General features: G+C 68.1%; 55 protein-coding genes and 1 pseudogene (2 of these 56 running past the window's edge). 41 read left to right on the top strand and 15 right to left on the bottom strand.

The window, feature by feature from the left end:
- From ACLJPD_RS00765 to pspM, 4 genes are all read left to right on the top strand, one after another.
- Positions 1-306, top strand: partial view of a CinA family protein gene (locus ACLJPD_RS00765; RefSeq protein ID WP_410869712.1) — the 3' portion only. Its footprint begins 195 nt before the window's first position; only the last 306 of its 501 coding nucleotides appear in the window; its start codon lies beyond the left edge, outside the window; it ends in the stop codon at positions 304-306.
- Between the two features lie 96 nt (positions 307-402).
- A complete protein-coding gene (locus tag ACLJPD_RS00760; protein ID WP_410869711.1) occupies positions 403-855 on the top strand; it encodes a helix-turn-helix domain-containing protein in 453 nt (150 codons plus the stop codon).
- Positions 856-1,051: 196 nt separating this feature from the next.
- Positions 1,052-1,870 (top strand): phage shock protein PspA, encoded by an 819-nt coding sequence (gene pspA, locus ACLJPD_RS00755; protein ID WP_410869710.1) that lies wholly within the window; start codon positions 1,052-1,054, stop codon positions 1,868-1,870.
- A 215-nt stretch (positions 1,871-2,085) separates the two neighbouring features.
- A complete protein-coding gene (gene pspM / locus ACLJPD_RS00750; protein ID WP_410869709.1) occupies positions 2,086-2,949 on the top strand; it encodes a phage shock envelope stress response protein PspM in 864 nt (287 codons plus the stop codon).
- 75 nt (positions 2,950-3,024) lie between these two features.
- Here pspM and ACLJPD_RS00745 read toward each other — a convergent pair whose 3' ends face one another.
- Together ACLJPD_RS00745 and ACLJPD_RS00740 are read right to left on the bottom strand one after the other, a co-directional pair.
- Positions 3,025-4,518, bottom strand: coding sequence for a carboxylesterase/lipase family protein (locus ACLJPD_RS00745; protein ID WP_410869708.1), 1,494 nt, complete (start codon positions 4,516-4,518; stop codon positions 3,025-3,027).
- A 67-nt stretch (positions 4,519-4,585) separates the two neighbouring features.
- Positions 4,586-5,281 carry a maleylpyruvate isomerase family mycothiol-dependent enzyme gene (locus tag ACLJPD_RS00740; protein WP_410869707.1) on the bottom strand — a complete coding sequence of 232 codons (696 nt, stop codon included), beginning with the start codon at positions 5,279-5,281 and terminating at the stop codon, positions 4,586-4,588.
- Between the two features lie 155 nt (positions 5,282-5,436).
- Here ACLJPD_RS00740 and ACLJPD_RS00735 point away from each other — a divergent pair, with 155 nt between their 5' ends.
- Positions 5,437-5,604, top strand: a complete 168-nt coding sequence (locus tag ACLJPD_RS00735) for a hypothetical protein (protein WP_378626590.1) — start codon at positions 5,437-5,439, stop codon at positions 5,602-5,604.
- A 23-nt stretch (positions 5,605-5,627) separates the two neighbouring features.
- Entirely contained in the window at positions 5,628-6,338 is a 711-nt protein-coding gene (locus tag ACLJPD_RS00730) for a PIG-L deacetylase family protein (protein ID WP_410869706.1), read from the top strand.
- A 38-nt stretch (positions 6,339-6,376) separates the two neighbouring features.
- Here ACLJPD_RS00730 and ACLJPD_RS00725 read toward each other — a convergent pair whose 3' ends face one another.
- Positions 6,377-6,934 carry an HD domain-containing protein gene (locus ACLJPD_RS00725; protein WP_410869705.1) on the bottom strand — a complete coding sequence of 186 codons (558 nt, stop codon included), beginning with the start codon at positions 6,932-6,934 and terminating at the stop codon, positions 6,377-6,379.
- Positions 6,935-7,072: 138 nt separating this feature from the next.
- On the opposite strand from ACLJPD_RS00725, the gene ACLJPD_RS00720 reads away from it, so the two are divergent.
- The 3 genes from ACLJPD_RS00720 (at position 7,073) to ACLJPD_RS00710 (ending at position 9,719) form a co-directional block, all read left to right on the top strand.
- Positions 7,073-8,224, top strand: coding sequence for a glycosyltransferase (locus ACLJPD_RS00720; RefSeq protein WP_410869704.1), 1,152 nt, complete (start codon positions 7,073-7,075; stop codon positions 8,222-8,224).
- Between the two features lie 75 nt (positions 8,225-8,299).
- On the top strand, positions 8,300-8,491 hold the full coding sequence (locus ACLJPD_RS00715) for a DUF3046 domain-containing protein (RefSeq protein ID WP_410869703.1): 192 nt from the start codon (positions 8,300-8,302) through the stop codon (positions 8,489-8,491).
- Between the two features lie 7 nt (positions 8,492-8,498).
- Positions 8,499-9,719, top strand: a complete 1,221-nt coding sequence (locus tag ACLJPD_RS00710; RefSeq protein WP_410869702.1) for a tetratricopeptide repeat protein — start codon at positions 8,499-8,501, stop codon at positions 9,717-9,719.
- A gap of 40 nt (positions 9,720-9,759) precedes the next feature.
- On the opposite strand, the gene ACLJPD_RS00705 is transcribed toward ACLJPD_RS00710, so the two are convergent.
- Positions 9,760-10,275: a CGNR zinc finger domain-containing protein gene (locus ACLJPD_RS00705; protein WP_410871878.1), complete on the bottom strand. Its 516-nt coding sequence runs from the start codon at positions 10,273-10,275 to the stop codon at positions 9,760-9,762.
- Positions 10,276-10,404: 129 nt separating this feature from the next.
- On the opposite strand from ACLJPD_RS00705, the gene ACLJPD_RS00700 reads away from it, so the two are divergent.
- The 12 genes and pseudogenes from ACLJPD_RS00700 to ACLJPD_RS00645 all read left to right on the top strand — a co-directional run bounded on the left by ACLJPD_RS00700 (position 10,405) and on the right by ACLJPD_RS00645 (position 21,328).
- Positions 10,405-10,866, top strand: a complete 462-nt coding sequence (locus ACLJPD_RS00700; RefSeq protein WP_410869701.1) for a VOC family protein — start codon at positions 10,405-10,407, stop codon at positions 10,864-10,866.
- Positions 10,867-10,910: 44 nt separating this feature from the next.
- Entirely contained in the window at positions 10,911-11,792 is an 882-nt protein-coding gene (locus ACLJPD_RS00695; RefSeq protein ID WP_410869700.1) for a pyridoxamine 5'-phosphate oxidase family protein, read from the top strand.
- A gap of 21 nt (positions 11,793-11,813) precedes the next feature.
- The gene (locus ACLJPD_RS00690) at positions 11,814-12,263 is read left to right on the top strand and encodes a nuclear transport factor 2 family protein (protein WP_410869699.1); all 450 of its coding nucleotides are present in this window, start codon (positions 11,814-11,816) and stop codon (positions 12,261-12,263) included.
- Between the two features lie 172 nt (positions 12,264-12,435).
- A complete protein-coding gene (recA, locus tag ACLJPD_RS00685; protein ID WP_410869698.1) occupies positions 12,436-13,473 on the top strand; it encodes a recombinase RecA in 1,038 nt (345 codons plus the stop codon).
- Between the two features lie 424 nt (positions 13,474-13,897).
- Positions 13,898-14,446: pseudogene (locus ACLJPD_RS00680) on the top strand (regulatory protein RecX); the annotation flags it as partial.
- Positions 14,426-14,710: a hypothetical protein gene (locus ACLJPD_RS00675; RefSeq protein ID WP_410871877.1), complete on the top strand. Its 285-nt coding sequence runs from the start codon at positions 14,426-14,428 to the stop codon at positions 14,708-14,710. The pseudogene ACLJPD_RS00680 and the gene ACLJPD_RS00675, both read left to right, overlap by 21 nt.
- Positions 14,711-14,899: 189 nt before the next feature.
- On the top strand, positions 14,900-15,550 hold the full coding sequence (locus ACLJPD_RS00670; protein ID WP_410871876.1) for an ABC transporter permease: 651 nt from the start codon (positions 14,900-14,902) through the stop codon (positions 15,548-15,550).
- Entirely contained in the window at positions 15,543-16,712 is a 1,170-nt protein-coding gene (locus tag ACLJPD_RS00665; RefSeq protein ID WP_410869697.1) for an ABC transporter ATP-binding protein, read from the top strand. The genes ACLJPD_RS00670 and ACLJPD_RS00665 overlap by 8 nt, the downstream gene beginning before the upstream one ends.
- On the top strand, positions 16,709-17,497 hold the full coding sequence (locus tag ACLJPD_RS00660) for an ABC transporter permease (protein WP_410869696.1): 789 nt from the start codon (positions 16,709-16,711) through the stop codon (positions 17,495-17,497). Before ACLJPD_RS00665 ends, ACLJPD_RS00660 begins: the two co-directional genes overlap by 4 nt.
- A complete protein-coding gene (locus tag ACLJPD_RS00655) occupies positions 17,494-18,474 on the top strand; it encodes a glycine betaine ABC transporter substrate-binding protein (protein WP_410869695.1) in 981 nt (326 codons plus the stop codon). Before ACLJPD_RS00660 ends, ACLJPD_RS00655 begins: the two co-directional genes overlap by 4 nt.
- A 173-nt stretch (positions 18,475-18,647) precedes the next feature.
- On the top strand, positions 18,648-19,508 hold the full coding sequence (locus ACLJPD_RS00650; protein WP_410869694.1) for a 3-hydroxyacyl-CoA dehydrogenase: 861 nt from the start codon (positions 18,648-18,650) through the stop codon (positions 19,506-19,508).
- Between the two features lie 53 nt (positions 19,509-19,561).
- Positions 19,562-21,328, top strand: a complete 1,767-nt coding sequence (locus ACLJPD_RS00645; protein WP_410869693.1) for an oleate hydratase — start codon at positions 19,562-19,564, stop codon at positions 21,326-21,328.
- A 55-nt stretch (positions 21,329-21,383) separates the two neighbouring features.
- On the opposite strand, the gene ACLJPD_RS00640 is transcribed toward ACLJPD_RS00645, so the two are convergent.
- The 4 genes from ACLJPD_RS00640 to ACLJPD_RS00625 form a co-directional block, all read right to left on the bottom strand.
- A complete protein-coding gene (locus tag ACLJPD_RS00640) occupies positions 21,384-22,274 on the bottom strand; it encodes an amino acid ABC transporter permease (protein ID WP_410869692.1) in 891 nt (296 codons plus the stop codon).
- The gene (locus ACLJPD_RS00635; RefSeq protein ID WP_410869691.1) at positions 22,271-22,942 is read right to left on the bottom strand and encodes an amino acid ABC transporter permease; all 672 of its coding nucleotides are present in this window, start codon (positions 22,940-22,942) and stop codon (positions 22,271-22,273) included. The genes ACLJPD_RS00640 and ACLJPD_RS00635 overlap by 4 nt, the downstream gene beginning before the upstream one ends.
- A 92-nt stretch (positions 22,943-23,034) precedes the next feature.
- Complete coding sequence (locus ACLJPD_RS00630) at positions 23,035-23,871, bottom strand: glutamate ABC transporter substrate-binding protein (protein ID WP_410869690.1); 837 nt, start codon at positions 23,869-23,871, stop codon at positions 23,035-23,037.
- A 36-nt stretch (positions 23,872-23,907) separates the two neighbouring features.
- Entirely contained in the window at positions 23,908-24,636 is a 729-nt protein-coding gene (locus tag ACLJPD_RS00625; protein ID WP_410871875.1) for an amino acid ABC transporter ATP-binding protein, read from the bottom strand.
- A 242-nt stretch (positions 24,637-24,878) separates the two neighbouring features.
- Here ACLJPD_RS00625 and miaB point away from each other — a divergent pair, with 242 nt between their 5' ends.
- Together miaB and ACLJPD_RS00615 are read left to right on the top strand one after the other, a co-directional pair.
- Entirely contained in the window at positions 24,879-26,435 is a 1,557-nt protein-coding gene (miaB, locus tag ACLJPD_RS00620) for a tRNA (N6-isopentenyl adenosine(37)-C2)-methylthiotransferase MiaB (protein WP_410869689.1), read from the top strand.
- An 89-nt stretch (positions 26,436-26,524) separates the two neighbouring features.
- Positions 26,525-27,124 carry a hypothetical protein gene (locus tag ACLJPD_RS00615; protein ID WP_410869688.1) on the top strand — a complete coding sequence of 200 codons (600 nt, stop codon included), beginning with the start codon at positions 26,525-26,527 and terminating at the stop codon, positions 27,122-27,124.
- 57 nt (positions 27,125-27,181) lie between these two features.
- Here ACLJPD_RS00615 and ACLJPD_RS00610 read toward each other — a convergent pair whose 3' ends face one another.
- Complete coding sequence (locus ACLJPD_RS00610; RefSeq protein WP_410869687.1) at positions 27,182-28,561, bottom strand: DUF349 domain-containing protein; 1,380 nt, start codon at positions 28,559-28,561, stop codon at positions 27,182-27,184.
- 263 nt (positions 28,562-28,824) lie between these two features.
- Here ACLJPD_RS00610 and ACLJPD_RS00605 point away from each other — a divergent pair, with 263 nt between their 5' ends.
- From ACLJPD_RS00605 to ACLJPD_RS00575, 7 genes are all read left to right on the top strand, one after another.
- Positions 28,825-29,601 (top strand): hypothetical protein, encoded by a 777-nt coding sequence (locus ACLJPD_RS00605; RefSeq protein WP_410869686.1) that lies wholly within the window; start codon positions 28,825-28,827, stop codon positions 29,599-29,601.
- On the top strand, positions 29,591-30,529 hold the full coding sequence (miaA, locus tag ACLJPD_RS00600) for a tRNA (adenosine(37)-N6)-dimethylallyltransferase MiaA (protein ID WP_410869685.1): 939 nt from the start codon (positions 29,591-29,593) through the stop codon (positions 30,527-30,529). Before ACLJPD_RS00605 ends, miaA begins: the two co-directional genes overlap by 11 nt.
- Complete coding sequence (locus tag ACLJPD_RS00595; RefSeq protein ID WP_410869684.1) at positions 30,526-31,362, top strand: TrmH family RNA methyltransferase; 837 nt, start codon at positions 30,526-30,528, stop codon at positions 31,360-31,362. The genes miaA and ACLJPD_RS00595 overlap by 4 nt, the downstream gene beginning before the upstream one ends.
- A 44-nt stretch (positions 31,363-31,406) precedes the next feature.
- The gene (gene dapF / locus ACLJPD_RS00590; protein WP_410871874.1) at positions 31,407-32,297 is read left to right on the top strand and encodes a diaminopimelate epimerase; all 891 of its coding nucleotides are present in this window, start codon (positions 31,407-31,409) and stop codon (positions 32,295-32,297) included.
- 163 nt (positions 32,298-32,460) lie between these two features.
- A complete protein-coding gene (gene hflX, locus ACLJPD_RS00585; protein WP_410871873.1) occupies positions 32,461-33,894 on the top strand; it encodes a GTPase HflX in 1,434 nt (477 codons plus the stop codon).
- Positions 33,895-34,022: 128 nt separating this feature from the next.
- A complete protein-coding gene (locus ACLJPD_RS00580; protein WP_410869683.1) occupies positions 34,023-34,901 on the top strand; it encodes a lysophospholipid acyltransferase family protein in 879 nt (292 codons plus the stop codon).
- A 117-nt stretch (positions 34,902-35,018) separates the two neighbouring features.
- Positions 35,019-35,765, top strand: a complete 747-nt coding sequence (locus ACLJPD_RS00575) for a pirin family protein (protein WP_410869682.1) — start codon at positions 35,019-35,021, stop codon at positions 35,763-35,765.
- On the opposite strand, the gene lexA is transcribed toward ACLJPD_RS00575, so the two are convergent.
- On the bottom strand, positions 35,762-36,400 hold the full coding sequence (gene lexA / locus ACLJPD_RS00570; protein ID WP_410871872.1) for a transcriptional repressor LexA: 639 nt from the start codon (positions 36,398-36,400) through the stop codon (positions 35,762-35,764). The genes ACLJPD_RS00575 and lexA overlap by 4 nt on opposite strands.
- A 307-nt stretch (positions 36,401-36,707) precedes the next feature.
- Here lexA and ACLJPD_RS00565 point away from each other — a divergent pair, with 307 nt between their 5' ends.
- From ACLJPD_RS00565 to nrdR, 3 genes are all read left to right on the top strand, one after another.
- Complete coding sequence (locus ACLJPD_RS00565) at positions 36,708-37,385, top strand: hypothetical protein (protein ID WP_410869681.1); 678 nt, start codon at positions 36,708-36,710, stop codon at positions 37,383-37,385.
- Positions 37,386-37,486: 101 nt separating this feature from the next.
- Positions 37,487-38,773, top strand: a complete 1,287-nt coding sequence (locus ACLJPD_RS00560; RefSeq protein WP_410869680.1) for a hypothetical protein — start codon at positions 37,487-37,489, stop codon at positions 38,771-38,773.
- A gap of 56 nt (positions 38,774-38,829) precedes the next feature.
- Positions 38,830-39,303 (top strand): transcriptional regulator NrdR, encoded by a 474-nt coding sequence (nrdR, locus tag ACLJPD_RS00555; protein WP_056811361.1) that lies wholly within the window; start codon positions 38,830-38,832, stop codon positions 39,301-39,303.
- On the opposite strand, the gene hrpA is transcribed toward nrdR, so the two are convergent.
- The gene (gene hrpA, locus ACLJPD_RS00550) at positions 39,304-43,485 is read right to left on the bottom strand and encodes an ATP-dependent RNA helicase HrpA (RefSeq protein ID WP_410869679.1); all 4,182 of its coding nucleotides are present in this window, start codon (positions 43,483-43,485) and stop codon (positions 39,304-39,306) included.
- Positions 43,486-43,822: 337 nt separating this feature from the next.
- On the opposite strand from hrpA, the gene ACLJPD_RS00545 reads away from it, so the two are divergent.
- The 4 genes from ACLJPD_RS00545 (at position 43,823) to ACLJPD_RS00530 (ending at position 48,721) form a co-directional block, all read left to right on the top strand.
- The gene (locus ACLJPD_RS00545) at positions 43,823-44,464 is read left to right on the top strand and encodes a Pr6Pr family membrane protein (protein ID WP_410869678.1); all 642 of its coding nucleotides are present in this window, start codon (positions 43,823-43,825) and stop codon (positions 44,462-44,464) included.
- A 54-nt stretch (positions 44,465-44,518) separates the two neighbouring features.
- A complete protein-coding gene (locus ACLJPD_RS00540) occupies positions 44,519-45,742 on the top strand; it encodes an aspartate aminotransferase family protein (protein ID WP_410869677.1) in 1,224 nt (407 codons plus the stop codon).
- 91 nt (positions 45,743-45,833) lie between these two features.
- Positions 45,834-46,892 carry an AAA family ATPase gene (locus ACLJPD_RS00535; protein WP_410869676.1) on the top strand — a complete coding sequence of 353 codons (1,059 nt, stop codon included), beginning with the start codon at positions 45,834-45,836 and terminating at the stop codon, positions 46,890-46,892.
- 2 nt (positions 46,893-46,894) lie between these two features.
- Positions 46,895-48,721, top strand: coding sequence for a DUF2201 family putative metallopeptidase (locus ACLJPD_RS00530; RefSeq protein WP_410869675.1), 1,827 nt, complete (start codon positions 46,895-46,897; stop codon positions 48,719-48,721).
- On the opposite strand, the gene ACLJPD_RS00525 is transcribed toward ACLJPD_RS00530, so the two are convergent.
- On the bottom strand, positions 48,687-49,232 hold the full coding sequence (locus ACLJPD_RS00525; RefSeq protein WP_410869674.1) for a GNAT family N-acetyltransferase: 546 nt from the start codon (positions 49,230-49,232) through the stop codon (positions 48,687-48,689). The two genes, ACLJPD_RS00530 and ACLJPD_RS00525, sit on opposite strands and share 35 nt — an antisense overlap.
- A 103-nt stretch (positions 49,233-49,335) precedes the next feature.
- Here ACLJPD_RS00525 and ACLJPD_RS00520 point away from each other — a divergent pair, with 103 nt between their 5' ends.
- Entirely contained in the window at positions 49,336-49,944 is a 609-nt protein-coding gene (locus ACLJPD_RS00520) for a DUF5134 domain-containing protein (RefSeq protein WP_410869673.1), read from the top strand.
- 109 nt (positions 49,945-50,053) lie between these two features.
- Entirely contained in the window at positions 50,054-51,334 is a 1,281-nt protein-coding gene (locus ACLJPD_RS00515) for an RskA family anti-sigma factor (protein WP_410869672.1), read from the top strand.
- Between the two features lie 15 nt (positions 51,335-51,349).
- On the opposite strand, the gene ACLJPD_RS00510 is transcribed toward ACLJPD_RS00515, so the two are convergent.
- The 3 genes from ACLJPD_RS00510 to ACLJPD_RS00500 form a co-directional block, all read right to left on the bottom strand.
- A complete protein-coding gene (locus ACLJPD_RS00510) occupies positions 51,350-52,051 on the bottom strand; it encodes a PhzF family phenazine biosynthesis protein (RefSeq protein WP_410869671.1) in 702 nt (233 codons plus the stop codon).
- A gap of 131 nt (positions 52,052-52,182) precedes the next feature.
- Entirely contained in the window at positions 52,183-52,722 is a 540-nt protein-coding gene (locus ACLJPD_RS00505) for a carboxymuconolactone decarboxylase family protein (RefSeq protein WP_378905620.1), read from the bottom strand.
- A gap of 44 nt (positions 52,723-52,766) precedes the next feature.
- Positions 52,767-53,354 (bottom strand): peroxiredoxin, encoded by a 588-nt coding sequence (locus ACLJPD_RS00500; RefSeq protein WP_266291067.1) that lies wholly within the window; start codon positions 53,352-53,354, stop codon positions 52,767-52,769.
- A gap of 82 nt (positions 53,355-53,436) precedes the next feature.
- Between ACLJPD_RS00500 and ACLJPD_RS00495 the strand changes: the two genes are divergently transcribed.
- Positions 53,437-54,345 (top strand): hydrogen peroxide-inducible genes activator, encoded by a 909-nt coding sequence (locus ACLJPD_RS00495; RefSeq protein WP_410869670.1) that lies wholly within the window; start codon positions 53,437-53,439, stop codon positions 54,343-54,345.
- Positions 54,346-54,867: 522 nt separating this feature from the next.
- A protein-coding gene (locus tag ACLJPD_RS00490; protein ID WP_410869669.1) for an amino acid adenylation domain-containing protein crosses the window boundary here: on the top strand, positions 54,868-56,481 show its start. Its footprint extends 16,533 nt past the window's final position; only the first 1,614 of its 18,147 coding nucleotides appear in the window; the start codon lies at positions 54,868-54,870; its stop codon lies off the right edge, out of view.

The following is a 56,481-nucleotide window of genomic DNA, read 5'->3' as shown; positions in this document are numbered from 1 at the left end:
GCCCGCGTCGACGACGACCTGCTTCGCACCGACGGACCGGTCGCCGCCTCGACCGCCGAACAGCTCGCCGTGGGGGCCCGCGAGCAGTGCGGCGCGGACTGGGGGATCGGATTGACCGGGGTCGCTGGACCCGATTCCCAGGACGGGCATCCCGTCGGCACGGTATACCTCGGATTGGCCGGTCCACAGCACAGTGAGGTGGTCCGGTTGAAACTGCACGGAGACCGGTGGACGATCAGACTCGGTGCGGTGCACAGTGCGGTGCGGGAGTTGCTGCGCTGTGTGAATTCGGGCCGGTCAGGATGAAGTAGCCCGGTTCGGGAACCACCGGTCCATGCTCGACGTTGTGCCAGAAAGAGGTGAGCACCGCTACGGCGGTGACACGAGGTTGAGGAGAACGAGATGACGCTGCTGCGGGAGGCAATCGGGGACAGTCTGCGGCGTGCGCGTCTCGCCCAGCATCGAACGCTGCGCGAGGTGTCGACCTCGGCGCGCGTGAGCCTCGGCTATCTGTCGGAAGTGGAGCGCGGCCGCAAGGAAGCCTCCAGTGAACTGCTCGCCAGCATCTGCGAGGCACTCGACGTGCCGCTCTCGCGCGTGCTGTGGGACGTGAGCACCCTGATGGCGGGAGCCGACGGCTCCGCGCCGCGCGAACCCGCGCTCACCGGCCCCGCCGCCGAGCGCGAGCCCGCCGCGGCCGAATCCGTCCCCCCTGCCGAACCCGCCGCGGGCGAGGCATCCGCCTCCGCGACCGCCACGGTCGAGCAGGGCGCGCGGATCGGTATCGCCGAAGACACCCGCATCGTCATCCCGGCGCCGAGGGCCGAGATGCTGGTACTGGTGAAGGGAATGTGATGCGGCGAACCGTGCGCACAAGGCGCGAGACACTGCACACCGCTGGCGAGAACGGATAGATTCTAATCAGGCGTCGATCGGTCCGGCCACTGTCGGTCCGGGTGCCGCATGGTGAAGGATGAGCACGTATCTGGTGCGTGACGGTCGCGTACCACCAGTCGCTGCAGCGACGCACAGATGGAGGCGGGATCAATCGATGGCTAATCCGTTCGTGAAGGCCTGGAAGTACATGATGGCCCTCTTCGACTCCAAGATCGAAGAGCATGCGGATCCGAAGGTCCAGATCCAGCAGGCGATCGAGGAGGCGCAGCGTCAGCATCAGGCGCTGTCGCAGCAGGCGGCGTCGGTGATCGGCAACCAGCGTCAGCTGGAGATGAAGCTGAACCGCCAGCTCGACGAGGTCGAGAAGCTCAACGCCAACGCCCGTCAGGCCGTCACCCTGGCCGATCAGGCGCAGGCGGCGGGCGACACCGAGAAGGCGATCCAGTACACCAACGCCGCCGAGGCGTTCGCCGCCCAGCTGGTCACCGCCGAGCAGTCGGTGGAAGACCTCAAGGTGTTGCACGATCAGTCCCTGCAGGCCGCCGCACAGGCCAAGAAGGCGGTCGAGCAGAACGCGATGATGTTGCAGCAGAAGGTCGCCGAGCGCACCAAGCTGCTCAGCCAGCTCGAGCAGGCCAAGATGCAGGAGCAGGTCTCGGCCTCGCTGCAGCAGATGGATTCCACCCTGTCCGCGCCGGGCTCCACGCCCAGCCTGGACGCCGTGCGCGACAAGATCGAGCGTCGCTACGCCAATGCGCTCGGTTCGGCCGAGCTGGCGCAGAACACGGTGCAGGGTCGCATGATGGAGGTGCAGCAGGCCAGCGTCCAGATGGCCGGGCACAGCAAGCTCGAGCAGATCCGCGCCTCCATGCGTGGTGACGCGTTGCCCACCGGCAACACCAACGCGGCGATCGACCCGGCGCAGCCCAAGGCCGCACCGGCGCCCAACATCAACAAAGGCCAAGCGCTGTAATATTGGAGCGCTGGCGCGCTCGAGTTCGCGGCCACCACGGGCCGCCGGTCAGGCACCGCTGCTTGCTCCTTCGTCGCCTACGCGGCGGTGCCTGACCGGCGACCCGGCCGCGAACCGCCGCTTCGCGGCGGACCCTCCTCGAGGTCGGGTCGTACGGGGCTGGGGAGGTCGGCATCGAGACCCGGGGCGTGGTCGGGCGGTGGAAGGATGAGGGGATGAACGGCAACAGGCGGCGCGCCGTCGAGATCGTGGATCCGGCGGCGACCGCGCAGGTCGGCTCGGTGCCCGCGACTCTGCGTGGGGTCGGTGAGCAGGCACTCGTCGCGGTGCGGCGCTGGGCCGACCCCCGCGAACGTGAGTTGCGGCGTCGACGGCGGGTGCGCAGACGCAGTTTTCAGCTCGGTACCGCTTCCGGTATCACCACGGTCGGTGCCGTCGGCTTGGCCGTGATCTCGGCGCCGGCCTGGGCGGTCGTGGTGATCGGTGGTGGCGCTATCGCCTTCGTCACCGGTACTGCGATCACCGCCCGCCGCTATCTCGAGCTGCGGGGTAAACCGCTGCCCCAGGCGGCTTTCGTCGCCCGCAGATCGCCTGGCATTCGCTCGGCCGCGCGCGCCCCCATCCAGCGCCTGCTCCGCGCCGAACGGGCCCTCTACGACCTCGGTGCCCAGATCGCGCGCACCCGCCGCCTCCCCGAAGACGAACTGCGCGACCTCCTGGAAACGGCAAGCTCGGGCGCGGGGGCCCTGCACGCGCTCGCCGCCGATGTGGTCGCCATGGAACAGGCCGCCGACACCGTCGGCCGGGCCAACCCCGACACCGTCGCGGCACTGAAGAACACCGTGGTCGGCGTCCTCGCCCGCTTGGAAACCGGCGTGGTCGAATACGAACAACTCGTCGCCGCCGCGGCTCGCATCCTCGCCGTCCCCGAATCCTCGGTCCTGGCCTACCAGTTCAACGGCATCGTCGCCGACCTGCGCGAAGCCGCCGACCGCCTCGACGGCTGGGCCCAGGCCCTGACCGACATGGCCGACCACGGCCCCGACTTGCTCGCCGGTGGAGCGGATTCGGCCCGCTAGAACTGTCCGACCACCGCGATTGCCCGAACACATCGGTCGGCACGCCGGTCGGGGACGCGGCGTGCCGACCGGAGGTCAGGCCGGGGCGATCGCGGTGCGTAGGGCGTCGAGTTCGGTGGCGCGGGGGTCGGTGACGGTGGCAGACACCGGGATGTCGAAGATTCGGACGTTCTTCTCGTCGGTGGTGAACGGTGCCCAACCGGCGGTGCCATCGGTGGCGAAAGAGACCCAGGCGGCATGCATCTCGTCTGCCAGGGACTGCGGTGGGGTGGGGCCGGTGAGGGAGTGGGCGTCTTTGACGGTGTCGAAGACGAAGGGGATCTCCAGGACGTGGCAGGCGCCGAGGCCGGGAAGAGCTGTCGGCCAGGCGAATTCGTAGACATTGGTCGGGGCGGTGGTGGCGTTGGCCGCGGCGAAGTCGTAGGTGCCCGAACGGAAGGTCAGGTCGGTCATGACGGCGTTGAAGATCTCGGCGGGGGTGGCGTCGGGCCGCTCGGTCGAATAGGCCTGGGCGACTGTGGGATCGATGCCATAGCGGGTGAGGACGAACGGGAGCGTCTCGGCGGTGATGGCGGCGGCGAGGCCCGCGGGGACGGTGAAGAAGCGGAACTCGTCGGCGGTGGAGCCCGCGATGAGGGGGACCGCGCGGTCCGGGTGGGCGCGCAGCACCTCGGTCGGTGGGCCTTCGACGATGTCGTTGTCGGTCACCGGGAACAGGCTCATGATGCCGCCGCCGAGCTGGATCACCGATCGACCCCACCGCTCGGGATCTGGATCGGTCATCACGGCCAATGCGACGGCGTTCTGCGCGGTGCACAACTCGGCGGGGCCCAATTTTCCGAAATCTGCTGCGGTAGGCGAGATTCCGAGCTCCGCGGCCAGCGCGGCGGAAACCTTGCGCGCGTCCGCCCGATCGGCGGCGACCACGCCGTTGCCGCTCTGCATGATCGCCCGGCGGAACAGCCCGGCCGTCTGCGGTGCGGCGATCAACGCCGCCACGCTCATCGCGCCGGCGGACTCACCGAAGATCGTCACATTGGCGGGGTCGCCACCGAAGGCGGCGATGTTCTCGCGCACCCACCGCAGGGCGAAGATCTGGTCGTGCAGACCGCGGTTCGACGGTGCGCCCTCGATCTCGGCGAACCCCGACACCCCGAGGCGGTAGTTGATCCCGACCATGATCACACCGTCGCGGGCGAACGCGGTCCCGTCGTAGATCGGCTTCGCGTTGCACCCGCGGGTGAACGCGCCGCCGTGGATCCACACCAGCACCGGCAGGCCGGTGGCGCCGGGATCGGGCGTCCAGACGTTCACATTGAGGTAGTCGTCGCCGGGGATGCCGTCGCTGCCGATCAGCGCGTCGGCGTAGGCCGGATACGGTGTCTGCGCGCAGGTGGCGCCCATCTCGGTCGCCTCGCGTACCCCATCCCAGGCCGGGGCGGGTTCGGGCAGCTGGAAACGTTTCGGCCCGACCGGTGCCGCCGCGTACGGCACGCCGAGAAAGCGCGTGACGCCGGCCTCGGTGTGGCCGCGGATCGCGCCGCTCGTGATCGTGACGATGGGTTCCATGAAAGTCCTCCTACACGCGGTGAGCCCCGATTATGGACGTTTGTCCGGCTCGCCGTCAGTTGTTCGCCTACGGAACGAGCGGCCCGGCCAGTACCCGCGCACCCGCGGCGCGGTCGCCGTTCCAGGTGAACTCCGCCGCATCGGCGGATCTGCGCGCCCACAGGGCCAGCAACAGGTCCGACGCGGTGCCCGCGAGCTCGGCGACCGGCTCGCCAGTGCCGTAGGTCCAGCTGTTGCCGGTGTCGGTGGCCCGCACCCGCAGCGCCACGTCCGGTTCGACCGCGAGGCCGCGGTGAATCATCCGAGGCGCGAACAGTTCGAACACTTCGTCGATGCCGTCGACGGCGAGATCAGGGTCGAACGGATCGGCCCTGCCGAGGGCATTCCGGCCGTCCCACAGGTGCATGAGCGTCTCGTGGGCGCGGCGCCGCCGCCAGAAGCCGACGGTGCGCGGCATGGTCCGGGTGAACGTCCACGCCTCCTGATCTTCGTCCGCGGCCAGCGAAGCCACTATCGCGTCGGCGCTCGACTCGTACCACTCCCGCAGGGCCACCGGGTCTTTCGGTGCGGGCTCGCCCTCGAAATCGCCACGCAGCTCGGCCACCGCGGCCACCACCCACAGATTGCCGCGCCCGAGATGGTCGACGAGGTCGTAGAAGGTCCAGTCACCGCAGGAAGGCACCGGCGTGGCGAGGTCGATGTCGGGGGTGATGAGGTCGCCGAAGGCGGTGAGCTTCGCGCACAGCAACGCCGAGTAGTCCATGCCGATCACGGTAGCCCGGATGTGGTTCCGGTCTCGGGGTGAACCCTGATCTACACCCGGATATCGGCGCTGACCTGGTGATCTATTGGTCGCTGGGTGGGAGGATCGAAGGTGTCGGATCGCCGGACGGCGGCCGAGGAGGCGAAGGAGTCGTCATGGTCTTGAAAGTCATCGGCATCGTGGTGGTCGCGGTGATCGCGTTCTGGATTCTCGGCGCGCTGATCGAGGCGCTGATGCCCATTCTGGTGATCGGGGCGATCGGTACCGGGGTGTATCTGCTGTACAAGGCGATGTCGGGGAGTGACAAGACCCCGATCAGTTAGTGGGCTGTGGTTAGCATGGCGGTGTGGAACAGGTACCCGAGGACTGGCAGCGCGGACTGGTGATCGTCGCGCACCCCGACGACATCGAATACGGCGCCGCGGCGGCCGTCGCGCGATGGACGGGGCAGGGCAAGGACATTCGCTATCTGCTCGTCACGCGTGGTGAGGCGGGGATCGCCGGGATCCCGCCCGCGCAGGCCGCGCCGTTGCGGGAGATCGAGGAGATCTCCGGCGCGCGTGAAGTCGGCGTCCACACCGTCGAATTCCTCGACCATCCGGACGGCCGCATCGAAGAAGGTCTCCCGCTGCGTCGGGAACTGGCCGCCGCGTTGCGTCGACATCGCCCGGAGATGGTGGTGCTGTTCAACTTCGGCGACACCTGGGCGCCGGGAATCGTCAACAGCGCCGACCACCGGGCTGTCGGCCGATCGGCGATGGACGCGATCTCCGACGCGGGCAACGAATGGATCTTCCCCGAAATCGCTGATCTGCCACCGTGGTCGGCGCGCTGGGCGGCCGTCGTCGGCCCGGTAGCCACCCATGCTGTCGATGTCGGCGCTCATCTGGAGCAGGCGCGTGCGTCGTTGTCGGCGCATCGGCGCTATCTGCAGGTGTTGAGCCCGGTGCCGGTGGCGGAACAGGTGCGCGAGATCGTCACGTTCGCAACGGGTCCCAAGGAAGGGTTCCCCGCCGCACACGCGGTCGGCTTCGAACTGTTCACCTTCGCAGGCTGATCGGTGGGCGGTCCAACGCGACATCGCGCTGGACGGCATCAGAGTAGCTGGGCCGCAACGCGTTCGACAACAGGTCGCCAGGTCTGCAGTGGCGCGACTCGGAGACCGATCACCTTGCCCGCGTCATCAGCCCTGCGCAGCGCCAGGGCAGCGGTGAAATCGGGGTCCGCGCGGAACGAATCGGTCTCGGCGGGTGTCATCGGCCCGCCCTGCGCGATGAGTGTGCGCAGACTCGATGCCGACAACGTGGCCGCGTGCGCGGAATCCGTTGCCACCAGAAAGCGTTTCGCGGTCACGTGTAGTTCGATCAGCCGGGCCACGCGAGGGCCGAGCAGCCCGCGTACCGCCTCGGCGCCGTGCGTCCCGTGGCCCGCGTCGTCGCCGGGGACCAGGACGTGGCCGATATCGTGCAGCAGGCCGGCGACCTGGAGCTCTTCGTCATCGGGGAAGTCGCGGCGCAGCAACTGCGCGCACTGGCGATCGTGATCGAGGATGTCGACGGGGTCGCCGGTGCGGTCGGCGGTGTCCCAGGCGTCGGCACACCGCTCGAGCAGGGCGAACAAGCTGTCGACGGTGTCGATGCCGGGTGGTCGCACGTGTTCGCTCCTGCTGGGGTCCCGTCGCCGATTCCGGGTCCGGCGCGACGCTGATGTGTTGCGACGGCCAAGGTATCGCAGAAATCCGGTTCGGGCGGCTGGGGTGGGTGCGGCCTGGGGATATGGCAGGGTGGGCGAATGCGAATAGCTGTGGTGGCCGGGCCCGATCCAGGGCATGCGTTTCCCGCGATCGCGTTGTGTCTGCGATTGCTGGCCGCGGGCGACGAGCCCGTGTTGTTCACCGGAGCGAGATGGCTGGATCAGGCACGCTCGGCGGGTATCAGCGTGCGCAAGCTCAAGGGTCTCGCACCGCGCCCCACCGACGACGACACCGACGCGGGTGCCCGGATCCACGAGCGCGCCGCCCACATCGCCGCCGAGAACCTGCCCGAACTGAGCGCGATGCTGCCGGACCTGGTCGTCTCCGACGTCCTCACCGCGGGCGGCGGGATGGCAGCCGAGCGGCTGGGGCTGCCGTGGGTCGAACTCTCCCCGCACCCGCTCTACCTGCCCTCGAGAGCGTTGCCGCCGATCGGCAGTGGGCTGGCGCCGGGGGAGGGTGTGCGCGGCCGGATGCGCGACGGCGTCCTGCGCACGATGACCGCGCGTGCGGTCCGCAACGGCCAGCGGCAGCGCTCGGCGGCCCGTGAAACCATCGGCCTGCCCGCCGAAGACCCCGGTCCCACCGCGCGCCTGATCGCCACCCTGCCCGCGCTGGAGATGGACCGCCCGGACTGGCCCGACGACACCCACGTCATCGGACCGCTGCTGTGGGAGCCCACCGACGCCGTACTCCCGCTGCCACCCGGCGATGCCGCGCTGGTGATGGTGGCGCCGTCGACCGCGCACACCGGCATCGCCGACATGGTCGACACCGTCCTGGCCGGTCTGGCCGGACTCGGTGTGCGCGCGGCCATCTCGACCTTGGACACCCCACCCGCGGACCTGCCGGACTGGGCCACCGCGGGCCTCGGTCGCCAGGACGAACTGCTCACCCACGCCGCGGTCGTCGTCGGCGGCGGCGGACACGGCCTGCTCGCCAAGTCCCTGGCGGCGGGCGTGCCGGTGGTGACCGTCCCCGGCGGCGGTGACCAGTGGGAACTCGCCAATCGGGCGGTGCGGCAGGGCAGTTCGGTGCTGGTGCGGCCACTCACTCCCGAAGCGGTCGGCGCCGCGGTGCGCAAGGTACTCGACGACCCCGCCTACGCCGAGTCGGCCCGCGCCGCCGCCGCGGGTCTGGCGGAGGTCGAGGACCCGGTCCAGGTCTGTCACCACGCCGCGAAGCGGTAGCCGGGCGCCAGGGCTGTGGCAGTGGGCGCCATGCGGCACTGTCGGCTGTGACCTGGCGCGAGTATCTTGGGCAACGTGCGATTGACCGAATTCCAGGAGCTGATGCACACCGAGTTCGGCGTGGCGCGCGCCGACGCCATGCTGACCGATCACGTGATACCCCAGTTGGGGCGCACGGGGTCGGTAGCGATCGACAACGGTGTCGACCCACGCGACGTGTGGCGGGCGCTGTGTGCCGACTTCGACGTACCCCCGAACCGGTGGTGACCAGGCAATGGCCGTGACAGCGCAGAACTCGGATACGCGACCGTATCGGTTCGACGAGCGGTTGCGGATGATCCCGGTCGACCCGGAGACCCTCGCGGGCAGGGTCGCCCTCGCCGACCCCGACGACTTCCCCGGCCTGCGCAGGCTCGGCATCGCGTTGATGCTGCTCGGGCGCTACGAGGAGGCCCTCGACCGGCTCGATCAGGCCCTCGAACTGGCCGATACCGAGCGGCGCCGGGTCACCGTCTGGATCAATCTGGCCGATGTCTACCGGTATCAGGGCGAACCGGCGATGGCCGAGATCCTCTACCGCCGGGCCCTGCACGCCAGCCGCGCGCTCGACCCGGACCTGGTCTCCTTCGCCGCCCACCACCTCGGCAAGTCACTGGCCGAACAACATCGCCCGCAGGAGGCGCGTCAGCTGCTCAACGAGGCCATGCGACTGCGGGTGGCCGACGGCGAACCCGAACTCATCGAATCCACCCGCGCGGCGCTGGATCACCTCGACGAGCTGGCCCTGCCGCTGCCGCCGGTGATCGAGGAACTGCTCGGGCCGGTGCCCGCGTGGTCGGATGAGCACGAGGGCCGTGACGGGAACCTCGTGCGCTCGGGCGGGTACTGGATCAAACGCGGGCCGCGCGCGGTGGCCGAGCACGCGCGGCTGAGCTGGTTGCGCGACAACGCGATCGCGGTGCCGACGGTGGCCGCGTTCGCCGAGGACGTCCTCGTGCTCGCCGACGCAGGCGGATCGCTGGCCGGACACGCTGATCCGATCGACACCGGCACGCAGATGGGCCGGGCGCTGCGTGCGCTGCACGACCTTCCGGTGACGGACTGCCCCTTCGACGCCGGTCTCGCCGTGACCCTGGCCAGGGCCCACCGCAATGTGGTCGAGGGTTTCGCCGACGCCACGGATTTCGACGACGACCACCGCGGTCTCTCGCCTGCCGAGGTGCTCGGGCAACTCCAGCAGCGGCGCCCACCCACCGAGGACATGGTGGTCACACACGGGGATTTCACGCCGGGCAACGTGCTCACCGGCGGCCTGCTGATCGATGTCGCGGCACTGGGCCGCGGCGACCGCTATCGCGACCTGGCACTGGCCGAGCGCGACCTGGCCGGGGACTTCGGCATCGAAGCGGTCGCGGCCTTCTACACCGCCTACGGCCTGACCGAACCCGATAGCACCAAGCTCGACTACTACCGGCTGCTCGACGAATTGTTCTGACACCGGCCGTGACCGGCGATGTGCCGTGACGGGGTCGGCCTCACGTGCTCTTGGCGTAGTGGCGCGCGGCCTTGGTGCGATTGCCGCATGTCGCCATCGAATGCCAGCGACGCGTGCCGTTCTTGGACGTGTCGTAGAAGAACAGCACGCAGTCGGGGTGCGCGCACTGGCGGATCCGGTGCGGTGCCTCGGCGATCAGGTGCAGCAGGTTGTCGGCGGCGAGCCAGCCGGGTAGCCACGCCGGGTCGTCGACCTCGGGGATGTCGCGTGGGCCCGTGTCGGTGAGTTCGCGGCGGATGCGGCCGTGGCCGAGGACCCGATTCAGCGCGTGGTGATCGGCGCGGGTGACGGCGTCGTGCACGGCATCGCGCGCGGTGTGCAGCGCGGTGCGGGCGTGCTCGTCGGCGGGGACGCGATCGGCGAGCCCGATGAGCTCCAGCCAGGTGCGCAGCCCGTCGAGGTCGGCGAGCAGATCGCCGGGTTCGGCGCCCGCCCACCGGGTGTTGAGCAGGTCGAGAGCGGGCGGTTCGCCGGTGTGCGGACGGGGATCGCGCATGCCAGAGGCTACCAACACGATCCTCCTAACTGTCTAAATGTATTTCAAGGGTTGACGAAGGGGGTGACTCCATCCTATGTTCTAACTGTTCAACGACCGATAGACAGTTAAACATTCCGGGAGGAAACCATGACCACCGTCGCCGCACCCGCGCTCACCACCGGTCACATCGGACTCAACGTCGCCGACCTCGACCGTTCCGTCGACTTCTATTGCCGAGGCCTCGGCTTCGAACAGCTCGGCACCGGCGCCGACGGCGATCGTCGCTGGGCCTTCCTGGGGCAGGGCGGTGCGTTGGTGCTCACGCTGTGGCAGCAGAGCAGCGGCGAATTCTCCACCAGCACACCGGGTTTGCATCACCTGTCGTTCCAGGTCGACGATCTGGACACGGTGCGCGTCGTCGAAGGGGCGCTGCGGGCGCTCGATGCCGAGTTCTTCCACGACGGTGTGGTCGCGCACGGCGAGGGCGCGTCCTCCGGTGGCGTCTTCTTCGCCGACCCCGACGGCATCCGACTCGAGGTCTTCGCCCCGCTGGGCGCCGACTCCGCACCTGCCCCGGCCGGACCTGCCCCGACGTGCGGATTCTTCTGATTCACAGGCTCTGGCACGTCATCGACCAGGAAGGATGAGGATTTATGTTCCACTCCGGAGAGCAGGCCGTGCAGCAGCGCATGGGGCAGGCCGAGGTGGCTGCCCGCGTCGGCCGTTCGATCCGCGCCGAGATCCCGGCGGTGGCCGCGTCCTTCCTGGCCGAGCAATCGATGGTGGTGCTCGGTGCCGCCGATCCGGCGGGGCGCCTGTGGGCGAGTCCGCTCACCGGTCCCGCCGGGTTCGTGCGCGCCGTCGGTGCCGCGACCATCGACATCGACACCCGGCTCGATGACGCTGATCCTTTGTCGGCGGCGCTGGCGGGTGCGGTGGAGGTCGGGCTGATCGCCCTGCAACCGCAGCGCCGCCGTCGGATGCGCGTCAACGGTAGGTCGGCGGTGCGCGACGGTGGGGTGCGGATCGCCACCGACCAGGTCTACGCGAACTGTCCGAAGTACATCTCGCGCAGGCACATTCGGGAGATGTCGGCGCTGGGGTCGCCCGGCCCGGTGCGGCGCGGCACGGCATTGACCACCGCCGCGGTCGAGATGATCGGAGCCGCGGATACCTTCTTCGTCGCCACCGCCGATGCCGACGGGCACGCCGACGCCTCCCATCGCGGTGGCAATCCCGGCTTCCTGCAGGTGCTTTCGCCGACTCAGCTGCGCTGGCCGGACTATCGCGGCAACTCGATGTTCATGACACTGGGCAACCTCATGGTGCAACCGCGCTGCGGGCTGCTCGTCGCCGACTGGTCGAACGGTGCGCTGCTGCAACTCACCGGCCGCGCCGAACTCGTCTGGGATGCGGCGGTATTCACCACCGGTGCGCAGTGCGCCGTCGACTTCGTCGTCGACGAGGTGATCGAACGCCCCGGCGCGCTCGCTGTGCGCTGGGGCCCGCCCGAACTCTCCCCGAACAACCCATGACCTCCCCGAAAGGCTTGTCCCGTGCGACCTCCGCTGCCACCCTTCGATCTCGAATCCGCGCGTTCGAAAGTGCGTGCCGCCGAAAACGCTTGGAACACCAGGGATCCCGAACGAGTCGCCGCCGCCTACACCGAGGATTCGGTATGGCGTAACCGTGATGAGTTCTTCACCGGCCATGCCGCGATCGTCGACTTCCTGACCCGCAAATGGTCGACCGAGAACGGCTACGCGTTGCGCAAGGAACTGTGGGCTTTCCACGACAACCGCATCGCCGTGCGCTTCCAGTACGAATGGCACGACGAGTCCGGGCAGTGGTGGCGCAGCTACGGCAACGAGCAGTGGGAGTTCGCGGCGGACGGGCGGATGGCGCGGCGTGAGGCCAGCATCAACGATGTGCGCATCGAGCAAGCGCGGCGGCGGATCTTCGGGCCGCGCGCCGAGGACGACGACTCGGTGCTGCCACAGCACTGACGCGCGGTCTCGCTGCCGGATTGCCGGACTGGGCGGCCGCTTCGCGTGTTGGCGGGCGCGTCGCTTGACTCGAATGGGTGTTCGACTAACCTGGGCGCCAGAACTTGTCGGTGCCGGCCTCTACTGTGGGCGCCAACCAGAGAGACACTCACCTCGAGAAGGGGCACACATCATGGCACCGCAGGCCTACGATCGCGACAAAGCGCTGGAACTGGCACTGGCGCAGGTGGAGAAGAGCTTCGGCAAGGGCGCGGTCATGCGTCTGGGTGAGGAGACGCGTCAGCCGATCGCTGTCATCCCCACCGGCTCCATCGCGCTCGACATCGCGCTCGGCATCGGCGGGTTGCCACGCGGTCGCGTCGTGGAGATCTACGGCCCGGAATCCTCGGGTAAGACCACCGTCGCGCTCCACGCGGTCGCCAACGCCCAGGCCGCGGGCGGTGTCGCCGCCTTCATCGACGCCGAGCACGCCCTGGACCCCGACTACGCCCGCAAGCTGGGCGTCGACACCGACGCGCTGCTGGTCTCCCAGCCCGATACCGGTGAGCAGGCGCTGGAGATCGCCGACATGCTGGTGCGCTCCGGCGCCATCGACATCCTCGTCATCGACTCCGTCGCCGCCCTGGTGCCGCGTGCGGAAATCGAAGGCGAGATGGGCGACAGCCACGTCGGTCTGCAGGCCCGCCTCATGAGCCAGGCACTGCGCAAGATGACCGGTGCGCTCAGCAACTCCGGCACCACCGCCATCTTCATCAACCAGCTGCGCGAGAAGATCGGCGTCATGTTCGGCTCGCCCGAGACCACCACCGGTGGTAAGGCGCTGAAGTTCTACGCCTCCGTGCGCCTGGACGTGCGTCGCATCGAGACCCTCAAGGACGGCACCGACGCGGTCGGTAACCGCACCCGGGTGAAGGTCGTCAAGAACAAGGTCGCGCCGCCGTTCAAGCAGGCCGAGTTCGACATCCTCTACGGCCACGGTATCTCCAAGGAGGGCTCGCTCATCGACATGGGCGTCGAGCACGGCTTCGTCCGCAAGTCCGGTTCCTGGTACACCTACGAGGGTGATCAGCTGGGCCAGGGCAAGGAGAACGCCCGCAAGTTCCTGCTGGAGAACAAGGACGTGTGCGACGAGATCGAGAAGAAGATCAAGGAGAAGCTCGGCATCGGCGCCGTACTGACCGCCGAGGCCGACGCGCCCGCCGACTTCTGACCCGATGACCACGCCGAGCCTCGGCGGCCACCGCGATTCGGCCGACCCGGTCGAAGACATGCGCAGGCAGCTGGCCCGCCTCGGAATCGAGGTCGAGCCCGAGCCGATGACATCGCCCGTGCAGGGCCGTGGCAGGGGCACGGCCGATGGACTCGTCCGGTCGGCTCGTGACAAACGAGCCGACCCGGACGCGGAGAGGATTCGGTCGGGTGCGGGCGATCCGCAGCGCGCGCACCCGACCGGATTCGCCGATGGTGACAAACCACCGCATTTCGCTGCGCGGGTTGGTGATGATCATGAAGAGTGGGGGAGCGAGGGTCGGCGACGACCCCGCGGCGCACGACGCGAACGCAAGTCCGCGCGGCGCGACGAAGTCTCCCTGTCGACCGTCGTCGGTGGTGACGACGGACGGCAGGCGGATCCGGTGGCGGCCGGATCCCAGCCGGGAGAGCCCGACAGGCGGGCCGGCACACGCCGGCTCGCCGCGGGCGACCGTCCCGATGCGACCCTGGAACAGGCCAAGGACGTGTGCCTGCGATTGCTCTCGGTGCGGGCTCGCAGCCGCGCCGAATTGGAGAAGCGCCTCGGCGAGAAGGGGTTCCGCCTCGAGGTGACAGCGGCCGCCCTCGAACGGTTCACCGAAATCGGCCTGATCAACGACGCGTCATTCGCCGAACAGTGGGTCCACGAACGACACACCTACTCCGGCCGGGGCAGAAAGGCACTCCAACGTGAGCTGCGTGAGAAAGGCGTCGCCCCCAACGATGCCGCCGAGGCGTTGTCGACGGTCACCGACGACGCCGAACGAGCCCGCGCCGCCGACCTGGTCCGCCGCAAACTCCGCACCCTGCCCCCGGACCTGGACCGCGACAAAGCGGTCCGCCGCCTCGTCGGCATGCTCGCCCGCCGCGGCTACGACCAGTCCACCGCCTTCGCCGTCGTCACCACCGAACTGGACGAAGCGGGGTTCGAGCACACCCCGCCCCGCCCAGCCCGCGCTGTCTCCGAGAACGAGCCGACCGAACCGGATGCTGCCCGCCGTTCGACCGGGCGCCCGACTCCTGGCGACGAACAGGCCGCCATCGACCTGGTCCGGCGCAAACTCCGGTCCATGCCCGCCGATCTGGACCGCACCAAGGCCACCCGGCGCCTGGTCGACATGCTGGCCCGCCGCGGGTACAGCCCAGCCACGGCCTTTGCGATCGTGAAAGCCGAACTGTCGCAGGCGCAGCGATGAGCACTGAAATTGCGCGCGGGTTGTTCGCGGGGCGTAGGATGACCGCGCCGGTGAAACATGTTTTCGCGCAGGTAGATTCGCCGCCTCGATGATGCGGTGGATGTGGGGACGGGATGTTTCACCCGATTCGGGGTGGGCACTCCGGGGAGCAGGGCCGTAGGCGGCCGCCGAACGACGGGGAGGTCAGCCCTGGACGCGTTGTGGTCGTTTGTGGTGAACCGGCGAGAACAACTGCTGGTCGATTCTTACCTTCACGTGTCCGCGGTGGTGCAGTCGCTGGTGATCGGGACCGTGATCGCGGTGGCGCTCGGGGTGCTGGTGTACCGGAGTCCGCTCGGGTCCGCCGCCGCTACCGCTACGGCGGGGGCGATTTTGACGGTGCCCTCGTTCGCGCTGCTCGGGCTGCTGATCCCGTTTCTCGGGCTCGGTGTCGCGCCGACGATCGTGGCCTTGGTGCTGTACGCGCTGCTGCCGATCCTGCGCAATACCGTGCTCGGATTGTCGTCGGTGGATCCGGCGGTGACCGATGCCGCGCGCGGTGTCGGCATGAACCGGTTGCGGCTGCTGACCAAGATCGAACTGCCACTCGCCTGGCCGTCCATTCTCACCGGCATGCGGGTCAGTACCCAGATGATCATGGGCATCCTGGCGCTGGCGGCCTATGCGAAGGGCCCCGGCCTCGGCAACGTGATCTTCTCCGGGCTCTCCCGGCTCGGCAGCCCGAACGCGGTGCCGCAGGCGCTCACCGGCACGGTCCTCATCGTCGTGCTCGCACTCGCACTCGACGGCGTCCTTGTTCTGCTCGGACGGCTCACTATTCCGAGGGGAATTCGTGACTGACATCGAAACCACCAACGCGGCGACGGCTGCCGCGGTCTCCGGGGTCGAGATCGTCCTCGACCGGGTCACCAAGCGTTATCCCGAACAGCCCGAACCCGCGGTCGACGAGGTCTCCATGACCATCCCGGCCGGGGAGGTCGTGGTGTTGGTCGGCCCCTCCGGCTGCGGCAAGACCACCACCATGCGGATGATCAACCGGCTGATCGAACCCACCTCGGGCACCGTCACCATCGGCGGCCGCGACGCGAGCGCGATCGACGCCGACGAATTACGCCGCGGCATCGGCTATTCGATCCAGCAGGCCGGACTGTTCCCGCACATGACCGTCGCCAAGAACATCGCCACGGTGCCGGGCCTGCTCGGCTGGGACCGGCGCCGCACCGCTGAGCGCACCGACGAGATGCTCACCCTCGTCGGCCTCGACCCCGACACCTACCGCAACCGCTACCCCCGCCAGCTGTCCGGCGGACAGCAGCAGCGCATCGGTGTGGCCAGGGCGCTGGCGGCGGACCCGCCGGTCCTGCTGATGGACGAGCCGTTCGGCGCCGTCGACCCGATCACCCGCGCACTGCTGCAGGACGAATTGCTCCGCCTGCAAAGCGAACTCGGCAAGACCATCGTCTTCGTCACCCACGACTTCGGTGAGGCGGTGAAGCTGGGCGACCGCATCGCCGTGCTCGGCGACCGCTCCCGCATCCTGCAGTACGACACCCCCGCCGCGATCCTGGCCGCCCCCGCCGACGAGACGGTCGCCGGATTCGTCGGCGCCACCGCCACCATCGACCGCCTCAGCCTCGCCGTTCTCGCCGACCTCGACCTGGACCAGGGTGTCACCGCCACCGACGACACCACCCCCACGGCCTTGGCCACCACCCTGCGCGACGCGGACCGCACCTGGGGCATCGTGCTCGACCCGCAACGCCGCCCGACCCGGCGGGTGAGGACCGACGAACTCGCCCACGCGGATTCACTGCGTGACCTCGGCACCCCGATCGGCACCACCCTCCCCGCCGACGCCACGCTCCAGGACGCACTCGCCGCGCTGCTCACCGAACGCACCGCCTCCGCCGTCGTTGTCGACAACACCGGCGCGTATACCGGGATCGTCACCGTCGACACGCTGATCAACCACCTCGCCGCGACCGAAACGGCGCCGGCATGACAGCCGGTGCGATCATCGATGCGCCCGCGGTGACAGCGGCCCCCGCCACCCAGCGCCGGGCCGAATTCCTGCGGCTGCTCGCCCAGCCGGTGATCGTGGCGATCCTCACCGTCGGTGTGCTCGTCTGGGCGTTCCGGCGCGATCTCACCGTCACCCAGCAGGCCAGCATCAGCGTGCGCAATGTCGCCCAGGTGACCTGGCAGCACATCCTGATCACGGCAGCCGTGGTGCTCATCGTCGTCGTGGTGGCAGTGCCGCTCGGGACCTTGCTCACCCGGCACCGATTCCGCCGTCTCGCACCGTTTTTCGTCGGCATCGCCAATATCGGGGCCTCGGCGCCCGCGATCGGCCTGATCGTGCTGTGTTATCTGGTCACTCGCACCACCGGGTTCTGGGTGGGTGTCGCGCCGATCGCGGTCACCGCGCTGCTGCCGGTGCTGCGCAACACCATCCTGGGTTACCAGCAGGTCGACCCCGACCTGATCGACGCGGGCAGGGGACAGGGCATGTCGGCCGGACTCGTCCTGCGCCGCATCGAGTTCCCGCTTGCCGTGCCCTACATTCTGGCGGGCCTGCGGACCTCGTTGGTGCTGGCCGTCGGCACGGCGACCCTGTCGTTCATGGTGAGCGCGGGCGGACTCGGCATTCTCATCGATACCGGCTACAAGTTGCGCGACACCGTCACCCTGACGCTCGGGGCAGTGCTCGCCGTCGCGCTGGCACTGTTCGTCGACTGGCTGGGCGCACTGGCCGAACAGTTCCTCGGCCCGAGGGGGTTGCGGTGAGGTTCACCGGATTGTTGCGTGGGCTCGCCCCGGTCCTGAGTGTGCTGGTGCTCGCGAGTTGTGGCCTGCAGTCGGGTGGTTCGGTGCCACTGGCCGTCGGGCCGGGCAGCATCACGCCGGTGCCCGAACTCGACGGTGTCGCGGTCACGGTGGGCTCCAAGGATTTCACCGAGGCCAACATCCTCGGCTACATGATCGAATTCGCACTGACCGCCGCGGGCGCGAATGTGCGTGACCTGACCAATATCCAAGGCTCCAACAGCTTGCGTGACGCGCAACTGAACGGCCAGATCGATATCGCCTACGACTACACCGGCACCGGCTGGATCAACTATCTCGGCAAGGAGAAGCCGATCCCGACCGAGGCCGCCCAGTTCGAGGCGGTCCGCGACGCCGACCTCGCCGAACACAACATGGTGTGGGCGGCGATGGCACCGATGAACAACACCTACGCGCTCGTCACGAGTAAGGGCACCGCCGAGGAAACCGGGGTGCGCACCCTGTCGGACTACGCCGCACTCGTCGCGAAGGATCCCGGCGCCGCGACCACCTGTGTCGGCACCGAGTTCAATGTCCGCCCGGACGGCTATCCCGGACTGGCAGGCGCCTACGGGATCGATCTCGAGAAAGCGCAGCGTCAGATCGTCCAGGACGCGCTCGTCTACCAGGCCACCGCCGACGCGAAACAGTGCCGCTTCGGCTCGGTCGCCGCCACCGACGGGCGCATCCCCGCCCTCGAATTGGTACTTCTCGAAGACGACAAGGCCTTCTTCCCGAAGTACAACGCGTCGCTGGTCATGCACCGCGACTTCGCCGACGCCCATCCCCAGGTCGTCGAGGTGATGGCCCCGATCTCGGCGCGCCTCACCAACGAGGTGATCACCGAACTCAACCGTCAGGTCGACATCGACGGCCGCGAACCCGCCGATGTCGCCCGCGACTGGATGGTGGCGCAGGGCTTGGTCACCGCGGGCTGAGCCACCGCGGCGGTTTGCCGAACTGTTACCGGCATCGCGCCCGAGATGTCCGGAACACGTGGGTCGCGCACACCACAGCCTCAGCTTCGCGGGCCATGATGGACGGCGGTAGAGACAACCGGAAACCGCGACGCGGAGCGGTGGGGGCCGCGTCCAGACTGGGAGGCCGACGCATGACCATCGCATTCCGCAAGGTGACAGTACTCGGAACGGGGGTGCTCGGATCCCAGATCGCCTTTCAGACCGCATTCCACGGATTCGACGTCACCGCATACGACATCAATGACGCGGCGCTCACCGCCGCGCGCACCCGTTTCGACGAACTTGCCACCGTGTACCAGCAGGACGTGGCGGGCGCAGATGCCAGCAACACCACAGCGACCGCGGCGGGCATCACCCTGACCGCCGACCTGGCCACCGCGGCGGCCGAGGCTGACCTGATCATCGAGGCGGTGCCGGAGGTACTCGAGATCAAACGCGACCTGTACGGCAAGCTCGGTGTGCTCGCGCCCGAACGGACCGTGTTCGCGACGAACTCCTCGACGCTGCTGCCCAGTGACATCGTCGACTACACCGGGCGCCCTGATCGGTTCCTGGCGTTGCACTTCGCCAACCACGTCTGGAAGTTCAACACCGCCGAGGTCATGGGCACCGAGCGGACCGATCCGGCGGTGTTCGCCGCGGTGGTCGAGTTCGCGAAGGCCATCGGCATGGTGCCGATCGAATTGCACAAGGAGAAGGCGGGTTATGTCCTCAACTCGCTGCTGGTGCCGTTCCTGAACTCCGGCATCGAGCTCGCCGCAGGCGGATACGCCGAACCCGCCGCCGTCGACGAGACCTGGCGGATCGCCACCGGCGCGCCCATGGGCCCGTTCCAGATCCTCGACATCGTCGGCCTGACCACCCCGTACAACATCTTGAGCAACGGCGACGACGATCACAAGAAGCTCGCCATTTGGCTCAAGGAGAACTACATCGACAAGGGCAAGCTCGGCGCCGCCACAGGAGAGGGCTTCTACCGCTACACCGCGTAGTCGCGCACAGCGCACCGTCCCGCTCGACCTTCCTGATCGGACAGAGGAGTCGGATGTACTACAGCAATGGCAACTACGAAGCGTTCGCTCGGCCGCGCAAACCCGAAGGCGTCGACGGCAAATCGGCCTGGTTCGTCGGGGCCGGGCTGGCCTCTCTCTCCGGCGCGGCGTTCCTCATCAGGGATGGGCAATTGGCCGGCGAGAAGATCACCGTCCTCGAACGGCTGACACTGCCCGGCGGCGCACTCGACGGCATCAAGGAACCGAAGAAGGGTTTCGTCATCCGCGGCGGCCGCGAGATGGAGAACCACTTCGAATGTCTGTGGGATCTCTACCGTTCGGTGCCGTCGATGGAGATCGAGGGCGCCAGTGTGCTCGACGAGTTCTACTGGCTCAACAAGGACGACCCGAACTCCTCCCTGCAGCGGGCCACGGTGCAACGCGGGCAGGACGCGCACACCGACGGGCTGTTCACGCTCACCGATCGCGCGCAGAAGGACATCGTGAAGGTGTTCCTCGCCACCCGTGAGCAGATGGAGAACAAGCGCATCGATGAGGTGTTCGGCGCGGATTTCCTGGCGAGCAACTTCTGGCTGTACTGGCGCACCATGTTCGCGTTCGAGGAATGGCACAGTGCGCTCGAGATGAAGCTGTACCTGCACCGGTTCATCCATCACATCGGTGGCCTGCCCGACTTCTCCGCGTTGAAGTTCACCAAGTACAACCAGTACGAGTCGTTGGTGTTGCCGCTGTACCGGTGGCTGCTCGACCAAGGCGTGCGGTTCCGTTTCGACACCGAGGTCACCGACGTCGACTTCGACATCTCCGGTCCACGCAAACAGGCAACGCGCCTGCACTGGATCGCCGACGGTGTCGCCGGTGGCGTCGACCTGACCACCGACGATCTGCTGTTCGTCACCATCGGCTCGCTCACCGAGAACTCGGACGAGGGCGATCAGCGCACTGCGGCCAGGCTCGACGAAGGACCGGCCCCGGCCTGGGATCTGTGGCGACGCATTGCCGCCAAGGACCCGGCGTTCGGCCACCCCGACGTGTTCGGCGGCCACATTCCGCAGACCAAATGGGAATCGGCCACGGTCACCACGCTCGACGAGCGGATCCCGCGTTACATTCAGAAGATCTGCAAGCGTGACCCGTTCAGCGGCAAGGTGGTCACCGGCGGCATCGTGACCGTGCAGGACTCGTCCTGGCTGATGAGCTGGACGGTGAACCGGCAGCCGCACTTCAAGCAGCAGCCCGCCGATCAGATCGTGGTGTGGGTGTACGCGCTGTTCGTCGACCGGCCCGGCGATTTCGTGAAGAAGCCGATGCAGGACTGCACCGGCGCGGAGATCACCCAGGAATGGCTGTACCACCTGGGCGTTCCCGAAGCCGAGATCCCGGAGATGGCTGCCGACGCCGCGCTGTGCGTGCCGGTGATGATGCCGTATGTCACCGCGTTCTTCATGCCGCGCCAAGCTGGTGACCGGCCTGACGTGGTGCCCGCAGGCGCGGTCAACTTCGCCTTCATCGGCCAGTTCGCGGAGACCACCCGCGACTGCATTTTCACCACCGAGTACTCGGTGCGCACCGGCATGGAGGCGGCCTACACGCTGCTCGATATCGAGCGGGGAGTACCGGAGGTGTTCGGCTCCACCTACGACATCCGGTCACTCCTGGCGGCGACCAGCCGGTTGCGCGACGGTGAGGAGATGAGCCTGCCCGGACCGGAGTTCGTCCGTCACCGACTGCTGAAGAGGCTCGACGACACCGAGATCGGGCCGCTGCTGCGCGAATTCGGCCTCATCGGCGAGGATTAGGAAACGACAGCGGGGCCCGATCCGATCGGATCGGGCCCCGCTGTCGTGGGGGTGATTACTTCTTGGTGATGTCGACGCCCGGCGCGGCGTCGGTGAGGATCGAGTCGGCGGCCAGTACGGTGCCACCGCTCTTCTTCCGGGACCGCAACCGCTTTTCGAGGGTGGTGGCCAGGAAGCTCAGCGCCATGTTGAGCGAGATCATGATCAGCGCGATGACGATCAGCGCGGGGATCGTGTTCTGCAGCGACGCGCCCTCTTGCTGACCCGACCGCACCAGCTCCACATAGGTGATCTGGTAGCCCAGCGCGGTGTCCTTGAGGACAACGACCATCTGTGAGACCAGAGCGGGCAGCATCGCGGTCACGGCCTGCGGCAGCAGGATCAACCGCATGAGCTGGTTCTTGCGCAGACCCAGTGCCATCGCGGCTTCGGTCTGTCCCGTGGGCAGGGACTTGATGCCTGCCCGCACGATCTCGGCGATGACCGCGGAGTTGTAGATGATCAGCGCGATGACCACCGCGGCCAGCGCGAGCTGATCGGACGGGAACAGGTCGTAGTCGCCGAACACCGCGAACAGGAAGATCATCAAGATCAACACGGGGATGGCACGGGCGAGCTCGACGATCGTGCCCGCCACCCAGCGCACCCACGCGTGGTCCGACAGGCGCAGGATCCCGAAGATCATGCCGAAGAACACCGAGCCGACGATCGAGATCGCGGCGGCGGTGAGGGTGCCTTCCAGACCGGGCAGGAGATAGGTTTCCCAGATCTCGGCCTCGAGGAACGGTTTCCACTTGGCCGCGGTGAACTGGTCCTTGTCGGCGAAGGCGTCGTAGAGCCACCAGCCCGCGAAGACCAGCACGACGACGACCAAGACCGAGTACAGGTTGTGCCGCAGCCGCGCGCGAGGCCCGGGTGCGTCGAACAGAACCGAAGCGCCGCTCATCGTGCCACCTCGTATCGCTTGGCCAGCCAGCCGAAGAACAGCCCGGTCGGCAGGGTGAGGACGACGAAGCCGAGCGCGAAGATCGCACCGATAGTGAGAATGGCGGCTTCGTTCTCGATCATCGCGCCCATCAGGTACGCGGCTTCGGCGACGCCGATGACGGAGGCGACCGTCGAGTTCTTGGTCAGCGCGATCAGCACACTGCCCAGGGGCGCGATGACGGCCCGGAAGGCTTGGGGCAGCACGATCAAGCGGAGGTTCTGGGCGAATCCGAAGCCCAGCGATCGGCCCGCTTCGGACTGGCCGATCGCGACGGTATTGATGCCCGACCGCAGCGACTCGCAGACGAAAGCGGCGGTGTAGACGCTGAGTCCGATGATCGCCCAGCGATAGTTGATGACCTTGATCTCGTCGCTGCCGAGTTTCCACCCGAGGGTGCTGTACAGGCCGAGCGAGGTGAATACCAGGATCAGGGTGAGCGGGGTGTTACGGAAGACCGCTACATACGCCGCGCCGATCCCGCGCGCGACCGGAATCGGGGACACGCGCATGCCGGCGACGACGGTACCGATGACGAGCGCACCGATCGCCGAGAAGAAAGTGAGTTTGATGGTTACCCAGAACGCATCGAGGATTTGGTTGTCATACCTCGAGATCAGGTCGAACACGGACGCGCGTCCTCCGATCGGTGTGAAGGCCTGCAGGACAACACCGCATCGGTGACCCGGGAATCCCCGGGTCACCGACGATCAGTGGTTGATCAGTAGCGGTCGACGGTCGGCGGTGCGGGCACCGCGATACCGGTACCCGCGAAGTTCTTCTCCTGCGCGGCCTTCCACGAACCGTCATCGATCATCGCCTGGATGGCGTCGTTGACCTTGCCGCGAAGCTCCGAATCGCCCTTCTTCAGGCCGATGCCGTACTTCTCGGTGGTGAAGGGCTTGTTCACCAGCTTGAAGGTGCCGGGGGACTGCGCCGCGTAACCGGCGAGGATCACGTTGTCGGTGGTGACCGCGTCGATCGCGCCGCTACGCATCGCCTCGATGCACAGCGAGTAGGTGTCGTAGGTCTGCAACTGCGCCTGGGGGAAGTTCTTCTCGATGTTCTGGGCCGGGGTGGAGCCCTTCACCGAGCAGACCTTCTTGCCCGTCAGGGAGTCGGGTCCGGTGATGTCGGTGTTGGCTGCAGGCACCAGCAGGTCCTGGCCCGCGATGTAGTACGGGCCGCCGAAATCGACCTTCTCCTTGCGCTTGTCGTTGATCGAGTAGGTGGCCACGACGAGGTCGACCTGGCCGTTCTCGATCAGGGTCTCGCGCTGCGCCGACGGCGACTCCTTGAACGTGAGGTTCTCCGGCTTCACGCCGAGCTTGTCGGCCACGTACTTGGCGACATCGACGTCGAAGCCGCTGTAGGTGCCGTCGGTATTGCGCAGGCCCAGACCCGGCTGATCGAACTTGATGCCGACGGTCAGCTTGCCGTCCTTGGCGTTGTCCAGGGCCGACTTGTCGTCACCGCCGCCACAGGCCGCGGTGACGGTGGCTGCCATTACCAGTGCCGCTGCGCCGATTCCGACGCGCATCGCACGATTGATCCTCATGGGTTTCCTTCTCCTTGTGACAAATGCTGCTGCGAGTCAGTGACTGAGAATCTTGCCGAGGAAGTCCCTCGCGCGTTCGGATTTCGGTGCGGTGAAGAATGTTTCGGGTGCGGTGTCCTCGACGATCTCACCGTCGGCCATGAACAGCACGCGATCGCCTGCCCGGCGCGCGAAGCCCATCTCGTGGGTGACCACGAGCATGGTCATGCCTTCCTTGGCCAGCGCCACCATCACGTCGAGCACCTCGTTGACCATCTCGGGGTCCAGCGCCGAGGTCGGCTCATCGAACAGCATGACCTTGGGGTCCATCGCCAGCGAGCGGGCGATGGCCACCCGCTGCTGCTGACCGCCCGAGAGCTGGGCCGGGTACTTGTCGGCCTGGTTGGCGATGCCGACGCGCTCGAGCAGGGCCATGGCGTGCTTGCGCGCCTCGTCCTTCTTCTTCCCGCGTACCTTCGTCGGCGCCAGCATGACGTTCTCGACGATGGTCTTGTGCGCGAACAGGTTGAACGACTGGAAGACCATGCCGACGTCGGCGCGCAGCGCGGCGAGTGCCTTGCCCTCGTCGGGCAGTGCGACGCCGTCGATGGCGATGTCACCGGAGTCGATCGGTTCGAGGCGATTGATGGTGCGGCACAGGGTCGATTTCCCCGAACCCGACGGGCCAAGGACGATCACGACCTGCCCACGGGGCACTTCGAGGTGGATATCGCGCAGGACATGGAGCTCACCGAAGTGTTTTTCCACGCTGCGCATCGAGATCATCGGCGGAGCAGCGACAGCGGCTGCGGCGTCGGCGTTCCCGGTCGCGGGTGCGGCGTCGTCGGTCATGGTGAGAAACCTTATGTCCATTCTGGAGAATTGCCCGGCTTTCGCGGACATGCCGGTGGCGGCACGCCGAAACGACACCTGCTGGTAACCCGGTGGCTGCCCGTTACCTTTGCGTATTATCGCCCGAACCCAACCGTGACGCGCGTCACAGTCGGGGCTGCCCGTACCCTGGACAGGTGGATTCGACGGTTCAGGACGCGACCGAGGGCGCGACGCAGCGCAGCTCCGGGACGCAGCGTAGCTATGAGGTTCGCACATTCGGCTGCCAGATGAACGTGCACGACTCCGAACGCTTGTCCGGTCTGCTCGAGGACGCGGGCTATACGAAAGCCGCCGCCGGGGAGACGCCCGACCTGATGGTGTTCAACACCTGTGCGGTGCGCGAGAACGCCGACAACAAGCTCTACGGCACCCTCGGTCAGCTGGTCCCGGTGAAGCAGGGGCGCCCCGGCATGCAGATCGCCGTCGGCGGCTGTCTGGCGCAGAAGGACCGCGAGACCGTGGTGCGCAAGGCGCCGTGGGTCGACGTGGTGTTCGGCACCCACAACATCGGTTCGCTGCCGGTGCTGCTCGAGCGGGCCCGGCACAACGAGACCGCCCAGGTCGAGATCCTCGAATCGCTCGAGGCGTTCCCGTCGACGCTGCCCGCCAAGCGCGAGTCGGCGTACGCGGGCTGGGTGTCGATCTCGGTGGGCTGCAACAACACCTGCACGTTCTGCATCGTGCCCGCGCTGCGCGGCAAGGAAGTGGATCGCCGCCCCGGCGACGTGCTCGCCGAGGTTCAGGCACTGGTCGACCAGGGCGTGCTCGAGGTGACGTTGCTCGGTCAGAACGTGAACTCCTACGGCGTGAACTTCGTCGATCCCGAACAGCCGCGCGACCGGGGCGCCTTCGCGCAACTGCTGCGCGCGACCGGACAGATCGAGGGTCTCGAACGCGTGCGGTTCACCTCCCCGCATCCCGCGGAGTTCACCGACGACGTCATCGAGGCGATGGCGGCCACCCCCAACGTCTGCCCGCAGCTGCACATGCCGCTGCAATCGGGTTCGGACCGGGTGCTCAAGGCGATGCGCCGTTCCTACCGCAAGGAACGCTTCCTCGGCATCATCGACAAGGTGCGCGCCGCGATGCCGCACGCGTCGATCACCACCGACATCATCGTCGGTTTCCCCGGCGAGACCGAGGAGGACTTCCTCGAGACCCTCGACGTGGTCCGGCGCGCTCGCTTCACCAGCGCCTACACCTTCCAGTACTCCAAGCGTCCCGGCACCCCGGCCGCCGAACTGCCCGATCAGCTGCCCAAGGCAGTCGTGCAGGAACGCTTCGAACGGCTGATCGCACTGCAGGATCAGATCTCCTGGGAGAACAACCAGTCGCTCATCGGCACCGAGGTGGAACTGCTCGTCGCCGAGGGCGCGGGCAAGAAGAACGCGGTGACCGCGCGGATGAGCGGACGTGCGCGCGACGGCAGGCTCGTGCACTTCCGTCCCGGTGACGTGACCGGTATCCGGCCGGGCGACATCGTCACCGTCGACATCACCGAGGCGGCCCCGCACCACCTCATCGCCGACAGCGCGGTGAGGTCGCATCGGCGCACCGCGGCCGGTGACGCGCACGAACGCGGTATCACGCCCAAAACGGCGCCGATCGGGGTCGGCCTCGGGCTGCCCCGCATCGGCGCACCGGTCGTCGAGACGGTCGAGAGCGGCTGTTCGACGGGCTGCGCATCGTGAGCGACGACGAATCTACTACCGGTCGTAGTGGGTCGGCTGCGGACGGCGCGTCCGGTGATGGCACAGTGGGACCCGCCAACGATCAGCCTGTGGACAGGAGCGGACACGCGGTGAACCCGGCGCGCAACGACCAGGACTTCGAACAATTCCGCGGTGAACTCGACGCTGTCGAGCGCCGCATCGCCGGTGAGATCGACCCCGGCGCGCGGGCGCTGGTGGTGGCGGGCGCGGTCTTCGCGCTGCTGATCTCGCTCGTCCTGCCGACCGCGGGCACCGCGCGCGGCTTCGACGTGCTGCTCGACACCGAGGCCGCGGGCGTCGAGCACATCGGCCTGCCGTCGCGGATCTTCGTGTGGTTCGTCATCGTCTTCGGTGTCGGCTTCTCCCTGCTGGCGCTGACCACCCGCCGCTGGGTGCTGGCCTGGCTCGCCTGCGCGGGATCCGCTGTCGGCTCCGTGTTCGGCGTGCTCTCGATCTGGCATCGCCAGACCCCCGGCCTCGGCAACTACGAGGGTGCGGGCCCCGGCATCGGCCTGATTTTGGGCACTCTCGCGATCATGGTGCTGACCTTCCACTGGGTCCGCGTCGTCTGGAGCCGCACCGCCGTGCAGCTCGCGGCGGAGGAACAGCGTCGCAATGCGGCACGCGAAGCCGAGGACCGCGACCGAAAGCGCCTCACCGGCGAATAGTCTTGGGAGACAAAGAAACCCCCGACCGTAGCGGTCGGGGGTTTCTTCACTTCTCACTCACAGATTGCTGACGGCGCCTTCCGCGGCCTCGGCCCATTCGCGCCACTGCTTGGCCTGCTCGAGTGCCTTCTCCGCATCGCGCTTCTTGCCCGCCGCGGTGGCCTTGGCGGCCTGGTCCTCGAACTGGGCGACCCGCTCGCGGAACTGCGCGGCCCGCGCGACCGCTTCGGGATCGGAGCGGCGCCATTGCTGATCGGCCGCGTCGCGGACCCGCTTCTCGATGGCGCGCAGCTTGGCTTCCAGCTCCTGCATGCGTTCGCGGGGCACCTTGCCGATGGCGTCCCACTTGTCCTGCAGCTCGCGCAGCGAGTTGCGGGCGGCGTCAACGCCGTTGGCCGGGTCGATGTGCTCGTAGGCGGCGAGCAGTTCCAGCTTGGCGGCGGCGTTGTGGTCGAATTCGGCGTCGCGCTCGGAGACCGCCGCGTTGCGGGCGGCGAAGAAAACGTCCTGGGCGCTCTTGAACCGCCGCCACAGCGACTCGTCGGCCTCGCGCGGTGCCCGGCCCGCGGCCTTCCACTCCGACAACAGGTCGCGGAACACCGCGGCGGTGCCGGTCCAGTCGGTGGAGTCGGCCAGTTCCTCGGCGCGCACGCACAGCTCTTCCTTGCGCGTCTTGGCGGTGGCGCGTTCGCGGTCGAGGTCGGCGAAGTGGGCACCGCGACGGCGGTTGAACGCCTCGCGGGCCTTGGAGTAGCGCTTCCACAGCGCGTCGTCGACCTTGCGATCGACCCCGCGGATCGACTTCCACTCGTCGAGGATCTCGCGCAACCGGTCGCCCGCGGCCTTCCACTGGGTGGACTCGGCGGCGATCTGCTCGGCCTCGGCGGCGAGGGCTTCCTTGCGCTCGGTGTGCTCGTGGCGGGCGCGGTCCTTCTCCTCCTTGGCGTGCGCGGCGGCTTCCTCGGAATGCTCGGTGATGGCCTGCAGGCGGGCCGCGAGACCGTCGAGATCGCCGATGACGGCCGCGGTCGGCAGCGTCTCGGCCAGTGCCAGCGCGGCGGCCTTGGTCTTGCGGGCGTCGGCGCCTGCGGCCAGCCTGGCTTCCAGCAGCGCGACCTCGGTCGCGAGATCGTCGAAGCGGCGACCGAAGTGGGCAAGGCCCTCGGTGACGTCGCCCGCTTGCCAGGAGCCGACGATGCGTTCGCCGTCGGCGGTGCGCACCCAGGCGGTGCCGTCTTCGTCGACCCGACCCCACTTGCCCGGGTCGGTGACGGCAGGCACGATCACGGCGTGCGGATGCGGTTGATCGGGGCCCGGCGCCGGTTTCACGGCATGCGGTTTCGGCGGACGCGGAGCAGTCCCGCCGGGCTTGGGGGTACCGGACGGTCGCGGGGCCGCACCTGGGGTGGGCTTCGCGGTTCCGTTGCTGTCGGTCATTGCTCTCCGTCCCTGCCGCGCGTCACGGCTGCCTGGTTACGCCCTAGCACATCCCATTGAACCCGGTCGGAGCCGCGGAAACCATTGATCCGAAGGATCGAACAGCGGATTTCCTGGGTTTTCGTCCCGGACGACGTGGGTAGTCGCACCTGAAAACACTAGCAATCTCGGCGAGCATCCCTACGCCGGACACTCGCAGACCACCGCACGCCCGCGCCGCGCCGGATGCGGCCCCGTATACGCGCTGCGGCTACGGTTACCGCGTGTTCTCGATAGCGGCCCTGGTCCCGTCGCCGCCGATGCTGGTGCCCGAACTGTGTGGGCGAGTCCCGGTGTCCGGCAGCGATCCCGACGATCCGACCCTGGTGCTGCGCGCGGCCGCCCTGGACGCCGCGGCCACTCTTGCCGCGACCGCCGACCGGTGGATCGTCGTCGGGGTCGGCAGCCATGACCGGAGCTACGGTTCGGCGACCAGGGGGACGTTTCGTGGGTTCGGTGCCGATGTCGTCGTCGGGCTCGGTCCGGTGGGCGAGCAGCCTGTTCCAGCAGACGCCCAGCTTCCCCTTCCGGTACTGATCGCCGGATGGTTGCGGGAGCAGGTCGCGCCGGGGATTTCGGTGCGGGCCAGACTGTTCGCCGCCGAATCGTCGCCCGCGGATTGCGCCGCGGCGGGCGCTGCGCTGCGTGCCGAGCTCGACAGCGCGCCGGACCCGTGCGCGGTGCTCGTCGTCGCCGACGGTGCCGCGACCCTGACGGTCAAGGCGCCCGGCTATCTCGATGAGCGGGCCCCCGCGGTTCAGCACGACCTCGACGCCGCCCTGCGCGCGGGTTCGCGGGCGGGGCTGGCCGCGCTCGTGCCGGACCTGTGCGCGGCACTGCTCGTCGACGGACGCGCCGCCTACCAGGTGCTCGGCGGTCTGTTCGCCGCGGATTCGGCCGATCCGCGGGTACGTACCCTGTATCAGGGCGCGCCCTATGGCGTCGGCTACGACGTGAGCGTGTGGCAACCCGGGGACAGGACGGTGACCAGTGACGAGTAGGCCGATCGCGGTCGTCGGTCCCACCGCCACCGGAAAGTCCGATCTCGCGCTCGACCTGGCTCGGGAACTCGACGGCGAGATCGTCAATATCGACGCGATGCAGCTCTATCGCGGGATGGATGTCGGCACCGCGAAACTGCCACCCGACCAGCGCCGCGGCATCGCCCACCATCTTCTCGACGTTCTCGACGTCACCGAGACCGCGACCGTCGCCGCCTACCAGAGCGCGGCCCGCGCCATCGTCGACGACATCATGGCGCGAGGGAAGACCCCGGTCATCGTGGGCGGCTCGATGATGTACGTGCAGGCACTGCTCGACGAGTGGGACTTTCCCGCCACCGACCCCGAAGTCCGCGCGCGCTGGGAAACACTGCTCGAACACGGCGGTGTGCAGGCGCTGCACGCGGCCCTGCGACAGGCCGACCCGGTCGCCGCGGCCACCATCCTGCCCACCGACGGCCGGCGCATGGTGCGTGCGCTCGAGGTCGTCGAACTGACCGGTCGCCCGTTCGCCGCCTCGGCCCCGACCATCGGCACCCCACGCTGGAACACCGCGATCCTCGGCGTCGACCGGGAGACCGCCGCCCTCGACGCCCGCATCGAGACCCGCACCGCCCTGATGTTCGACACCGGCCTGGTCGACGAGGTGCGCGGACTCCTCGACGCAGGCCTGCGCGAGGGTCAGACGGCCCGCCGCGCCATCGGCTACGCCCAGGTGCTGGCCTATCTCGACAACGAATACGACCTCGACCACGCCCGCGAGCGCACCCTGATCGGCACCCGCCGATACGTGCGAAGGCAGCGGTCGTGGTTTCGCCGCGATCCTCGCGTGTCCTGGGTCGACGGCGCCGATCCCGAGCTCGCCACGACCGCACTGGGCAGGCTCCGCGCAAACAACACCGAACAGACAGGACCAACAGCGCAGTGACGCGACGAGTGAGTACCCGCAACGCCTCGGTACAGGTGTGGGAGGCGTACCTCAACAACCGGAGCAAACGGTCTCGTGACGGCCGGTTCCTCGTACAGGGCGTGCGCCCGATCACCCAGGCGCTGGCCAACGACTGGCCACTGGAAACGCTGCTCTACCGGCTCGGCGGCCCCGAACTGTCGAGTTGGGCGCGCGAGGTCCTCGACACCGCCGATGTGCCGCAGGTCGGCCTGGTCCCCGAGCTCATGGCGGAATTGGGGGAGAAGGCGGCCAACGCGCCCGAGATCGTGGCGGTCGCCGTATCGCAGCAGCCGGACCTGGCCGACTACGAACCCGGCGAACCGGGGGAGGATGCCCCGGTCGTCGTCGTGTTCGATCGGCCGAACTCGCCCGGCAACCTCGGCACCCTGATCCGCTCGGCGGACGCGTTCGGCGCGTCCGGGGTGATCGTCACCGGTCACGGTGCCGATCAGTTCGACCCGCAAGCCGTGCGCGCGTCGACCGGATCGCTGTTCGCGGTGCCGGTGCTGCGCGCCGCGGGCCCCGGTCAGGTCCTCGAATTCCGGGACCGTCAGGTCGCTCGTGGCATTCCCACCCGCATCGTCGGTACCGACGAACACGCGCCGGGCACGATCTACGACCACGACTTCACCGAGGCCACGATCCTGGTCGTCGGCAACGAGACCACCGGCATGAGCTCGGCGTGGGCCGACGCCTGTGACGACCTGGTCACCATCCCGATGGGCGGCACCGCCAGCTCGCTCGGCGCGCCGTCGGCGGGCGCGATCAGCCTCTACGAGATCGCCAGACAGCGGCGCACGTTCGCCCGGTAGTGGACCCGAGCGTGGCACAGAGGACAATGGCGGACGTGTCCGACATCGAATTCAGCAAGGGCCACGGTACCCAGAACGACTTCGTGGTGCTGCCCGACCTCGAGGTGCGCCTCGACCTGGCCGCCGACCGCGTCGCCGCCCTGTGCGACCGTCAACGCGGGCTCGGCGCCGACGGTGTGCTGCGCGTGGCCAAGGCGGGCGCGCTGCTCGCGGCCGGAGTGCTGGCCGCACTGCCCGACGACGTCGGTGCCGACGACTGGTTCATGGACTACCGCAATGCCGACGGTTCGATCGCGGAGATGTGCGGCAACGGGATCAGGGTCTTCGCCCACTACCTCAATACCACCGGCCTCGAAACGCGCACCGAGTACGTCGTCGGCAGTCGCGCGGGCGCGCGTCCGGTGGTCGTGCACTCGGCGGGCCCGACCGAGGGCGAGGTCACCGTGGACATGGGAGTCGTGCGCGAACTCGGCCCCTCCACCGCCACCCTGGCGGGCTGGGCGCTGGCCGGAATCGGCATCGATGTCGGCAATCCGCACCTGGCCTGTGTCGACGACGGCATGACCGTCGACGCGCTCGCCAAGCTGGACCTGAGCGTTTCGCCCGGATTCGATCCCGACCTCTTCCCGCACGGTGTGAACGTCGAGATCCTCACCGCCCTCGACGCCGACAACGCCGTCGACATGCGTGTCTACGAGCGTGGTGTCGGCGAGACCCGTTCCTGCGGAACCGGGACCGTGGCCGCGGCGGCTGCCGCGCTGACCGCGTCGGGCGTGTCGATCGGTACCGAATCCGGCGAGGTGACGGTGCGTGTGCCCGGCGGGCAGGTGCGCGTGACCTTCGCCGACGGACGTGCCTGGTTGCGCGGTCCCTCGGTGCTCCTTGCCACGGGAACGCTGTCGCGACAGTGGTGGGACGCGCAGGAGGACCGATAACCATGTGCACGCTGTCGCCCGGACATGGCAGCATGGAGAACGTATGACGAAACCAGTAGAACCCACAGAATCCACATCGGCCGAGCAGAACGGTGCGGCCGATCCCGACGTCGCCGCCGACCGCGGTGACGTCGATGATGCGCTGGCCCGCCACGCGGCCCGCATGAAACAGCCCGGTTGGGCGGCCGAACCGACCAGGGGTGAGATGCAGCTCGACGAGCGCACCTCGCTGCGCCGCGTCGCCGGGCTGTCCACCGAGCTCACCGACATCACCGAGGTCGAGTACCGCCAGCTGCGCCTCGAGCGCGTCGTGCTGGTCGGTGTCTGGACCACCGGCAGTTCCGCCCAGGCCGACGCGAGCATGGTCGAGCTGGCCGCGCTCGCCGAGACGGCGGGCTCGGAGGTCCTCGAGGCGCTCATCCAGCGCCGCGACAAGCCCGACCCGGCCACCTATATCGGTTCCGGCAAGGCCGAAGAGCTGCGCACCATCGTCCTCGACACCGGCGCCGACACCGTGATCTGCGACGGTGAGCTCACTCCCGCGCAGCTCACCGCGCTGGAGAAGGTCGTGAAGGTGAAGGTCATCGACCGCACCGCGCTGATCCTCGACATCTTCGCCCAGCACGCCACCTCCCGCGAGGGCAAGGCCCAGGTCGCGCTGGCGCAGATGGAATACATGCTGCCCCGCCTGCGCGGCTGGGGTGAGTCGATGTCGCGTCAGGCCGGTGGCCGCGCGGGTGGCGCGGGCGGTGGTGTCGGTACGCGTGGTCCCGGTGAGACCAAGATCGAAACCGATCGTCGCCGCATCCGCGAGCGGATGGCCAAGCTGCGTCGCGAGATCCGGGAGATGAAGACCGCCCGCGACACCATGCGCGCACGCCGCAGCGAGAGCGGGGTGCCCTCGATCGCGATCGTCGGTTATACCAACGCGGGCAAGTCCAGCCTGATGAACGCGCTCACCGGCGCCGGCCTGCTCGTACAGGACGCGCTGTTCGCCACGCTCGACCCGACCACCCGCCGGGCCGCGCTCGACGACGGCCGCGAGATGGTGTTCACCGACACCGTCGGCTTCGTCCGGCACCTGCCGACCCAGCTGGTCGAGGCCTTCCGCTCCACCCTGGAAGAAGTCACCGGCGCCGACCTGCTGCTGCATGTCGTCGACGGTTCCGACCCGCTGCCGCTCGAGCAGATCAGGGCGGTGCGCGAGGTGATCACCGACGTGATCAAGGAGCAGGGCACGCAGGCGCCGCCGGAACTGCTGGTGGTCAACAAGATCGATGCCGCCGACCCGAACGAGCTCACCCGGTTGCGTGGCATGTTGCCGAACGCGGCCTTCGTCTCCGCGCAGACCGGTGCGGGCGTGGAGGAGTTGCGCGAGCGGCTCCCCGAGGTGCTCGGCGGACTCGATGTCGACATCAGTGTGCTGCTGCCCTACAGCCGCGGCGACCTGCTGGCCCGGATCCACGCCGACGGCCGGATCGTCACCGCCGACCACGAGGAGGGTGGCACCCGGGTTCGCGCGCGCGTGCCGCACGCCTTGGCCGCCGCCCTGTCCGAGTACGCCCACTCCGGTCCCGCCGAGCCGGCGCTCAGCTGATCTTTCCCGCTGGTTTGCCTGCCGGTTGCGGACAAATGCCGATGCGACACAGTCATTCTCGGACGCTATGGTCGAAGAGCGACAGACAGGAGGGTGTTATGTCGAACGACCATGATGGTACGGAAATTATGACGGAGAACAGGGTTTCGCAGGGCGACCCTGCTCTCTCGGCCGGAGTCCTGTCGGACGGAGCGCCGTTGGACCCGGCGCCGAGTGAATGGGATATCCGCGCCTTCGAAGCGTTGTTCGCGCCGGTGCGGTTGTGGACCAGCCCGAAGTTCTACGGCTTGGACAACATTCCGGCCGAAGGGCCGGTGCTGATCGTGGCCAACCACAACCTGCTCGGCGGGATCGACGCGCCGCTGATCATGCCCGCGATCCTGCGTGAGCGCGGCAGGCTGGTGCGTGGTCTGGCCGAGCATGTGCTGATGGTGCCCGGCGTGCGGGATTTCCTGCACCATTTCGGCACGGTGCGTGGAACTCGCTCGAACTGCCTGGCACTGCTCGAACGCGGGGAAGCGGTGGTGGTGTTCCCCGGCGGCGGCCGTGAGGCGATCCGCCGCCAGGGCGAGAAGTACGAACTGAAGTGGGAGGGTCGCACCGGTTTCGCGCGGATGGCGATCCAGGCCGGGGTGCCGATCGTGCCGTTGGCGATGATCGGCATCGACGATGCCTACGACATCGTCTTCGACGGTCAGCACCCGGTGATGTCCCCGGTGCGCTGGACGTGCCGACTGCTCGGTATCAATACCGAGCTGAGTCCGCCGCTCGTCAAGGGCATCGGCCCGACCCCATTGCCCCGCCCGGAACGGTTCTACTTCTCGGCGGGCGCGCCCATCGACCCCACACCGTGGATGGAAGCCGACGACCTCGACGGTGCGGCCGCGGATCTGCGTGATGTGGTGCGCAAGGGGCTCGAGGAAGAACTGCAGTTCCTGTTCAACGAGCGGGAGCGCGATACCGGCCGCACACTGGTCGGCCGCCTGCGCAACGCGCTGCCCTGGTGACCGGAATCGCCTGATCGGTGGGATCGGCGCCGCGGGAGGGCCACATACGGAATGCCCGCGGCGCCGATGTCGTTACCCAGTGATGCGGACCAGGGTCCGGATGGCGAAAGGGTAGCGATGATCGTGACGGAACAGGTCCAGGTCGTTCCTGGTGGCGACCGCAGACGCTGGCGCAACGAGTGGCTCGACTCGCGGCAATCGTTCCCGGCCACCGGCAACTTCGTGCTCGAGGACTACGCGCACGGCCTGCTGCTCGTTCACAACGAGGACATCGTCGACCCCGGCGAGGGCTTCGACACCCATCAGCACCGCGACACCGAGATCCTCACCTGGGTGCTGGAAGGCACCGTGGTGCACCAGGATTCGACCGGCCATGCGGGCCTGATCCAGCCGGGCCTCGCGCAGCGGATGAGCGCGGGCACCGGCATCCTGCATTCGGAGCGCAACGGGGCGGGCTATCGGGAGAAGCAGCGTCTGCACGTCGTGCAGATGTGGATTCCGCCGGACACCACGGGCGTCGCCGCCAGCTATCAGGAACTCGACATCGAGGGTGAACTCGCCCGCAACACACTGATTCCGGTGGCATCCGGCATGCCGCGCCATCGCGGCGAGACGGCGATCGGGATCGGCAACCGCCACGCCGCCTTCCATGTCGCGCGGCTGGACCCCGGGCAGGCGATCACGATCCCCGACGCACCCTACGGCCACGTTTTCCTCGCGCGTGGCACCGTCGACTACGAGGGCTACGGCACCCTCGAGCAGGGTGACGCCGTGCGCCTGACAGCGACGGGCGGCCACCGCGTGACCGCCGTGACCGCCGCCGAGTTACTGGTCTGGGAGATGACCGCGACCGCGCGCCGCTAGATCTTGCGGATGACCGTGACGACCTTGCCCAGAATTTGCGCGTCGTTGCCGGGGATCGGCTCGAAGTGCGGGTTGTGCGGCATCAGCCACACGTCCTTGCCGCTGCGCTTGAAGGTCTTCACGGTGGCCTCGCCGTCGATCATCGCGGCGACGATGTCGCCACCCTCGGCGACGTTCTGTTGACGCACCACCACGAAGTCGCCGTCGCAGATGGCCGCGTCGATCATCGACTGGCCGACCACCTTGAGCAGAAACAGTGAACCCTCGCCGACGAGTTCGCGCGGAAGCGGGAACACGTCCTCCACGGCCTGCTCGGCCAGGATCGGGCCACCGGCGGCGATGCGGCCGAGGACCGGGACGAAGGTCGGGGTCGGGCGACTCGGGTCGACCTCGTCGGTCTGCTGGGGGAGCGTGGTGACCGAGCGGACCGCCTCGTCGAGCCCGCGGACATTCACCGCGCGTGGCCGATTCGGGTCGCGGCGTAGATAGCCCTTGCGTTCGAGGGCGCGCAGCTGATGAGCCACCGAGGAGGTGGAGGTGAGGCCGACCGCGTCGCCGATCTCGCGGATGCTGGGCGGATAGCCCCGTTCGGTCACCGAGGACCGGATGACATCGAGGACCGTGCGTTGACGCACGGTGAGATCCGTTCCGGATCCCGATGTGACGGTGCCGGTGCCGCTTTCGTCACCCGTGTCGTCTGTGTGGGTCACCGTGTCCCGCCCTTCTGAGTTGTCGAATTCGGTCTCTCGAGGCTAGTCGGGCCACGCCGAACAATCAAACATCTGTTCGAGCATGTCGGGCGTTTCGTGCTGACAGCGGCGCCGAGATCTGGTAGAAATCGAACATCAGTTCGTCGCACATGTGTTCGAACAGCGGGAGGCATCGCCGCCTCACCAGTACTTTCTCGCAGCAGCGGAGCACACCACCCCGGAGGTTCTTCCGATGAGCACAGCAACCAGCGCCCTGCGTTCCTCAGACCCGACCACGGCCGAGGAGCCGACGCTTCGCCGGCGCCGGACCGCCCGTGCCCCTCGACGTTTCACCTTGGTCCGGTCGACGAAGTCGCAGCCCGTGGCCGCCGATCAGCGGCCGGTCCGAGTCTCATCGCCGGCGCTGCCCCCGAGTTCCGCCGCGCCCGCGGATGTCTCGCGCAGTATCGTCCGATCCGGCGTGTTGAGCGCGCCCGCGAACGCCATGCCCGCCGCCGACATCGTCCGTGCCGCGCGGCGGATCGCACTCACCGACGCCGAACTCGATCTCGCCTTCGCCACCGTGCCGCGCAGTGAACCGGCGCGCCGAACCCGCGAGGTCGTCCGTCCGTCGGCGGATCGCGGCCCGCGCCAGCGCGCGCCGCGTAGTGAACTCTCGCTCTATGCGCGCGGTCCCGTGCGCGTGGGCCGTGCCGAGGGCACGCATCCGCTGCGCCGGGTCGAGCAGGCCAAGGTCGGATTCGCGGCGCTGGCTGTGACGGCGCTGGTGACCGCGCTGATCGTCGTGGCCTTTCTCGGGCTGGCGCACGTACAGGCGGGCGGTTTCGTCGACCGGGTCGACTCGACAACCCCCGGCATGTCGGAGCAGGCGGGATTCGGGTCCGGCCCGCAGTTCGAACCGGGGAGATGAGTCGAAAATAGTGACGCGGAAGCGTTTTCGGGCGGGATTCACGGCGGTCAAGATCATCGGAATCGATGAATCGGACACTAAAACTAGAACACGTTGCTACGGTGGCGGGCATCGGAGAATCGGGGCGGGGACCCCCGGTCGAACCCGGATGCGAGGTCTCGGTGCGACGCTGCTCGATCGCTCTGCTGCTCAGTGTGGTGCTCGGTGCGCTACTGGCACCCGCCGCGCACGCGGTGCCCACGTACACCGCATACCTCGATCTACCTGCGCTCAACGGCGACGGCGAATACGGTGGCGGCCTGCACCCGGAGCTCCCGTTGGCGCAGCCACCCCTGCGCGACGCGCTCAACCGGGCGCGGGCCGACGGCATCGACCCGGCGCGGTATGCGACGCTGCTGCACCAGTACTGGCTCGTCGTCGGCACCGACAACGCCGCGATCGACCTCCGAGCCTGGGCGCCCGAGCGTGGCGTCGCGGCCAACTCGGCCACCTTCAGTCAGGTGTACGTCAACTATTTTCGGCTCGCCGCCACCCGCTCCGATCTCTACTGGGCAGGTATGGCCGGTATCGCGGGCGCGTCCTTCGCCGCGGGTTTCTTCGACGTCGGCGACGTCGCCGGCATTGCCTCGGTGGGTGGAATCCACGAACTCGGCAACGCTGTCGCCGGCCTGCTGCGTGCCACCCCGCCGGAACTGGTCACCGGGGTTCCCTCCGATATCACCGGCCTGGCCGCTCTCGGCCCACGCCTGACCGCCGCCGATCTGGCCTGGTATCAGACCCGGCTGACGATCATGCAGAAGCACATCTTCATCGACCTGGTCCCGATGCACGAGGCCTACCTCGCCGACGGCATGGCGGGCATCGACGAGATGGCCGCGGCGGGCCTGCTCGACGACGCCATGCGGGTGGCCTGGCGCGGAATCGACGGCGGCACCGAAGCGGGCCGCGCCGACGCCCTGGTCACCATGGCCGATCGCGAACAGAATCAGATCGTCGCCGACCAGTGGGACGTGACCGCGCGCGGACGCGACGGTATGGGGCGAGTGCTCACCTATGTCACCACCATCGCGGGTAAGCCCGCAGTCCCCGGCACCCGTGCTCCCGGCGTGTACGCCCCGGTCACGGTGTGGTCGCCGATCGCCGCGGGCAGTCCGCTGGGTCTGCGGATGCCGCTGCCCGCGTTCAACTGGGCCGACCGGCAGACCCGCTGGGACTACATCACCGCCGACCTGCTGCCACGCCACTACGACCTCGCGACCGACGCGGCAGACGCGCTGGCGGTGTACCGCGAACCGTTCGCCGCCAAGCTCGACCGCGGCAGGCTGTTCGCCCGGTTACCCGACATCATCGCGGACCTGACCACGCAGTGGCAGGTTGTGCCATCCTGACCGGTATCCTGTCAAGAGCCATGGAATAAAATGCGCATCGACGAAGGAACCCTCGGATGCATTGCCCGTACTGCCGACACCCCGACTCGCGCGTCGTCGACTCGCGGGAAGCCGAGGAGGGCACCGCGATCCGCCGTCGTCGTTCCTGCCCCAGCTGTGGGCGCCGGTTCACCACGGTCGAGACCGCGATCCTGTCGGTGGTCAAGCGCAGTGGCGTGACCGAGCCGTTCAGTCGCGAAAAGGTCATCGTCGGTGTGCGCCGGGCCTGTCAGGGCCGTGAGGTCGACGACGACGCCCTGAACCTGCTGGCTCAGCAGGTCGAAGACGCGGTGCGCGCCAAGGGTTCTCCCGAGGTACCGAGCCACGAGGTCGGCCTCGCCATCCTCGGCCCCCTGCGCGACCTCGACGAAGTGGCCTACCTGCGCTTCGCCTCGGTCTACCGATCCTTCACCAGCGCAGCCGATTTCGAACGCGAGATCACCGAGATGCGCGCGGCGCGCGAGGCCGCGGCCGTCGCCGCGACCGACTGATCAGCGTCGAATCGAGCTGATGGCCTTCTCGATGCGCTTGGCCGACACCGGATAGGGCGTACCCAGTTTCTGGGCGAACAGGCTGACCCGCAGTTCCTCGATCATCCACCAGATCTCGGTGACATCGCGCGCGTTCTTGCGGGCGGGCGGCAGTGCGCGCACGAGCTTGTCGTAGGCGACGAGCATCCGGTTCACCTCGACCATCGCCTGCCGGTCGCGCACCGCCGAACCCGGTAGCGATTCCAGACGCTGTGCCGCGGCGAGGAGGTAGCGCGGGAGTTCACCCAGCCGCACCCGACCCCATTCGGCGACGAAACCGGGGAACAGCAGGTCCTCGAGCTGCTGACGCACGTCGTCGGCGATGTCGGTTTCGAGGGTGTCGGCGAGCGCGGCACGCGCCTGCTGGGCGGCGGCGAGTACTGGCACGACGGTGCGGATCAGCGCGACGACGGTCGTGGACAGCTGTGGGCGGACGGCCGCCACCAGCGCGTCGAACGCCGCGGGCGAGCGAACCGGGCCGCCCGCCTTGGCGATCAGCTCGTCGGCAGCGGCGACGCGGCAGTCCTCGACCAGCTTGTCCAGGGAACCGTCGGGGTTCTGGCTCAGTGCCAGCCGATCGCGGGCCGGTAGTCCGGCGGTGACCGCACGCGTCGAGGTGGGGATCGCGGCGAGCAGTAGCGTGCGCACGCCCGCGCGCATCGCGGCCGCCTGCTCGCCGGGCGAGCTGAGCACGCGCACCGCCACACCCTCGCCCTCGGGGACGAGCGCCGGGTACCCGGTCACCGTCTGGCCCGCGACTTCACGGGTCACGGTCGGTGCGACCGAACCGAGGGATTCCGAGGTCCACACCGTCGCGGGCGCCCGCTCGGCGCCTGCTGTCACCCGGGCGACCGACGCCGAAACCTGTTCGGCCAGTTGCACTTTCAGCTGCTGCAGACTCTTGCCCTTGGCAAGGACCTTGCCGCTGCGATCAACTGCGGCGAAGGTCATCCGCAGGTGATCCGGGAGCGCGGCGGGGGAGAGGTCGTCGGTGGTGATGGTGACCGAACCCAGTCGGGACAGTTCTCGGGACAGCCCGGTGCGCAGTGGTTCGGCGCGCGGCGTCAGCCCGCGCAACGCCGCCGACGCGAAGTCGGGCGCGGGAACGACCGCGCGCCGCAACGCTTTCGGCAGCGTCTTGATGAACGCGGCAGCCAGTTCCTCGCGCATGCCGGGCACCAGCCAGTCGAAGCCGACCGCGCGGACGTGCGCGAGCTGCTCCACCGGGATTCGCGCGGTCACGCCGTCGTCGTCCTGGCCGGGCTCGAACTGGTAGGTCAGCGGGAAGCTGAGCTCACCCTGGCGCCAGGCGTCGGGGAAGTCGGTCGGGTCGAGCGTGGCGGCGCCGGCATTGACCACGGTGTCGGTCGAGAAGTCCAGCAGTGCGGGATCTGTGCGTTCGGTCTTGCGCCACCAGCTGTCGAAATGGCGCACCGACACGATGTCGGCGGGGATGCGCTGGTCGTAGAACTCGAACAGCACTTCGTCATCGACGAGGATGTCGCGCCGTCGCGCCCGGTGCTCGAGATCGGCGACATCGTCGATGAGGGCGCGATTGCGGGCGAAGAACCCGTGCCGCGTCTGCCATTCGCCCTGTACGAGGGCATGGCGCAGGAACAGCTCGCGCGACAGTTCCGGGTCGATGCGCCCGAAGTCGACGGGCCGCCCGGTCACCAGGGGCACCCCGTACAGCGTCGCCCGCTCGTAGGCGCGCGCCGAACCACGCTTGGACGACCAATGTGGTTCGGAGTAAGTACGTTTCACCAGCTCACCGGCAAGCCGTTCGGCCCACTCCGGCTCCACCTTGGCCACGATCCGCCCCCACAGCCGCGAGGTCTCCACGAGTTCGGCCGCCATCACCCAGCGCGGCGCCTTCTTGGCCAGCGACGAACCGGGAAAGATCATGAACTTCGCATTGCGCGCGCCGAGGAACTCCCGCGACTCCGCCTCGCGCACACCGATATGCGAGAGCATGCCCGCCAGCAGTGACTGATGGATCTGTGTACTCGGCCACGGCATCGCGTCGTCGTCGGCCGAATCCGCAGACGTCCGAACGGGTTTCGATGCGGTCTGGCCTGACCGATCACCGCGTTGCGCTCTGTCGTCCCCGCGTGGCGTCGCGTCCTTACCGCGGCCGCGGGACCGTCTGCCCTGTCGGGGACGATCGCTCTCGGCGGGCGTGCCTGCGGCGGCGCCGTGCGACCCGCTCGCTCCGGAAGCCGACTCCGTCACCGCGCGTTCGGAACTCACCGGTGCGCCCGCGTCGTTCCAGCCCATCCCGCGGGCAATGGTGCGCAACTGGCCGTGTAGGTCCTGCCACTCCCTGATTCGCAGGTAGTGCAGGAACTCGTCGCGGCACATCCGGCGGAACTGGTTGGACGACAGCGACTTCCGCTGTTCGGTCAGGTAGTCCCACAGGCGCAGATAGGCCAGGAAGTCCGAGCCTTCGACGACGAAACGCGCATGCTGGGCGTCGGCGGCCTGCTGATGCTCCACGGGTCGTTCGCGCACATCCTGAATCGACAGCGCCGCGACGATGATCAGCACCTCGTCGAGACAGCCGTTGCGCTGTGCTTCGACGAGCATCCGCGCCATCCGCGGATCCACCGGCAGTTGCGCCATCTCCCGGCCGGTCGGGGTCAGGGTGAGATGGCCGTCCGAATCCGCTTCGCCGTCAAGAGATTTCGAACTCCCGTGCGCCAGCGCGCCGAGTTCTTCGAGCAGGGCGATGCCGTCGCGAATGGCCCGACGATCGGGGGCCTCCACGAACGGGAAGCTCTCGATATCGCCCAGGCCCAGCGCCGTCATCTGCAGAATGACCGCGGCCAGGTTGGTGCGCAGGATCTCCGGCTCGGTGAACGCGGGGCGCGCCTCGAAATCGTCCTCGGAATACAGCCGGATACAGATGCCGTCGGCCACGCGCCCACAGCGACCCGATCGCTGTCGCGCCGAGGCCTGCGAGACCTCTTCGATCGGCAGCCGCTGCACCTTCGTGCGCATCGAATAGCGCGAAATGCGGGCTGTACCAGGGTCGATGACGTAACGGATGCCCGGCACCGTCAGCGAGGTCTCGGCGACATTGGTGGCCAGCACCACCCGGCGACCGGTATGCGGGGCGAACACCCTGTGCTGTTCGGCGGCCGAGAGCCGCGCGTACAGCGGCACTATCTCGGTGCGGGGCAGTTTGAGGTCGCGCAGGGCGTCGGCGGTGTCGCGGATCTCGCGTTCACCCGACAGGAACACCAGCACGTCACCGTCACCCTCGGCGAACAGTTCGACGACCCCGTCGGCGATGGCGTCGGTGGGATCGCGGTCGACGACACGGGTGTCCTCGTCCTCGTCGGATCCGGGCAGTTCCAGCGACAGCGGCCGGTACCGCAACTCCACCGGATACGAGCGACCCGACACTTCCACGATCGGCGCGGGCGTGCCCTGCGCATCGGCGAAATGGCGGGCGAACAGTTCGGGATCGATGGTCGCCGAGGTGATGATCACCTTGAGATCGGGCCGCTGCGGCAACAATTGCTTCAGGTACCCGAGCAGGAAGTCGATATTGAGGCTGCGTTCGTGGGCCTCGTCGATGATGATCGTGTCGTAGCGGCGCAGCATCCGGTCGCGCTGGATCTCGGCAAGCAGGATGCCGTCGGTCATGAGTTTGACCAGCGTGCGGTCCGAGGCCTGATCGGTGAAGCGGACGGTGTAGCCGACCACGTCACCGAGTTCGGTGCCCAGTTCCTCGGCGATGCGCTCGGCCACGGTGCGCGCGGCGAGCCTGCGCGGCTGGGTATGGCCGATCGTGGCGCGGATGCCGCGACCGAGTTCCAGGCAGATCTTCGGAATCTGGGTGGTCTTGCCCGAACCGGTCTCACCGGCCACGATCACGACCTGATTGGCGGCGATGGCGGCGGCGATGTCGTCGCGACGCGCGGAAACGGGGAGCTGTTCGGGGTAGGTGATCCGCGGAAGCGCCGCGCGGCGATTGGCCACGCGGGTCTCGGCGGCGGCGATCTCGGCCTCTACGGCGGGTAGGTCGTCGGGGCGAGAACGGTCGAGCTTGCGCCGAAGCCGGTGTTCGTCGCGCAGCGAGACCTCCGCCAGGCGATCGCGAAGCGCGCGGGTTCCGGTGCGAGATGTCCTGGTCATTGCGGCTACCAGCCTAATGGACACAGGCGCGACAGCGTTCCTCGGTCATTCGCGCACGGCCGGAGCGAATGCGCAGGTACGCCTAGCGAAGGCCGCCACCGGATTTTTCCGGCATTGCCCGCTAGCGCGTTCACGGAGACCAACGACACACCACGATGGGCACCGCTCGCGTTCCGCGAGTCCTGCGCCCGCTCGCGACGCGAGGGCTGAACTCCCGCTTGCGCTCGACCCAGCGTGCGAAGATCCCGGCGTGGGCGGTTGAGGTACGGACGTGACGATGCACGGCGCGGTAGCTCTCGTATCCACGCGGGCACCCGCAGTCCCGGAGGGAGACAGCATGAGCGCGTCGGTGAGTACTGCGTGGTGGATCAGGGCGTACCGGATCGGGTTCGGGCTGCTCGGCGTGCTCGCCCTGCTGTGGATTCCGATCCGCAATATCGACTCGGCGAGCTTCTCGCTCACGAATTACCTGAGTTACTTCACCATCGAATCCAACGTGCTGACGGTGATCGTGCTGCTCGTCGGCGGCACCCTGGCCCCACAAAGCCAACGCTGGCATACCTTCCGCGGCGCCGTCACCCTCTACATGCTGATCACGATGGTCGTGTACGCCGTCCTGCTGGCCGATGTCGACGTGATGCTCACCGACAAGTGGATCAACGATGTCCTCCATCGCATCATCCCGCTGGTCCTGCTGCTGGACTGGTTGTTCGTCGCGATGGCGAAACGCCTGCGCGCCACTCCCGAACTGATCGGCCTGTGGCTGATCTTCCCGGTGGCCTATGGCGTCTACAGCCTGATCCGCGGCCCGATCGTCGACTGGTACCCGTACCCGTTCATCGACCCTCGGACCCAGGGCTATGTGTCACTGACGATCGGGCTGGTGGTGTTGCTGGTGGTGTTCGTCGTGCTCGCGGTTGCCATGGCATCGCTGGGTGACCTGCCCGCTCGGTGGCGCGAACGCAAGTCCGCGGACTGACTCAGCGGTGGGCCAGGTGCGCGCGTCGCACCAGGGTGCGGTAAATGTGGAGCCATGAATGCGCTCTGGCATGGATTCGCCGATATGGGTGCCGTCAATCGTGACGGTGCGTTCGTTGTCGCTCGCGGCGAGGGCGCCTACGTCTTCGACACCGCGGGCAAGCGGTACCTCGACGCCACCGCCGGGCTGTGGTTCGCCAATGTCGGGCACGGTCGCGGCGAGATCGCCGACGCCGTCGCCGACCAGTTGCGCACCATCGCGCACTACTCCAACTTCGGCGATCTCACCGAAGCCCCCACTCAGGAACTCGCCGAGAAGCTGTCGTCGATCGCCCCCGTTCCCGGCAGCAAGATCTTCTTCACCTCCGGCGGTTCCGACTCGGTGGAGACCGCGGCCAAGCTGGCCCGGCGCTACTGGCACGAACAGGGCCGCGCCGACAAGAAGATCCTGGTCGGGCGCCGGCTGGCCTACCACGGCATGCATTACGCGAGCACCGCGCTCGGCGGGCTGACGCCGAACAAGGAGGGCTACGGCGTGCTGGTGGACGACACCCGCACCGTCGAATGGGACGACGCGAAGTCCCTGCTCGCCCTGATCGAAGAGGTCGGCGCCGAACGGATCGCCGCGTTCTTCTGCGAACCGATCATCGGCGCAGGCGGGGTGTACCTGCCACCGGAGGGCTACCTGGCCGAGGTCCGCCAGATCTGCCGCGACCACGACATCCTGTTCGTCGCCGACGAGGTCGTCACCGGTTTCGGCCGTATCGGCGGCTCCTGGTTCGCCTCCACCCGCTTCGACCTGCAGCCCGACCTGATGACCACCGCCAAAGGCCTCACCTCCGGCTACCTCCCGATGGGCGCGGTCTTCATCGCCCCCCACCTGGCCGAACCCTTCTACGCGGGCGGCACCTGGTTCCGCCACGGCTACACCTACGGCGGCCACGCCGGTGCCGCCGCCGCGGCACTGGCCAACCTCGCCATCGTCGAACGCGAAGGTCTGCTCGAAGAAGCCGCGCGCCTCGAATCCACCCTCCACACCGCCCTGGCGCCGCTGGCCGAGCACCCTCGCGTCGCCGAGGTTCGCAGCGGTCTGGGCGCCGTGGCGGCCGTGCAGCTCGCCGACCCATCGGAGGGCCCCGCCCTGGTGAAAACCCTGCGCGAACACGGCATCTCGGGCCGCGCAGCCGGCGCGGGCGCCATGCAGATCTCACCGTCGTTCGTTATGACCGATGCCCAGGTCGCCGACCTCGCTGACGGATTCGCCCGCGCCCTCGGCTGACCCCGATCACCTCGTCCGCGAAAACTCGCTGGCGAGCCCAACGCAAGCCGGGCTAGCCTCCCCTGTTCAGCTCGAACAGGGGAGGACCCGCGTGCAATCATCGGTGACCGTCACACCGGATCAACTACCGGAGTTGCTGCTGCACGTCGCGGTGGTGCGACCGGTATTCCTGTGGGGCGCACCGGGAATCGGCAAGAGCTCCCTGGTGCGAACCTTCGCCGACTCCCTCGGCCTCGAATGCGTCACCCTGCTCGGCACCCAACTCGCCCCCGAGGACCTGATCGGTGTCCCGCAGATCATCGACGATCGCAGCCGATTCGCACCGCCGGAGATGATCGCGCGTCCGGAGCCGTACTGCCTGTTCCTCGACGAACTCAACGCCGCCTCGCCGGAGGTGCAGAAGTCGTTCTACTCACTGATCCTGGATCGCCGGATCGGCACCTACGAACTGCCCGCCGGATCGGTCGTGATCGGCGCGGGCAATCGCGCCACCGACAACGCGCTCGCCCGGCCGATGGCTTCGGCGCTGGTCAACCGCATGGTGCATCTGCACCTGCGGGCCGATGTCGACGACTGGCTGAAGTGGGCCGCCACCAACGACATTCACCCCTGGATCATCCGCTACCTCACCCAGCGCCCGGACCACCTGTGGTCGGCGCCGCCCAAGACCGAGGCCCCGTTCTCCACGCCCCGCGGCTGGCACATGCTCTCCGACGCGCTGCACTCCTGCGGTGACGACATCGACGACACGACCCTGCAGGTCCTCGCGGCGGGCACCCTCACCCTCGGCCACAGCTCCGGCTTCCGCGCGTTCGTGAAAACGATCCGCCATGCCTACGACCTCGACGCGGTCATCAAGGGTGATGCGGGATGGCCGCGCGACCCGGCTGACCGTGACCTGCTGTACTTCCTGTCCGAGACGATGCGTGCCCGGCTGATCAAGGATCTCCCCGGCGACCGCGCGCACACCCCGCCGACGGTGCAGCGCTTCGTGATGCGCGCCAAGTCGCTGCTGGTGGAACTCGCCGAGATCTCGGTGGAATGCGCCCAACTGGTGATCGCCTCCGATGCCGACGGGGTGCCGGTGCTGCCGTCGTGGTTCCTCATCGAGGTGTCGCGGGATCTGCCGCGCCTGGCCGCGCGGCGCTGAGCATGTCCACCGCACGCAGGCGCCGCACGGTCGTCGATCCGTGGCAGCAGGCGGTCGAGGACGGCTGGAAGACGGTGTGCGCCCACCCGGCACTGCGCCCGCTGGCCACCCAGCTGTACCGGCTCGACGAGCGAACCCCCCGTGCGGTGTGGGCTCGGCTGACCGGGTATTCGGTCGGCTACCACCCGAAACGCCGGGCTACCGCACCGGAGTGGGCGTGGGTGTTCGCACATTGCCTGCTGCACGCCGGATTCGGGCACCTCGACCCGCGGAACACGGTGCCCGCCAATATCATCGGACTCGACTCAGAAGACGCCGAAAGGCGACGCGAGGTGCTCGCGCCACACCCCGCCTACCGCGCGGCGTGCTGCGCCGCCGTCGACACCTACCTGACGACGATGAAGATCGGCACCCGCCCCACCGACATCCCGCCGACGCCCGAGCTGGCCGACGAGCACGCTGCCGCCGCCCGGTGGCGTGATACGGCAGTACCGGACGCGTTCGTGCGCACCGGGTTCGCCGATTTTCTGCTGACCTCGGCCGAGACAGCGAAACGCGTCGACAACCCGGCCCGTTTCGCGAGGGGAATCGCGGACGCCGCCCGCGCAGCGTTGGCCACCGCGGGCGGCGAGCGCACCGCCGAAGGCGTACTACGCCACCGCACCCCATGGGACAGCGCCCTCGGCTGGTTCGTGTCGTCGTTCCCGTTGCTGGGCGCCCTCGCCGCGGGCATGACCGTCGTCGCCGACGCGGAACTCGCACGCAGCTGGGATATTTCGATCGCCGCGGTCAATGCCGAAGCCGCCGAGATCTATGTCAACCCGCTCATCGGTTTCGGTGAGGAGCAGTGGCGGTTCGTGCTCGCCCACGAAATGCTGCACGCCGCACTTCGACACGGCGAGCGGGCCGACTGGCGCGACCACTACCTGTTCAATATCGCCTGCGACTACGTGGTCAACGGGTGGCTGGTCGAGATGAATGTCGGCCAGATGCCGGAAGGCCTGCTCTACGACCCGGCGCTGAAAGGCTGTTCCGCCGAGGAGATCTACGACCGCATCGCCGTCGACCTGCGCAGACTGCGCAAACTCGCCACGCTCCGCGGCCGTGGTCTCGGCGATGTCCTCGGCGAACCACTCGTCCACCCTGGTAGCGCGGGCCGCTATGTCGACCTCGACGAGTACTACCGCAGCGCGCTGATGACCGGGCTGGCTTACCACACCGACAGTGGTCGCGGATATGTCCCGGCCGCCCTGGAACAGGCGATTCGCGCGCTCGACCAGCCACCACTGCCGTGGGATGCCCAACTGGCCCAGTGGTTCGACGAACACGTACCCACCGTCGACAAACGACGCAGTTACGCACGTGCCTCCCGCCGACAGGCCTCGACGCCCGACATCCCACGACCGGCGTGGGTGCGCCCGGAGGAGAACGTGCGGTTGCCGACTTTCGGTGTGGTCCTCGATACCTCGGGTTCGATGGACGTCACGCTGCTCGGCAAAGGGCTCGGCGCGATCGCCGCGTACGCACTGGCCAGAGATGTGCCACGTGCCAGGGTCGTCTACTGCGATGCGGCCGCCTACGACGCGGGGTACCTGCCGGTGGAAGAAATCGCCGCCGGTGTTCGGGTCCGCGGGCGAGGTGGCACGGTTCTCCAGCCCGGGATACGCCTGCTCGAACGTGCCGAGGACTTCCCGGCCGACGGTCCGATCCTGGTGATCACCGACGGGCAGTGCGACGCCCTACGGATCCGCCGCGAACACGCCTTCCTCGTCCCCGCGGGCGCCGTCCTACCGTTCACTCCCAGGGGCCCGGTCTTCCGCCTGCGCTGAGCCGATATCCCGCGCAGGATCGATCGACGCGCAGAGTGAAGAACCGGCTCAGTGGATCGGGGGAGTAGGTGCCGAAGGGTTCGCATGCGGTGAACCCGTGGCGCAGATAGAGGCGCCGGGCCGGGGCGAAGAAGTCCTCGGCGCCGGTTTCCAGGCTCAGCCGCCGATACCCACGTTCGCGGGCCACCGCGACCAGGTGGGTGAGCAGGGTGGCGGCCACGCCACGGCCGGTGTGGCCGCCAGCGGTGCGCATGGACTTGATCTCGGCGTGTTCGGCGTCGAGTTCCTTCAGCGCGCCGCACCCGACGAGGTCGTCGCCGGACCACACGCTCCACACCGTGACCGCGGGATCACGCAGGGCGTCGAGGTCGAGGGCATGCATGCTGCAGGCGGGGGTGGTGTCCGCCATTTCCGCGTGGTGGGCGGCCAGCAGCGCCCGGATCTGTGCTCCGGCGAGATCGTCGGCCACCACCCGAAGCTGGTCGACCGCGGCGGTTGGGTTATCGGTCATCAGTCCAGTTTGCGGGCCGGTGCTGACATCGAGCGATCCGGGTGGCCGCTGACCGCGGAAAACGCCGCGGGCTACCACCGTGGGTGCGAGCATGGTGGGGCGGGTGTCGACTCGAAAGTGGTGGGGAGTGGCCGATTTCGTGCAGCAGTACGCGTTCGTGCGGTGGCCGGTGGTCGCCGCGTTCGTGTTGGCGTCGCTGATCGTCGCGACCAGGTTGACCAGGCGAACACCGCCGCCGCATCGGGTCGATACCGCGTCCGACAGCGCGCACCTGCTCATGTGCCTGGTGATGCTGGCCATGCTGGTGTTCCCCGCCGCCACCGACCCGCACGCGATGCGCGGACTGCTCACCGCTCTCACCGTCGCGTTCGCGATCCTGCTCGCCGAGCGCGTCGCGCAGTGGCGCGCCGGATCGGCACCCGACGGTGTGCTGGCGCTCGGCTATCACACCGTCGCCGCCGCGGCGATGCTCTACGCGATGGCCGGGCACGGGGCGGTGCACGACGCCGGGGTGGCGACCTGGCCCGCCGTCGCGCTGGCGGTGCTGTTCGGCCTCGACGCGCTGCTGGCGCTCGGTACCGTCGGTCACCGACCGGGCTGGCACCGCTTCGTCCATCCGGCCGACGCCCACCCGCTGACCTCGGCGCTGGTGCCCCACGTGGTGATGGATATCGGGACCGCGTTCATGCTGATCGCAGCGATCGGCCGGTGAATACCGATCCACAACCGTGCGGGCTGCGAATTGCCTTAGTGTGGCGAGGAATTCGACGATGAGCGGGCAGCGTGGTCCCCGATCGACACCGGGGGTTCACGGTGCTGCCGTGCGCCCACCCGAGATCGCCGCGGACACCGACGGTCGCGAGGAGATGCGCGCGCTCTACCGCGCCACCGCCCCCGCGGCGTTCGGGTTGGCCCTGCGGGTGCTACACCGGCGCGGTGCCGCCGAAGACGTTGTCCGCGAGGGCTATCGGCGTGCGCGAGCGGCGCAGTGGATCTTCGACGAGGACGACACCGACGGGGAATCCGATTCCCGCTCCACGGAATCCGGCGACGATACCGCGGTATCCACGCCGCCGCGTCCCGTCCCGGATCTCGGCACACCGTGGGGCCGTTCGGCGTTCGTCGCGACCGAACAGCGATCCGACCTGGCTCCACACACCTACGGTTCGATGGACGTAGCGTTCGGTCGCGGCGTCTTCTACACCCATGACGGTTCCCGCCTGCCCGACGGTGCGAGCACCGACGATGCAGACGCCGACTATCCGGAGTCTCGCCACGAGGGCACCGAGGACGGCGGTCCCGGTCCCGACGCGGACCTCGGAGCCCATGCCGTCCGCCCGGGCAATGCCGGGATAGACCGTCTCGGCACGGCGCAACTGGACCTCGGCCACCTCGATCCGCAGCGATCAGGCGCGCACCCCGGCATCGAGATCGAACATCTCGGGACGGACGATCCCGGCTTACCTGCCCCGATCACCCTCGGTAGCCCGACGTTCACCGCCGACCAGTCCTGGCTGCTGGCCCAGATCCATCGCCTCGCGGTCCAGCGCCTGCGCCTTGATCGCCGCGGCGACGACATGCCGTGGCTGGCGGCCGCGGCCAGACTCGGCTTCGACGACCCGCTCGACAGCCGCTGCGAGATCTTCGTCCTCGCCTACTACGGTGGCCGCACCTACCGTGCCATCGGCCGCGAACTGGGTCTGCGCGTGCCGATGGTCACCAGACTGCTGGCCGAGAGCATCGAGCGCCTCGCCGAACAGCGCATCGACCGGTGGACGGCCAAACAGTCGTGGTGTCCACCCGGCTCGGTCCTGTCCCTGGCCGACGCCTACGCGCTCGACGCGGTCGCCGAGATCGAGCACCACCACATCGAGAGCAAACTCACCGCCACCACCCCGAACAGCCTGTCGCAGTTCGCCACCCGGGTGCGCGGTGTGCACGAAGTGCTCGCGCAGTTGGCGGCCGACGACCAGCACCCACCGCCCCGCAATCTCGAAACCCGCGTCCTCGCCGACCTGGGCGCCCCCACACCGCAGCGGCGCGGCCACTGGACGACCAAACCGCCGTGGCTGCGCCGCTCCGGCGGCCAACCGGAGCCCTAGACGCACCCGCGCTCGTCAGAGCACCACCACGTGGTCTTCGGCGACCCGTCCGCCCAGGCGAACCCAGCCGTCGGAGTCCCACTCGGTGTAGAGCTGCGAGCCCTGCCCCTGCGTGATGATCAGTCCGCGCCGTAATTGGGCGGTGAGCGCGACCGCCGCCGCTCCGGTCGCCTCGTCCTCGGCGATGCCCATCGCGGGCGCGAACATCCTGGCCCGCACCGCGCCGCGCACCTCGTCGGTCCAGGCCCAGAAATAGTGCTGGCCCTCGGTGAAGTCGACGGGCGACAGGGCCGCCAGCTCCTCGGTCGAGGGCAGTTGCCGGAAGTCGAATTTCGGCGCCCACTCGGCGCGCGCGGTGATCCAGGTCAGGCCGTCGGTCCGGTGCACGGCCACCGGGCCCGCGGGCACCTGCAAGGTGTGCACCGGCGTGCGCTGCGCATCCAGCCACCACGCGGTGCCGACGGTGGGATGCCCGGCGAAGGGCAACTCGACGACGGGTGTGTAGATGCGGACAACGGCGACGCCGTCGACGGGATCGGACACCACCGTGGTCTCGCTGAAACCCAGCCGCGCCGCCAGCTCCTGCTTGTCGAGGGCGACGACATCACCCGCGCGGGCGACCCCCAGCGCATTGCCGAGATTGCCGGCCGGATCGGTGAACACTCGGACGACCTCGACCTGGATATCCGGGGCATCGGGCACATCATGTGCGTTCATGATCGTGAGCCTACCGGGCTGCTCACCAGCGCCGATCGACCCGCGAGCGGGCGGACGTGTCCCGCTCCCGACGGCAGCGGCCCCGACCCGGAATCCGGATCGGGGCCGCACAAATCTGCGAAAGCGCCGGATCAGACGGCCGCCGAAGCCAGCGCCTCGGTCGACGCGACCGCCTGGCCGACACCGGCGACGATCGCCGCCGCCCGCAGCGACTCGAAGATCACCTCGCGCGACACACCCGCCTCGCGCAGCGTCTTCTCGTGCGCCTCGAGGCAGTGCGCGCAACCGTTGATCGAGGAGACCGCGAACGACCACAGCTCGAAATCGGCCTTGTCGACGCCGGGGTTGCCGATGATGTTCATCCGCAGACCCGCGCGCAGGTCGTCGTAACGACCGTCCAGGAACGCCTTACCGCGGTAGAACACGTTGTTCATGCCCATGATCGACGCGGCACCCAGCGCGGCGTCGTACGCCTCGGCGGAGAGCACGTCGGCGGCCTCCTCGGCGATCTCGCGCAGGGTGGTGGCCGATCGGGTGGCGGCGGCCGATGCCAGCAGGGTGCCCCACAGTTGCTGCTCGTTGAGCACCGTGGTGCGTGCCAGCGAGGACAGATTGAGCTTGAGGTCCTTGGCGTACTCGGGAAGAGAGTTCTTCAGGTTCTCGATGCTCATGACAGTGGGGCTCCTCTGGGGTGTTTCGGTGGGGAAGGGGTGAATCAGACGCTGGCCGAAAGCAGTTCGCCCGCGTCGATGGTCGGGTCGCCCTTCTTCCAGTTGCAGGCGCACAGCTCGTCGGACTGCAGGGCGTCGAGCACGCGCAGGACCTCGTCGACATTGCGGCCGACCGAACCGGCGGTCACCGAGACGAACTGCACCTCGTTGTTCGGGTCGACGATGAAGGTGGCGCGGTCGGCGACGCCGTCGGCGTTGAGAACACCGGTGGCGGTGGCCAGTTCACGCTTGAGGTCCGACAGCATCGGGAAGGGCAGGGTCTTGAGATCCTCGTGCTGGGCACGCCACTGGAAGTGCACGAACTCGTTGTCCACCGAGGCGCCGAGCACCTGGGTGTCGCGGTCGGCGAACTCGTCGTTCAGCTTGCCGAACGCGGCGATCTCGGTGGGGCATACGAAGGTGAAGTCCTTGGGCCAGAAGAACACGATGCGCCACTTGCCCGCGTGGTCGTCGCTGGTGATCTGGGTGAAGTAATCGTCGGGCTGCTGTGCGTCGACCTTGGAGAGATCGCCTCCGATGACGGCCTTGAGGTTGTACGCCGGGAACTGGTCGCCGATGGTCAGCAGAGCCATGCTTCGTCTCCTCATTGGTGGTGTGGGGTTGATGTGAGCCTACTGAAAGGTAAAGCCGATTGCCGCTCGTACACTGATAGGCGTGAGTGATCAGACTTATCAGCCAACCCTGTCGCAGCTGCGTGCGTTCGTCGCCGTCGCCGAATACCGGCATTTCGGCACCGCCGCAGCGCGTTTGACTGTGAGTCAACCCACGTTATCGCAGGCCCTGGCATCATTGGAAAACGGACTCGGGCTCCAGTTGATCGAGCGCAGCACCCGTCGGGTGCTGGTCACCGCGGCCGGGATGCGGCTGCTGCCGCAGGCCATGGCGACGCTGGAAGCCGCCGATCGTTTCGTCGCCTCGGCGACCGGCGACACCCTCGGCGGCACGCTGCGCGTGGGCATCATTCCGACCGTCGCCCCCTACGTGCTGCCAGAGCTGTTGCCCGAGTTACGCCGCAAACTGCCCGGGGTGCTGCCCCAGGTGATCGAGGACCAGACCGCGCGGCTGTTGGACGGGTTGCGCACCGGCGTGCTCGACGTGGCGGTGCTCGCGTTGCCGAGCGAAGCGAACGGCTTGATCGAGATCCCGCTCTACAGCGAGGAATTCGTGCTGGTCACGCCGCGCGGCCACGAGCTCGCCGGCCGTACCGACCTGGCCGCGCCTGCCCTCGCCGACCTACCGCTGTTGCTGCTCGACGAGGGTCACTGCCTGCGTGATCAGACCCTTGACCTGTGCCGCTCGGCCGACGTGCAACCCGGGACGGTCGGCGACACCCGCGCCGCCTCGCTGACCACGGTCGTGCAGTGCGTAGCCGGTGGGCTCGGCGTGACGCTCATTCCGGAGATGGCCGTGGCCGCCGAGACCGCGCGCGCGAATCTGGATATCGCGCGCTTCGCGGCCCCCGCTCCTGGCCGCACGATCGGGCTCGCCTATCGGGGGTCATCGGCGCGGGCCGCGGATTACGAATACCTCGCAGCGATCATTCGATCCAAGCGCCCTTTCTGATCTGGTATTCGATTCTCGAATTGTCGGTTATGTTCGGATAATCTGGTGTGACAGCGAGCTTGTTGTCAAGTCGGCAGCATTGCGGACAAATTTCGCAAAGTGGACTTTTCCCCCGCCCGATCCGAGGTGTAAGCGGAGAGTTTCACAACGCAAAGTAAATGGCTCACAATGACTCGGCAATGCAGCAATATGTCGACTGCTGCGGCCGGTCCTGAAATCACCACAGTTAACCATTGGCATTCCTGTGTGTCATATGTGCGGATCGACTCGTAATCGTGCTGAATTCGGTACCTGTTCCATGCGCTTCGGCGATCTGGCGGTGGGCGGATCACCGCGACGACCCACCCGCGAGGGCGTCGAGCGGAGGTAAGCGAGGTCGGGGGGCTATTCGGCACGGCTGCGAATTCCTAAACGTCCGATTCTGTCTTCGTGACCATGTTGCAAGGTCCCGGCAATCGAATCAGGCAACATTTCGGCTATATAATCGACCTCTTGAAGTGAGCGGTATCAACGGAGGTCGAAATGGGCCGAAAGAGTCGCGTCGATGGCAGTCAGGACCGGTCGAAGCGGTTGGAAATCGGCTCATTTCGTTCTCCCCGAAAAAAGGATCCGGGTAAGAACCCGCCATTCGAGATCCTTCCACTGACGGCGGCGCAGCAAGGGATCTGGTTCGCTCAGCACCTCACGGAATCGTCACCGATTTCTGTGGCCCAATACGTCGAGATCGTGGGCGAGTTGGATGCCGAGCTGCTTGCCGAGGCCTGCAGAACTGCCAGTCGCGAGTTCGGTTCAGGGCATACGCGACTGATCGAGGTCGACGGAGAGCCACGTCAGTTCGTCGACGAGGACCGTGGAGGTCCGGTATCGGTCATGGACTTGCGCCATCACGCCGGTCCGGTCGCGACTGCGCGAGCAATGATGGTTCAAGATTATTCCGCTCCGCTGAACGTGCTGAACGACGACCTCGTGACGAGCATTGTGTTCCAGGTCGGCGAGGACCATTTCCTGTGGTACCAGCGCGCGCACCATATCGCGCTCGACGGATTTGCCGCGGTAACGATGCTGCACCGGATGACCGAGCTGTACAACGCTTGGGTGAAGTCCGAGGAACCGCCACCTTGCGCGGCACAGGACCTGGGGGTCATCGTCGAGCAGGATCTGGCGTACCGGGATTCGACGCGTTTCGACAACGACCGCAGATACTGGCAGGAGCACCTGGCGGGCGCGCCGCCCGCTGTCAGCCTGGCCGGTCGCGTCGGCAAGCCCACCATTCATCCGGCGCTGGTCAGCACCGAACTGCCCGACGCCACCGCGCGTCTGCTGGAAAGCGTCGCGCTCGAACACGGTCAGAGCGTGGCTCCGACCATCGTCGCCGCGTTCGCCGCTTATCTCGCGCGGATGACCGGAAGCGATGAGGTGATGCTGAGCTTGCCGGTGTCGGGTCGGCACTCCGCTGTCCTGCGCCGTTCCGGGGGGATGGTGGCGAACGTGGTCCCACTGCGGGTGCGGGTCGCAGGCCGCAGCGTCGGTGAACTGATCACCGCTGTGCAGAGTGAGTTGACTAGCGCGCTTCGGCGGCAGCGCTACCGCCAGGAGGACATATTCCACGATATGGGGATCGCGCGCGACGAGGCGGCATCCTTCGGCCCGGCGGTGAACCTCATGATGATCGAGAACGAGGTGGTGCTCGGCAACACGACAGGCCGCCTGAACGTCCTCACGTCAGGCCCTACCGCCGACCTTTTCGTCAATATCTACCCGGGTGCGGGCCGAGAGAGTACACATATCGACTTCCAGGGAAATCCGAACGCCTACAGCCCGGACGAGCTCGCTGGTCACCACCGGCGGTTCCGTATGTTTCTGCACGAATTCCTCGCCGGGGGAGCGGGATGTCCGGTCCGCAGGTTGTCGCTGCTCGACGTAGCGGAGCGGTCTGCGCTGCCGCGGGTGCGGGGGGCGAGCGGGGTCCGGACACGACTGCTTCCGGAGATTCTGACCGAGAGCGCGGGCCGGAATCGTAGTGCGTGCGCGATCGTCTCGGCCGGGCAGACGATGACGTACGGCGAGCTGGACAGCAGATCCTCCCAGCTGGCCCGGCAGCTGAGCGCGCTGGGTTGTGGGCCGGACACGGCGGTG

This window comes from Nocardia sp. A7, from assembly GCF_046549215.1.
GTDB lineage: Bacteria > Actinomycetota > Actinomycetes > Mycobacteriales > Mycobacteriaceae > Nocardia.
Note: the sequence above shows the minus strand (reverse complement) of the source record. Positions and strands in the feature narration are given on the sequence as shown.

Excerpts from the sequence above, each read along its gene's own strand:
- ACLJPD_RS00695 (WP_410869700.1), top strand. The coding sequence starts at position 10,911 with ATGTTCCACTCCGGAGAGCAGGCCGTGCAGCAGCGCATGGGGCAGGCC.
- ACLJPD_RS00640 (WP_410869692.1), bottom strand. The coding sequence starts at position 22,274 with ATGAGCGGCGCTTCGGTTCTGTTCGACGCACCCGGGCCTCGCGCGCGG.
- ACLJPD_RS00510 (WP_410869671.1), bottom strand. The coding sequence starts at position 52,051 with ATGAACGCACATGATGTGCCCGATGCCCCGGATATCCAGGTCGAGGTC.
- recA (WP_410869698.1), top strand. The coding sequence starts at position 12,436 with ATGGCACCGCAGGCCTACGATCGCGACAAAGCGCTGGAACTGGCACTG.
- ACLJPD_RS00700 (WP_410869701.1), top strand. The coding sequence starts at position 10,405 with ATGACCACCGTCGCCGCACCCGCGCTCACCACCGGTCACATCGGACTC.
- pspA (WP_410869710.1), top strand. The coding sequence starts at position 1,052 with ATGGCTAATCCGTTCGTGAAGGCCTGGAAGTACATGATGGCCCTCTTC.
- ACLJPD_RS00540 (WP_410869677.1), top strand. The coding sequence starts at position 44,519 with ATGAATGCGCTCTGGCATGGATTCGCCGATATGGGTGCCGTCAATCGT.
- ACLJPD_RS00580 (WP_410869683.1), top strand. The coding sequence starts at position 34,023 with ATGACGGAGAACAGGGTTTCGCAGGGCGACCCTGCTCTCTCGGCCGGA.
- ACLJPD_RS00735 (WP_378626590.1), top strand. The coding sequence starts at position 5,437 with ATGGTCTTGAAAGTCATCGGCATCGTGGTGGTCGCGGTGATCGCGTTC.
- ACLJPD_RS00710 (WP_410869702.1), top strand. The coding sequence starts at position 8,499 with ATGGCCGTGACAGCGCAGAACTCGGATACGCGACCGTATCGGTTCGAC.
- ACLJPD_RS00630 (WP_410869690.1), bottom strand. The coding sequence starts at position 23,871 with ATGAGGATCAATCGTGCGATGCGCGTCGGAATCGGCGCAGCGGCACTG.
- ACLJPD_RS00740 (WP_410869707.1), bottom strand. The coding sequence starts at position 5,281 with ATGGACTACTCGGCGTTGCTGTGCGCGAAGCTCACCGCCTTCGGCGAC.
- ACLJPD_RS00760 (WP_410869711.1), top strand. The coding sequence starts at position 403 with ATGACGCTGCTGCGGGAGGCAATCGGGGACAGTCTGCGGCGTGCGCGT.
- hrpA (WP_410869679.1), bottom strand. The coding sequence starts at position 43,485 with ATGACCAGGACATCTCGCACCGGAACCCGCGCGCTTCGCGATCGCCTG.
- ACLJPD_RS00545 (WP_410869678.1), top strand. The coding sequence starts at position 43,823 with ATGAGCGCGTCGGTGAGTACTGCGTGGTGGATCAGGGCGTACCGGATC.
- ACLJPD_RS00500 (WP_266291067.1), bottom strand. The coding sequence starts at position 53,354 with ATGGCTCTGCTGACCATCGGCGACCAGTTCCCGGCGTACAACCTCAAG.
- ACLJPD_RS00660 (WP_410869696.1), top strand. The coding sequence starts at position 16,709 with ATGACAGCCGGTGCGATCATCGATGCGCCCGCGGTGACAGCGGCCCCC.
- ACLJPD_RS00575 (WP_410869682.1), top strand. The coding sequence starts at position 35,019 with ATGATCGTGACGGAACAGGTCCAGGTCGTTCCTGGTGGCGACCGCAGA.
- ACLJPD_RS00565 (WP_410869681.1), top strand. The coding sequence starts at position 36,708 with ATGAGCACAGCAACCAGCGCCCTGCGTTCCTCAGACCCGACCACGGCC.
- ACLJPD_RS00705 (WP_410871878.1), bottom strand. The coding sequence starts at position 10,275 with ATGCGCGATCCCCGTCCGCACACCGGCGAACCGCCCGCTCTCGACCTG.
- ACLJPD_RS00650 (WP_410869694.1), top strand. The coding sequence starts at position 18,648 with ATGACCATCGCATTCCGCAAGGTGACAGTACTCGGAACGGGGGTGCTC.
- ACLJPD_RS00525 (WP_410869674.1), bottom strand. The coding sequence starts at position 49,232 with ATGACCGATAACCCAACCGCCGCGGTCGACCAGCTTCGGGTGGTGGCC.
- nrdR (WP_056811361.1), top strand. The coding sequence starts at position 38,830 with ATGCATTGCCCGTACTGCCGACACCCCGACTCGCGCGTCGTCGACTCG.
- pspM (WP_410869709.1), top strand. The coding sequence starts at position 2,086 with ATGAACGGCAACAGGCGGCGCGCCGTCGAGATCGTGGATCCGGCGGCG.
- ACLJPD_RS00720 (WP_410869704.1), top strand. The coding sequence starts at position 7,073 with ATGCGAATAGCTGTGGTGGCCGGGCCCGATCCAGGGCATGCGTTTCCC.
- ACLJPD_RS00610 (WP_410869687.1), bottom strand. The coding sequence starts at position 28,561 with ATGACCGACAGCAACGGAACCGCGAAGCCCACCCCAGGTGCGGCCCCG.
- ACLJPD_RS00530 (WP_410869675.1), top strand. The coding sequence starts at position 46,895 with ATGTCCACCGCACGCAGGCGCCGCACGGTCGTCGATCCGTGGCAGCAG.
- ACLJPD_RS00645 (WP_410869693.1), top strand. The coding sequence starts at position 19,562 with ATGTACTACAGCAATGGCAACTACGAAGCGTTCGCTCGGCCGCGCAAA.
- ACLJPD_RS00505 (WP_378905620.1), bottom strand. The coding sequence starts at position 52,722 with ATGAGCATCGAGAACCTGAAGAACTCTCTTCCCGAGTACGCCAAGGAC.
- ACLJPD_RS00745 (WP_410869708.1), bottom strand. The coding sequence starts at position 4,518 with ATGGAACCCATCGTCACGATCACGAGCGGCGCGATCCGCGGCCACACC.
- hflX (WP_410871873.1), top strand. The coding sequence starts at position 32,461 with ATGAAACAGCCCGGTTGGGCGGCCGAACCGACCAGGGGTGAGATGCAG.
- ACLJPD_RS00625 (WP_410871875.1), bottom strand. The coding sequence starts at position 24,636 with ATGATCTCGATGCGCAGCGTGGAAAAACACTTCGGTGAGCTCCATGTC.